General features: G+C 58.7%; 48 protein-coding genes, 3 tRNA genes and 4 pseudogenes. 24 read left to right on the top strand and 31 right to left on the bottom strand.

The window, feature by feature from the left end; translation table 11 throughout:
- Window positions 1-169: 169 nt before the first annotated feature.
- Window positions 170-524 (bottom strand): annotated as a pseudogene (locus CE491_RS05590) (IS30 family transposase); the annotation flags it as partial.
- A gap of 1 nt (window position 525) precedes the next feature.
- Window positions 526-851 (bottom strand): annotated as a pseudogene (locus CE491_RS05585) (IS3 family transposase); the annotation flags it as partial.
- A gap of 139 nt (window positions 852-990) precedes the next feature.
- Here CE491_RS05585 and CE491_RS05580 point away from each other — a divergent pair.
- Window positions 991-2,055, top strand: a complete 1,065-nt coding sequence (locus CE491_RS05580) for an LLM class flavin-dependent oxidoreductase (protein WP_110947361.1) — start codon at window positions 991-993, stop codon at window positions 2,053-2,055.
- A gap of 173 nt (window positions 2,056-2,228) precedes the next feature.
- Here CE491_RS05580 and CE491_RS05575 read toward each other — a convergent pair whose 3' ends face one another.
- Window positions 2,229-3,230, bottom strand: coding sequence for an alpha/beta fold hydrolase (locus CE491_RS05575; protein WP_110947360.1), 1,002 nt, complete (start codon window positions 3,228-3,230; stop codon window positions 2,229-2,231).
- Window positions 3,231-3,390: 160 nt separating this feature from the next.
- Here CE491_RS05575 and CE491_RS05570 point away from each other — a divergent pair, with 160 nt between their 5' ends.
- The gene (locus CE491_RS05570; protein WP_110947359.1) at window positions 3,391-4,074 is read left to right on the top strand and encodes a TetR/AcrR family transcriptional regulator; all 684 of its coding nucleotides are present in this window, start codon (window positions 3,391-3,393) and stop codon (window positions 4,072-4,074) included.
- Window positions 4,075-4,090: 16 nt separating this feature from the next.
- Here CE491_RS05570 and CE491_RS05565 read toward each other — a convergent pair whose 3' ends face one another.
- The gene (locus CE491_RS05565) at window positions 4,091-4,516 is read right to left on the bottom strand and encodes a DUF3830 family protein (RefSeq protein ID WP_110947358.1); all 426 of its coding nucleotides are present in this window, start codon (window positions 4,514-4,516) and stop codon (window positions 4,091-4,093) included.
- A gap of 31 nt (window positions 4,517-4,547) precedes the next feature.
- Complete coding sequence (locus CE491_RS05560) at window positions 4,548-5,060, bottom strand: cucumopine synthase-related protein (protein WP_199885001.1); 513 nt, start codon at window positions 5,058-5,060, stop codon at window positions 4,548-4,550.
- A gap of 357 nt (window positions 5,061-5,417) precedes the next feature.
- Here CE491_RS05560 and CE491_RS05555 point away from each other — a divergent pair, with 357 nt between their 5' ends.
- Together CE491_RS05555 and CE491_RS05550 are read left to right on the top strand one after the other, a co-directional pair.
- Window positions 5,418-6,314, top strand: a complete 897-nt coding sequence (locus CE491_RS05555) for an ABC transporter substrate-binding protein (RefSeq protein WP_110947357.1) — start codon at window positions 5,418-5,420, stop codon at window positions 6,312-6,314.
- A gap of 1 nt (window position 6,315) precedes the next feature.
- Window positions 6,316-7,995, top strand: a complete 1,680-nt coding sequence (locus tag CE491_RS05550; protein ID WP_110947356.1) for an FAD-dependent oxidoreductase — start codon at window positions 6,316-6,318, stop codon at window positions 7,993-7,995.
- Between the two features lie 52 nt (window positions 7,996-8,047).
- Here the strand turns inward: CE491_RS05550 and CE491_RS05545 are convergent, their stop codons facing one another.
- Window positions 8,048-8,836: an SDR family NAD(P)-dependent oxidoreductase gene (locus CE491_RS05545; protein ID WP_110947355.1), complete on the bottom strand. Its 789-nt coding sequence runs from the start codon at window positions 8,834-8,836 to the stop codon at window positions 8,048-8,050.
- Window positions 8,837-8,944: 108 nt separating this feature from the next.
- Here CE491_RS05545 and CE491_RS05540 point away from each other — a divergent pair, with 108 nt between their 5' ends.
- The 6 genes from CE491_RS05540 (at window position 8,945) to CE491_RS05515 (ending at window position 15,015) form a co-directional block, all read left to right on the top strand.
- The gene (locus CE491_RS05540) at window positions 8,945-9,748 is read left to right on the top strand and encodes an amino acid ABC transporter ATP-binding protein (RefSeq protein ID WP_110947354.1); all 804 of its coding nucleotides are present in this window, start codon (window positions 8,945-8,947) and stop codon (window positions 9,746-9,748) included.
- Between the two features lie 90 nt (window positions 9,749-9,838).
- On the top strand, window positions 9,839-10,786 hold the full coding sequence (locus tag CE491_RS05535) for an amino acid ABC transporter permease (protein WP_110947353.1): 948 nt from the start codon (window positions 9,839-9,841) through the stop codon (window positions 10,784-10,786).
- Window positions 10,787-10,853: 67 nt separating this feature from the next.
- A complete protein-coding gene (locus tag CE491_RS05530; RefSeq protein WP_199885000.1) occupies window positions 10,854-12,029 on the top strand; it encodes an aromatic ring-hydroxylating oxygenase subunit alpha in 1,176 nt (391 codons plus the stop codon).
- A gap of 50 nt (window positions 12,030-12,079) precedes the next feature.
- On the top strand, window positions 12,080-13,060 hold the full coding sequence (locus CE491_RS05525; RefSeq protein ID WP_110947352.1) for an aldo/keto reductase: 981 nt from the start codon (window positions 12,080-12,082) through the stop codon (window positions 13,058-13,060).
- Window positions 13,061-13,109: 49 nt separating this feature from the next.
- Complete coding sequence (glnT, locus tag CE491_RS05520; RefSeq protein WP_110947351.1) at window positions 13,110-14,471, top strand: type III glutamate--ammonia ligase; 1,362 nt, start codon at window positions 13,110-13,112, stop codon at window positions 14,469-14,471.
- A gap of 58 nt (window positions 14,472-14,529) precedes the next feature.
- Window positions 14,530-15,015 carry a flavin reductase gene (locus CE491_RS05515; RefSeq protein WP_110947350.1) on the top strand — a complete coding sequence of 162 codons (486 nt, stop codon included), beginning with the start codon at window positions 14,530-14,532 and terminating at the stop codon, window positions 15,013-15,015.
- A 3-nt stretch (window positions 15,016-15,018) separates the two neighbouring features.
- On the opposite strand, the gene CE491_RS05510 is transcribed toward CE491_RS05515, so the two are convergent.
- Complete coding sequence (locus tag CE491_RS05510; RefSeq protein WP_110947349.1) at window positions 15,019-15,267, bottom strand: hypothetical protein; 249 nt, start codon at window positions 15,265-15,267, stop codon at window positions 15,019-15,021.
- Window positions 15,268-15,537: 270 nt separating this feature from the next.
- Window positions 15,538-16,371 carry a helix-turn-helix domain-containing protein gene (locus CE491_RS05505; RefSeq protein ID WP_110947348.1) on the bottom strand — a complete coding sequence of 278 codons (834 nt, stop codon included), beginning with the start codon at window positions 16,369-16,371 and terminating at the stop codon, window positions 15,538-15,540.
- Between the two features lie 174 nt (window positions 16,372-16,545).
- Here CE491_RS05505 and CE491_RS05500 point away from each other — a divergent pair, with 174 nt between their 5' ends.
- Together CE491_RS05500 and CE491_RS30950 are read left to right on the top strand one after the other, a co-directional pair.
- Window positions 16,546-17,613, top strand: coding sequence for a BMP family ABC transporter substrate-binding protein (locus tag CE491_RS05500; RefSeq protein ID WP_199884999.1), 1,068 nt, complete (start codon window positions 16,546-16,548; stop codon window positions 17,611-17,613).
- Window positions 17,610-18,608 (top strand): Rieske 2Fe-2S domain-containing protein, encoded by a 999-nt coding sequence (locus CE491_RS30950; protein ID WP_110947346.1) that lies wholly within the window; start codon window positions 17,610-17,612, stop codon window positions 18,606-18,608. Before CE491_RS05500 ends, CE491_RS30950 begins: the two co-directional genes overlap by 4 nt.
- Window positions 18,609-19,630: 1,022 nt before the next feature.
- Here CE491_RS30950 and CE491_RS05485 read toward each other — a convergent pair.
- The 17 genes from CE491_RS05485 to CE491_RS05405 all read right to left on the bottom strand — a co-directional run bounded on the left by CE491_RS05485 (window position 19,631) and on the right by CE491_RS05405 (window position 33,422).
- A tRNA-Lys gene (locus CE491_RS05485) sits at window positions 19,631-19,706 on the bottom strand.
- Window positions 19,707-19,769: 63 nt separating this feature from the next.
- On the bottom strand, window positions 19,770-20,444 hold the full coding sequence (gene queC / locus CE491_RS05480) for a 7-cyano-7-deazaguanine synthase QueC (RefSeq protein WP_199885002.1): 675 nt from the start codon (window positions 20,442-20,444) through the stop codon (window positions 19,770-19,772).
- 16 nt (window positions 20,445-20,460) lie between these two features.
- Complete coding sequence (gene queE, locus CE491_RS05475) at window positions 20,461-21,108, bottom strand: 7-carboxy-7-deazaguanine synthase QueE (protein ID WP_110947344.1); 648 nt, start codon at window positions 21,106-21,108, stop codon at window positions 20,461-20,463.
- 179 nt (window positions 21,109-21,287) lie between these two features.
- Window positions 21,288-22,112: a tol-pal system protein YbgF gene (gene ybgF / locus CE491_RS05470; RefSeq protein WP_110947343.1), complete on the bottom strand. Its 825-nt coding sequence runs from the start codon at window positions 22,110-22,112 to the stop codon at window positions 21,288-21,290.
- A 6-nt stretch (window positions 22,113-22,118) separates the two neighbouring features.
- On the bottom strand, window positions 22,119-22,619 hold the full coding sequence (gene pal / locus CE491_RS05465; RefSeq protein ID WP_108235675.1) for a peptidoglycan-associated lipoprotein Pal: 501 nt from the start codon (window positions 22,617-22,619) through the stop codon (window positions 22,119-22,121).
- Window positions 22,620-22,671: 52 nt separating this feature from the next.
- Window positions 22,672-23,973 carry a Tol-Pal system beta propeller repeat protein TolB gene (gene tolB / locus CE491_RS05460; protein WP_110947342.1) on the bottom strand — a complete coding sequence of 434 codons (1,302 nt, stop codon included), beginning with the start codon at window positions 23,971-23,973 and terminating at the stop codon, window positions 22,672-22,674.
- Entirely contained in the window at window positions 23,970-25,040 is a 1,071-nt protein-coding gene (gene tolA / locus CE491_RS05455) for a cell envelope integrity protein TolA (RefSeq protein ID WP_110947341.1), read from the bottom strand. Before tolA ends, tolB begins: the two co-directional genes overlap by 4 nt.
- Window positions 25,040-25,495 carry a protein TolR gene (gene tolR / locus CE491_RS05450; protein WP_177413396.1) on the bottom strand — a complete coding sequence of 152 codons (456 nt, stop codon included), beginning with the start codon at window positions 25,493-25,495 and terminating at the stop codon, window positions 25,040-25,042. The genes tolA and tolR overlap by 1 nt, the downstream gene beginning before the upstream one ends.
- 23 nt (window positions 25,496-25,518) lie before the next feature.
- The gene (gene tolQ / locus CE491_RS05445) at window positions 25,519-26,214 is read right to left on the bottom strand and encodes a protein TolQ (protein ID WP_110947339.1); all 696 of its coding nucleotides are present in this window, start codon (window positions 26,212-26,214) and stop codon (window positions 25,519-25,521) included.
- Window positions 26,204-26,674 carry a tol-pal system-associated acyl-CoA thioesterase gene (gene ybgC / locus CE491_RS05440; protein WP_110947338.1) on the bottom strand — a complete coding sequence of 157 codons (471 nt, stop codon included), beginning with the start codon at window positions 26,672-26,674 and terminating at the stop codon, window positions 26,204-26,206. The genes tolQ and ybgC overlap by 11 nt, the downstream gene beginning before the upstream one ends.
- Before the next feature lie 138 nt (window positions 26,675-26,812).
- The gene (gene ruvB / locus CE491_RS05435; RefSeq protein WP_110947337.1) at window positions 26,813-27,868 is read right to left on the bottom strand and encodes a Holliday junction branch migration DNA helicase RuvB; all 1,056 of its coding nucleotides are present in this window, start codon (window positions 27,866-27,868) and stop codon (window positions 26,813-26,815) included.
- Window positions 27,869-28,477, bottom strand: a complete 609-nt coding sequence (gene ruvA, locus CE491_RS05430; protein ID WP_110947336.1) for a Holliday junction branch migration protein RuvA — start codon at window positions 28,475-28,477, stop codon at window positions 27,869-27,871.
- A 115-nt stretch (window positions 28,478-28,592) separates the two neighbouring features.
- On the bottom strand, window positions 28,593-29,117 hold the full coding sequence (gene ruvC / locus CE491_RS05425; protein WP_110947335.1) for a crossover junction endodeoxyribonuclease RuvC: 525 nt from the start codon (window positions 29,115-29,117) through the stop codon (window positions 28,593-28,595).
- A gap of 126 nt (window positions 29,118-29,243) precedes the next feature.
- The gene (locus tag CE491_RS05420; RefSeq protein WP_110947334.1) at window positions 29,244-29,990 is read right to left on the bottom strand and encodes a YebC/PmpR family DNA-binding transcriptional regulator; all 747 of its coding nucleotides are present in this window, start codon (window positions 29,988-29,990) and stop codon (window positions 29,244-29,246) included.
- A 142-nt stretch (window positions 29,991-30,132) separates the two neighbouring features.
- Window positions 30,133-31,908 (bottom strand): aspartate--tRNA ligase, encoded by a 1,776-nt coding sequence (aspS, locus tag CE491_RS05415; RefSeq protein ID WP_110947333.1) that lies wholly within the window; start codon window positions 31,906-31,908, stop codon window positions 30,133-30,135.
- Between the two features lie 278 nt (window positions 31,909-32,186).
- Window positions 32,187-32,528 carry a ribbon-helix-helix domain-containing protein gene (locus tag CE491_RS05410; protein ID WP_110947332.1) on the bottom strand — a complete coding sequence of 114 codons (342 nt, stop codon included), beginning with the start codon at window positions 32,526-32,528 and terminating at the stop codon, window positions 32,187-32,189.
- A 420-nt stretch (window positions 32,529-32,948) separates the two neighbouring features.
- Window positions 32,949-33,422 carry a Dps family protein gene (locus tag CE491_RS05405; RefSeq protein ID WP_110947331.1) on the bottom strand — a complete coding sequence of 158 codons (474 nt, stop codon included), beginning with the start codon at window positions 33,420-33,422 and terminating at the stop codon, window positions 32,949-32,951.
- Between the two features lie 464 nt (window positions 33,423-33,886).
- On the opposite strand from CE491_RS05405, the pseudogene CE491_RS31180 reads away from it, so the two are divergent.
- Window positions 33,887-34,162, top strand: a pseudogene (locus tag CE491_RS31180) (cold shock domain-containing protein membrane protein); the annotation flags it as partial.
- A 108-nt stretch (window positions 34,163-34,270) separates the two neighbouring features.
- Window positions 34,271-34,492 carry a cold shock domain-containing protein gene (locus CE491_RS31175; RefSeq protein WP_218568412.1) on the top strand — a complete coding sequence of 74 codons (222 nt, stop codon included), beginning with the start codon at window positions 34,271-34,273 and terminating at the stop codon, window positions 34,490-34,492.
- A gap of 48 nt (window positions 34,493-34,540) precedes the next feature.
- Here CE491_RS31175 and CE491_RS05395 read toward each other — a convergent pair whose 3' ends face one another.
- Both CE491_RS05395 and CE491_RS05390 read right to left on the bottom strand, forming a co-directional pair.
- The gene (locus tag CE491_RS05395) at window positions 34,541-34,747 is read right to left on the bottom strand and encodes a SlyX family protein (RefSeq protein ID WP_110947329.1); all 207 of its coding nucleotides are present in this window, start codon (window positions 34,745-34,747) and stop codon (window positions 34,541-34,543) included.
- The gene (locus CE491_RS05390) at window positions 34,744-35,175 is read right to left on the bottom strand and encodes an HIT family protein (protein ID WP_110947328.1); all 432 of its coding nucleotides are present in this window, start codon (window positions 35,173-35,175) and stop codon (window positions 34,744-34,746) included. Before CE491_RS05390 ends, CE491_RS05395 begins: the two co-directional genes overlap by 4 nt.
- 992 nt (window positions 35,176-36,167) lie before the next feature.
- On the opposite strand from CE491_RS05390, the gene CE491_RS05385 reads away from it, so the two are divergent.
- The 3 genes from CE491_RS05385 (at window position 36,168) to CE491_RS05375 (ending at window position 40,444) form a co-directional block, all read left to right on the top strand.
- Window positions 36,168-37,493, top strand: a complete 1,326-nt coding sequence (locus tag CE491_RS05385; RefSeq protein WP_110947327.1) for an OprD family porin — start codon at window positions 36,168-36,170, stop codon at window positions 37,491-37,493.
- Window positions 37,494-37,691: 198 nt separating this feature from the next.
- Complete coding sequence (locus CE491_RS05380) at window positions 37,692-39,407, top strand: proline--tRNA ligase (RefSeq protein WP_110947326.1); 1,716 nt, start codon at window positions 37,692-37,694, stop codon at window positions 39,405-39,407.
- A gap of 80 nt (window positions 39,408-39,487) precedes the next feature.
- Window positions 39,488-40,444, top strand: coding sequence for a hypothetical protein (locus CE491_RS05375; protein ID WP_110947325.1), 957 nt, complete (start codon window positions 39,488-39,490; stop codon window positions 40,442-40,444).
- Between the two features lie 23 nt (window positions 40,445-40,467).
- On the opposite strand, the gene dinB is transcribed toward CE491_RS05375, so the two are convergent.
- Complete coding sequence (dinB, locus tag CE491_RS05370) at window positions 40,468-41,526, bottom strand: DNA polymerase IV (protein ID WP_110947324.1); 1,059 nt, start codon at window positions 41,524-41,526, stop codon at window positions 40,468-40,470.
- A gap of 248 nt (window positions 41,527-41,774) precedes the next feature.
- On the opposite strand from dinB, the gene CE491_RS05365 reads away from it, so the two are divergent.
- The 4 genes from CE491_RS05365 (at window position 41,775) to CE491_RS05350 (ending at window position 46,454) form a co-directional block, all read left to right on the top strand.
- Window positions 41,775-41,851 (top strand) — tRNA-Met (locus tag CE491_RS05365).
- 238 nt (window positions 41,852-42,089) lie between these two features.
- Window positions 42,090-42,166: transfer RNA gene (locus CE491_RS05360), tRNA-Met, on the top strand.
- A 344-nt stretch (window positions 42,167-42,510) separates the two neighbouring features.
- Window positions 42,511-45,153 (top strand): bifunctional lysylphosphatidylglycerol flippase/synthetase MprF, encoded by a 2,643-nt coding sequence (gene mprF, locus CE491_RS05355; protein ID WP_110947323.1) that lies wholly within the window; start codon window positions 42,511-42,513, stop codon window positions 45,151-45,153.
- Window positions 45,153-46,454, top strand: a complete 1,302-nt coding sequence (locus CE491_RS05350; RefSeq protein WP_110947322.1) for a virulence factor family protein — start codon at window positions 45,153-45,155, stop codon at window positions 46,452-46,454. Before mprF ends, CE491_RS05350 begins: the two co-directional genes overlap by 1 nt.
- Before the next feature lie 211 nt (window positions 46,455-46,665).
- Here the strand turns inward: CE491_RS05350 and CE491_RS05345 are convergent, their stop codons facing one another.
- Window positions 46,666-47,463, bottom strand: coding sequence for an NAD(P)H-dependent oxidoreductase (locus CE491_RS05345; RefSeq protein WP_110947321.1), 798 nt, complete (start codon window positions 47,461-47,463; stop codon window positions 46,666-46,668).
- A gap of 88 nt (window positions 47,464-47,551) precedes the next feature.
- Here CE491_RS05345 and CE491_RS05340 point away from each other — a divergent pair, with 88 nt between their 5' ends.
- Window positions 47,552-48,472: a LysR family transcriptional regulator gene (locus CE491_RS05340; RefSeq protein WP_110947320.1), complete on the top strand. Its 921-nt coding sequence runs from the start codon at window positions 47,552-47,554 to the stop codon at window positions 48,470-48,472.
- 180 nt (window positions 48,473-48,652) lie between these two features.
- On the opposite strand, the gene CE491_RS05335 is transcribed toward CE491_RS05340, so the two are convergent.
- On the bottom strand, window positions 48,653-50,551 hold the full coding sequence (locus CE491_RS05335) for a potassium transporter Kup (RefSeq protein WP_110947319.1): 1,899 nt from the start codon (window positions 50,549-50,551) through the stop codon (window positions 48,653-48,655).
- 272 nt (window positions 50,552-50,823) lie between these two features.
- Here CE491_RS05335 and rimO point away from each other — a divergent pair, with 272 nt between their 5' ends.
- Window positions 50,824-52,161 carry a 30S ribosomal protein S12 methylthiotransferase RimO gene (rimO, locus tag CE491_RS05325; protein ID WP_110947317.1) on the top strand — a complete coding sequence of 446 codons (1,338 nt, stop codon included), beginning with the start codon at window positions 50,824-50,826 and terminating at the stop codon, window positions 52,159-52,161.
- 180 nt (window positions 52,162-52,341) lie between these two features.
- Window positions 52,342-52,791: a GNAT family N-acetyltransferase gene (locus CE491_RS05320; RefSeq protein ID WP_110947316.1), complete on the top strand. Its 450-nt coding sequence runs from the start codon at window positions 52,342-52,344 to the stop codon at window positions 52,789-52,791.
- Window positions 52,792-52,927: 136 nt separating this feature from the next.
- Here the strand turns inward: CE491_RS05320 and CE491_RS05315 are convergent.
- Window positions 52,928-53,180 (bottom strand): annotated as a pseudogene (locus tag CE491_RS05315) (alpha/beta hydrolase); the annotation flags it as partial.

Genomic DNA, 53,180 nt, shown 5'->3' with positions numbered 1-53,180 from the left:
ATGCAGCTGTCTCCAGTAGAGTATGAGAAACGCTATTTCCTGAGCTTGGAGAGTGTCTAGAAAATCCGGGGCGATTCATTGTTTGTAAGCGTCCAACCAACAAACCATGCCGGCCGCTACAGAGGCTAGACCAAGAAATCAGTATCCTTACACTCTGGATTACTCAGAGTCACTTAACTAAACCGGAGTTGATAAGGCAGATTCGCCCGGTCGTCGCAACACTGGATTGCTGGACAGATTTTAGATACTCACTAAGTGCTTCGGCAGGTGTTTTCCAGCCGAGTATTGTTCGGGGTCTCGTGTTCAGTGCGTGGGCTACTGCATGGATCTCTTGGGCACTCCGACGAGACAGGTTGGTGCCTCTCGGGAAGTATTGCCGTAGAAGACCGTTCGTATTTTTCGTTCGTGACGCGCTGCCATGGACTATGGGGGTCAGCAAAGAAAATCTTCACTCCGGATTCGATGGTAAATCGACCCTGATCCGATAGCGCCCTCCCACGGTCCCAGGTCAAAGATCGCCACAGTCCCTTGCGCCCAGATGTAAGTGACGTCGCCGGACCACACCTGATTGGGCACAGGAACATCGAACTCTCGATTCAAAATATTCGGAATATCTGGTCGCTCCACCGTCGCTCTTTATAAGCATGCGATCCCGGTTGCTTGCTGATCAATCCCAGCTCCCGCATCAGGCCACGTACCTTGAACCGGCCAATCTGCTCGCCATCTTCCTGCATCCTCGACACGATGCCGCGGCTGCCGGCAGCGCTTCGACTTTGTGTAAACAGCTCGTTGACCCGACTGCATAGTCGGACTCGCTCAACGTCTGGAGCCCGCCGTCTGAGGCGCATGTACAGCCCAACTGGACAGAACCCGTCACACCGGAAAACGCTATTTTTTAATCGCTCGATTAATTTCTGGCCTGGAACCTGCTTGCAGACTGGCAGGTGAGCCCGCTGGGGCGCTCGCGCCGTCTGCCAGAAGGTGGTTTGCATGAAATTTGGTCTGTTCAACCTGATGGGCTATCGCGACAACCCCAAAGGCGTAGCCGGGGTTGTCGATGACACTCGTTCGATGGTGTCGCTCGCCGAGGCAATCGGTTTCGACGTGGCCTGGTTCGCCGAGCACCATTTCACCAACTATTCGGTCAGTGTCTCGCCCTTGATGGTGGCTGCTCACATGGCCGGGCATACCTCACGTATAAAACTTGGTGCCGCTGTGGTGGTTTTGCCCCTGTATGACCCGATGCGCGTAGCCCAGGAAATCGCCTTGCTTGACCAATTGAGCGGTGGGCGCGCCGTGCTGGGCGTGGGCACGGGCTACCAGGCATATGAGTTCGAGCGCTATGGCCAGGATGTAGCGCTGAAAACCGAGGTGTTTCTCGAGTATTGGGAGGTGCTGTCCCAGGTACTGAGCACCGGTAGCGTGGAGTTCCAGGGCAAGCACGTCAGCGTGCCGCATACGCCGATTACCCTGGGTACGCGTAACGGTGGCATGCCGCCGTTGTACTGCACCTCATCGGCGCCGGATGTTCTCGCTGTGTTGGCGCCGTGGAGCCCAACGCCGTTCATGACCGCTGGCTGGCGGGGGACGAAGATGTTGCTGCAAATGGTCGATCACATGCGCGAGAGTTGCACCCAGGCCGGCTTGAACGCGGCGAAAATCCCGGTGGCATTGCAGCAATACGTTCACGTCACCGACAGCCCGAGCGAGGCGCTGGATGCCGCCGAACGGGCCCGCTATGTGGGGCGTATGGTCGCTGCGCTGCGCTCGCCGGATCTGGTATTGCAGGGCTCCATGGTGCAGGCGCCGCCACTGGTCAATGAGCCGCCGCTGGAGACCTTTCGCGATAACCTGATCATCGGCCCGGCTGAATACGTGGCAGAACGGATTGCCGAGGAAATACGCGCGGTCGATCCGATTCACTACAACGCGTTCTTTCAGTTTGGGGATATGCCGATTGAAAGAGCGCGGCGGTCGCTGGAGCGGTTTGGTAGTGAGGTGCTGCCGATGCTGGAGAAGGAGTTTGGGTCGCTGGAGGGGATTGGGGTGCGTTGAGCTGAACTGTGATAATTGTCGAATCCACCGCAGCTCAGCCCTCTCCCCCTGGGGAAAGAGTTGGAGTGAGGGGTCGATCTTGAATGGGATGCAAGAGCCAGAATTGCCCCCTCATCCTAGCCCTCTCCCCCAACGGGGCGAGGGGATTGGATGGTGGTGGATTTGGAAGCTGTTTACCCCAGCAAATCCCGAATCGCCTGCTCCACCTTGGCACTCTCCGCCGCAAACCGTCCCGGCGCACCTGCGCAGTGGCCATACGGCGACTTCAATGGGCGCCAGTCGGCATTCTTCAGGCAGGACCATTCGATGCGCGCCTCTTCAGCGACGAAGTAGGCGTCGGTACTCGATGGCATGAGAATGCAACGTGCCTGCACTTGCGACAATGCTTCGGTCAGCCGCAGTTCGTGCCTTGCGCGGCTCGGATCGCCACGGTGCCAGGCGTCGAGCACCGCGAGCAGGTCATTGGCGTCGTGTTGGCAGTGGTCGTCTTCCCAGTCGCGCAGCAAGCTTTCCAGGTTCGGAAAGCCCATGCCTTGGTAAAGGCTATTGCGGAAGAACTCTGCACTGTAGGCCCAGCCAGCGTACGCGCGGCCGAAGGCCCTTAACCCACGGGTCGGCGGCGCCAGGTAGCGGCCGGCTGCGTAGGTGTTGTCTGCCTGCAGCGCGGCGCGCACGCCTTCCAGGAATACCTGGTTGATCGGCCAGCAGCGCGCCGTTCCGCACACGGCCAGCAGCGCGCGGACCTTGCTTGGGTAATGAACGGCCCATTCGAACGCCTGCATGGCGCCCATCGACCAGCCGGCGACCAATGCGAGGGAGTTAACCCTCAGGTGCTCCAGCAGCAGCGCCTGGGCGTTCACGCTGTCGCCCAAGGTCAGTTCCGGGAAGCGCGCGCCGGACTGGCGTACCGAGTTGCTCGGCGACGTCGAATAGCCGTTGCCGAACTGGTTGACGGTGATGATGAAGTGCCGCGCCGGGTCAAGTGCCTTGCCGGGGCCGATCCAGGCACGGTACGAGTCGTGATTGCCGGTGTAGTAGCTGGGTAACAACACGGCATTGTCGGCTGCTGCGTTCAACTGGCCACAGGTTGCGAAGGCCAGCTGGGCATCATGCAGCACGCCGCCCCTTTGGAGGGGCAGGTCGCCGAGGTTGAATCGTTGCGGTTCGGTGCCCATCGGTCAGGTTCTCAGTAAGGTTATAGGATGTCTATGCCGTTGGATCTGCTAGCGTTCAATCGTACAATCAATTAATTAGCGCATGGACTAAAGGCCGCGTCCGGCTGATAATCGGTCTCGCCCCGCAGTTGGCGGGAATCTGAAGAGTCCAGGGTCTGACATGGCATTGAAAAACAAAACGGCGGTCCTCGAGAAAAACCTGGTCAAAGCTGCAGCCAGCAATAGCGAAGAAGCTGACATCGCTGCGGTACGCGACAAACGCCAGCAGTCCGATGTGGCCAAGACTCTGCAAACCGCAGCGTTGAACCTGTTCGCCGAGCACAACTATTCCACCGTCACCATCAAGGACATTGCCAAGGCCACCGGCATGAACTCGGCGCTGATCTATTACTACTTTGGTAGCAAGGAAGAGCTGTTCCTGGGCGTGGTCGAATCCACCGTGGAGGACGCCTTCCGGCAATTCAACGCGGTGAAGTCCGACGAAGCCGACCCGCAGTCGATCATCGTGCTGTGGCTGCAGATCCATATCCTGCAGTTCGCCCTGCTGCAAAAACTCGCCAAGGTGAGCCTCGACTACGCCCGCGCGCAGAGCTATACGGCGCGCATCGACAAGGCCATCAAGAAGTTCTACGACAAGGAATCCCTGGTGCTGCGCAAGGCCATCAAGGACGGGATCGCCAGCGGCGTGTTCCGCGAGGTCGACCCGGCGGAGATGTCGATGTTCATCTCCACCTACCTGGACGGCGTGCTGTTCCGTTCGATGATGTTCCCCAAATTCAACTACAAGCGCGCCATTACCGGCATGCGTGAGTTGATTCTGGAACACCTCAGCCCTCGAGGCTGAGGCGTTCCCTCGCTGCTCAGTCGGCGATTTCCAACTCCACCAGCGCACCCTGTTCGAACCAGGTTTCCATGCCGGTGACCTTGAGTTGTAGGGCGCCCTCGATCACTTCGCCGATGTACGAGATCGGCAACGGCTCGGCGGAGACGTCATCGCCGTAGACGATGCACAGCTGCTGGCGCGGGCTGTAGAAGCATACGGCGCCGGCGGCATGGCCGGTCTTGGCGATACGCTCGCGGCCTACATCCTGGGTCAGGTAGCGGTTTTCCCAGGGGGCGACGATCGGCAGGGTGAAAAACACCAGGTCGCCAAGCAGCTTGCCGTGTTGCAGGGAGCTTTGCAGTGGAAGCTTCTCGCGGAAGATCTTCGCCAGGTTAGGCACCTTGTCTTCCCATATCTCGATCAGGCAGATGGACTGGCCTTCGACTTTCAAGCGCAAACGCATAACGGGCACCTCGATACGTAAAGGGGGCGATTCAGGCCGTGGCGGTTTTAGTCTTGGGTTTACGGAAACCGTCACCGACACCCCAGGGGTAAACGTGGTCGACCCACATGTGCAGGCGGTTGGCCCAGGACAGGGCTGCGCCGGTAAGGCGTTCCAGCTCGTCTAGACTCGCGGTGGCTTCGGAAGCGGCAACGTATTGGTGAACCATGGCCGCGGCAGCTGGCAGGCCGACGAAGTCGAAGAAGTCCGCCTTGTAGCCGATGATTTGGCTAATGATCATTTTCAGGGTGCCGAGGTCGGCGTCTGGCTTGCGGCACACCTCGATCAGGCCCCAGAACATCTCGTCGGCCAAGGTACGGGTTTCGCCCTCGGCGAACATCAAGGTGCTCAGGTATTGCCCGCGAGCACCGGTACCCCTGGGGATTTCGCCGCGGCCAATGGCGGCAACTTCGTGGGGCATGGTGCGCCAGATGGCTTCGCGTTCGCGTTCGAGAAGCGCAATCATCTGGTCGGTGGTAATCGTGGCTGTTGCCGGATTGCTCATGGTAATGCCCTTCTGAAGGTTCAGCTGGATGTCCCGAAGAGACTATGCCCGAGGTTGCCTCCTTGCAAGAATAAATTAATCGTTGAATTAACATGCACGAAATTGGTGTTTTTTCGTGCGCCGATGCGCTGCTCTGGTGCGCTTGTTTGGGTCAATGCTGGCGGGGGCTTAAGGGAAAAATATCAAGCCGATCAATGGCGGTTTTTATTAATCATTCGATTAATTTTAGTGGCATGCTTGTTGCTCAATGGTTTTCAGCGTCGCTTGTGGAGGGCGCCCGCAGGTTTGGCTGAGCGTACCAGCAGTGCGCACTGATCCCGAGATGAGAAGCCGATGAACCCTAGACAGTCGCTCCGTATGCATTTGCCCCTCTTTGCCTTGACCTGCAGCCTCTGGTCGTACGCCGACGCTGCCACCGAGCTCAGTATTCCTGTTGAAACCATGGACCCGGCCTTGCACGCCATGCTGCCCGAGGCGATTCGCAAGGCCGGTTTCATCAACCTGGTAACCGACGCCCATTATCCGCCCTGTGAGTCCTTCGCCGCTGACAACAAGACGATGATCGGTTACGAGCCGGATCTGTGGGATGCCATGGGCCAGAAGCTCGGCGTCAAGGTGAAAACCAGCTCTATCGCCTTCGATGGCTTGATTCCAGGTGTGCAGAGCGCTCGCTACGACGTGGCCATGGAATGTATTTCCGACTCGCTGGAGCGCGAGAAGCAGGTGACCTTCGTCGACTTCTCCTATGCGACCAACGCCTTCTATACCCTGAAAAGCAACGCCAAGGTCACTGACGACCCACTGTCGTTGTGCGGCCTGACCGCCGCTGTGCAGTCGGGTACCGACTTTGCACCGACCATCACCGATCTGTTCTCGCCGCATTGCGTGAACGCTGGCAAGCCACCGATCAAGCTGGCTCAGTACCCCAGTGCTGACGCGGTATTGATGGCGCTGTACTCCGGGCGTGCGGACTTCGTGGTCAACGATGCGGCCTCCGCCAAAGACATTGAAAAAGCGGCGCCCAAGCCGATCAAGGTGATCACCTCCGACCTGATGCCGAAGTTCTACCTGGGCATCGTCATCAAAAAGGAAAACACCGAGTTGGCCAATGCCATGCTGGCTGCCCTCAAGGCCGTTCAGGCCAGTGGCAACTACGACAAGATCATGGACAAATGGGACTTGGCCCCGTTGAAGCTGCCGACCCCAGGCATCAACTTGACCGCAACCAACCCGTTGCAGAACCCGAAGCCCTGACATGACCGGTCGGCTTGCTGATAATCCGGCGGTGGCTGCCCAGCCGCTACCGGCTTCCCCCGACCGTACGCTGGCTTGCGATGTGCTGGTGGTCGGGTCCGGGTCTGCCGCGCTGGCCGCTGCGCTCACTGCTGCGGCAGGTGGATTGCGGGTGCTGGTGCTGGAGAAAACCACCTGGCTGGGCGGCACCAGCGCGATGTCGGGCGGCGCCACCTGGGTGCCGAACAACCATCACGCGCGCGCTGCGGGCCTGGCAGACAGCGCCGAAGAAGCATTGATGTACCTGCGCGCCAGCGCCCCCCGTGGCTGGCGCGACAGTGAGGATGAACTCTGGCAGCGCTTCAGTGCAGAGGCCGGGCCAATGCTGGCCAGCCTGGAAGCCAATTCCCCCCTGCGCTTTGAACTCACCGGTGAGCCCGACCCTTTACTGCAATACCCCGGTGCCAAGCGCGCCGGGCGCATGCTTGCACCCCTTTCCCTGCGCGCTGCCGGCCTTGGCCTTGGCGCGTGGGTCAAACGGCTACGGCCATCGCCGCTGCCGCAGTTCTACAGTTATCACGAGATCATTGGTCTCGACGTTTACCATCACCCCTTTGCCAGCGCCCTGCGCCTGGCGCCGAAGCTGCTTTGGCGCTGGTTGAGCGGCACGCGCAGCAAAGGGGCCGCCTTGATTCTCGGCCTATTGGCCGGTTGCAGGCAGCACGGTTGCAGCTTTGAACTGGAGGCGCGGGTAACCGAACTGGTCCAGGATGAAGACGGTCGTGTGACCGGCGCTTGGGCACAACAGAACGGCAAATGGCTGAAGGTAGTCGCCCGGCGCGGGGTGATTCTCGCCAGTGGCGGTTTCGAGTGGGATGCCGAACGGCTGACCAGGCACTTTCCGGGGCCGCTGGACTACATCGCCAGCCCGCGCAGCAACGAAGGCGATGCCCACCGCATGGCCGAGGCCATCGGCGCACGGCTGGCCAACATGGACCAGGCCAACATCAACCCAGCCATGCCGTGGCGCTATGAGGGCCGCGCGCATTGCCTGGCGGTGTTCTTCCATTACGAGCCTAACGCGATCATCGTCAACCGCCATGGGCGGCGTTTCGTCAACGAGTTCACCTTCAATATCGGTGAAGCGCTGGACGAGCGCAGCGGCCACGGCGATGAAACGTTGCATCTGCCCGCCTGGGTTGTCTCCGATGCCAGGCTATTGAAGCGTGCGCCGTTGCTGCGCTGGTTCTGGCGCTTTGATCGGCGCTGGCTGGTGCGTGCGGCGAGCCTTGCCGAACTGGCCGAGAAAATTGGCGTGCCGGCGCAAGCGCTGGCGGCCACGGTTAAGCGCTTCAATGGCTTTTGCACCAGCGGTGTCGATGAAGACTTCGGTCGCTCCGACATCGGCGGTGCTCATGCCGCCGAGGACAAGCGTATTCATGCGGGCCTGGAAGCCATTCAGGGCGGGCATTATATCGCCATGCCGTTCAACCGTTCGTTCCTCGCCACCAAGGGCGGCCCGCGTACCGACAGCGGTGGCCACGTGTTGCGCGAGGATGGCAGCCGCATTCAGGGCCTTTACTGCGCCGGCGTGGCGATGGCCAACCCGATCGGCACGCGGGCCGTGGGTGCAGGCACGACCCTGGGGCCGAACATGACCTGGGGCTACATCTGCGCCCGGGAAATTCTCGCCGGTGCTTGAGCCGGGTACAGGTTTGCCGCGGGCTGATGATTCAGCCCGCAGCCTGTGCGCCTCAGCCCGCGAGGTACCAGGTGTTCACCCCACCGCCATCGACGATGAGCATTTGCCCGGTGGTGTAGCTGGCATCGTCACTGCACAGGTAAGCCACGGCCTTCGCGACCTCAGTGGGCTGGCCGGCACGTTTGAGGGGCAGGCGCGAGACTTCCTCGGCCAGCGCCACTTCCCGGGCTTCCCAGCCGCTACCGGCTTCGCGGATCGGGCCAGGGCTTACACCGTTCACGCGGATGCCGTGAGAGGCCCACTCCAGGGACATCTGCACCGTCAGGCTGACGACTGCGGCCTTGGCGGGACCGTAAGCCCCGGCACCCGGATAAGAGCGATGAGCGGAGGCACCGGCAATGTTGACGATGGCACCCAACTTGCGTGACTGCATGCGCCGGGCCACGGCAACACTGAGCAGGAAACAGGATTTGAGGTTGCCGATGATCACTTGATCCCAGCTTTCCTCGGACAAGGTCAGCAGGGCGCCCGGTGCGCCGAAGCCGGCATTGTTGACCAGCACATCGATGGGGCCAAGGCCGTTTTCAACCTCGGCCACCAGGGCCGCTACAGCGGCGGAGTCGGTGAGGTCGCACAGACACACCAGCGCTTGGCGGCCCAGCGCGCGCATTTCAGCGGCTGTGGATTCTGCTGCGGTGCGGTCGGAGCGGACCACGATGGCGACATCCGCACCTTCACCGGCCAGCTGCATGGCAATCGCCCGGCCGATGCCCTTGGCACCGCCGCTGACCAGGGCGATTCGCCCGGCGAAGCGGGTGGAAACAACAGTGGTTTGAGTCATTGGAGCGTCCCGAAAGAGCCGAGGGATTCGGCGTTCAACAGCGACTTTGCAAGTTCGGCGCCAGTACGCCGGGCTGGCAACAAGATCCCTTTATTGGAGAGACGCCACATGAACGACACCCTTACCAGCGCCGCTACCCCATCGGTGATTTCAGCGCGACAAGTGCTCAAGAGCTTCAAGGGGCAGGAGGTCCTGCGCGGCGTGGACCTCGCCGTGGAGCAGGGCGAAGTGGCTTGCTTGATCGGCCCATCCGGCTCGGGGAAGTCGACCTTCCTACGCTGCATCAACCACTTGGAAAAAATCGACGGTGGCGCGCTGTATGTGGACGGTGAAATGGTCGGCTACCGGCGTGTCGGCAACAAGCTCCATGAACTGCGCGATTCAGAAGTCGCGGCGCGCCGGGCAAGGATCGGCATGGTCTTCCAGCGCTTCAACCTGTTCGGCCACATGACCGCCCTGCAGAACGTTGCCGAGGCACCCATGCAGGTAAAAGGCGAATCCCGGGAGCAGGCCATGGAAAACGCCCGGGTGTTGCTGACCCGGGTCGGGCTCGCTCATCGGCTGGACGCCTACCCCCGACAGCTCTCCGGAGGCCAGCAACAGCGGGTGGCAATTGCCCGGGCCTTGGCGATGAAGCCACGGCTGATGCTGTTCGATGAGCCAACCAGCGCACTGGACCCGGAGCTGGTGGGTGAGGTGCTCGATGTGATGCGTGACTTGGCCAGCGAGGGCATGACCATGTTGGTGGTGACCCACGAAATGGCCTTCGCCCGGGAGGTGGCGAGCAAGGTCGCGTTCATGGACCAAGGCGTGGTGGTAGAGATCGCCAGCCCGCAAGAGCTGTTCGAGCAGCCACGCCAGCCGCGCACCCGGGAATTTCTTTCCAAGGTGATTTCGACTGCCCGTGGATAGTACTTGCGTTAGTTAATCGTTTGATTAATATTGTTGGCGAAGGCGCTGAGTGCCTTCGCCGGTATTGCAGCTGATTGCCGAGAGACAGCCATGACTGGATTGACCCCAAGTGACACGACGGCCCCGGTGGCCCAGGAACCGGGCGCATCTCTACCACCCCATCGGCCCTTGGCCCGGCACCCGGCATGGGACCAGCAATACCCGGAAGACCAATTGGTCGTTATTCGCCAGCGGCATCCCGGCCGCTGGGTGTTCGCCATACTGCTGGCCCTGCTCGCGCTGGCGTTTCTGCGTTTGGTGGTGATCAACGAGAATTTCGCCTGGCCCACCGTGGGCCACTACTTGTTTGACCCGAGCATCATTAGCGGCATGTGGGTAACGTGCTGGTTGACGGTGGTCACCATGCTGTTGGGCGTGGTGCTGGGTGTAGTGTTGGCGGTGATGCGCTTTTCCCGCAACCCGCTGATCAGCGGTGCCAGCGGTGGTTTCATCTGGTTCTTTCGCGGTACGCCGGTGCTGGTGCAGATCATCTTCTGGTACAACCTGGCGATTCTTTTCCCCGAGGTGAATCTGTCGATACCCTTCGGGCCGACCTTCTTTAATGCCTCGATGAACGACCTGATCACCCCGTTTACCGCCGCGATCCTGGGCCTTGGGCTGAATGAGGCCGCGTACATGGCGGAAATTGTTCGCGCAGGCATTGCTTCGGTGGATGAAGGCCAGCAGGAGGCCGCCAGGGCGTTGGGCATGCGCGACCTCAAGGTAATGAGCCGCATCGTGCTGCCCCAAGCCATGCCGTTCGTGATTCCACCCACCGGCAACGAAACCATCGGCATGCTCAAGATGACCTCCCTGGTCAGCGTGATCTCCCTGTCGGACGTGTTGTATTCCGCCCAGACTATCTATTCGCGCACCTTCGAGACCATCCCGCTGCTGATGGTCGCCTGCGCCTGGTACCTGCTCGCCACCAGCGTGTTGAGCTTGTTGCAACGCCGTATCGAAAAGCATTTCAACAAGGGCCATCGAGAGCCTGGCTGATGATCAAGAAAAGCACCTTGCCCTGCCGTTCCGCGCACCAGATGCCATGTGTTCAGGAGTCACCAGCATGACCGAATTGCTCAGCCTCAAAGACATCACCCTGCCCGCCGATGCCGTTGCGCATTTGCTCGACGAGATGCGCGAAGACCTCGGCAAGGGGGCCGAGCACTCGCGCACCCTGCCGCCGGAGAGTTATCACAGCGCCGCGTTTTTCGCCCTTGAGCAGGCCAAGGTGTTTCGCGCCGACTGGATGTGCATCGGGCATGTCGCGCAGTTGGTTAATGTGGGCGACTACTTTTCCATCGATATCGTCGGTGAAGCGCTGTTGGCGGTGCGTTCGGCCGAAGGCATCCGGGTGATGTCCCGGGTGTGCCTGCACCGCTGGATGCCGATTGTCGAAGGCACCGGCAACGCCCGGGGTTTTGCCTGCCCGTTCCACAGTTGGAGCTACGGCCTGGATGGGCAGATGCTCGGTGCACCGAGCATGGAGCAGGCTAACGGATTCAGCCCCAAGGCGCAGCGCTTGCCGCAGATCCGCACCGAGATCGTCAGCGGGCTGATCTTCATCACTTTCGACGAAACCATCGGCTCGATTGGCGAGCGCCTGCACGATCTGGTGCCGCTGCTGGATAGATACCACCTGGCCGACCTGGCCCAGGCGTTGACCCTGGACTACGACTGCGACTTCAACTGGAAGATCGCCGCTGAAACCTTCATGGAGTGCTATCACCATTCCTCGGTACACCGGCGCACCCTGGAACACAGCTTTCCTGGCCGGCTGAGCTCGATTGGTGAAGGCGGGGAAGGCTGGAGCATCTGCCACCAGCCGCTGCGGGCCAAGGGCGAGCTGAGCGAAATCCTCACCCCGGGGCTGGTGCCGTTCGAGGGCCTGGCCGAAGCCGACATGCGCCAGATCAACCTGCTGCAGATCTTCCCCAACTGTCTGCTGGGCATGGACCCGGACCGGGTCAGCGTGACGACACTGCTACCGATCAGTGCCGAGCTTACCGTGTGGCACCGTGTGGTACTGGTGAACCCCGCAGCCAAGGCGCGGGAGGACTTCCCCGAGACCATGGCGCGCATGCAGGAACGCGGCAAAGGCATCGCCGCCGAGGACCTGGAAGTGAACGGCATCCAGCAGCGCGCCCTGCATTCAGCCTTTGCCAAGGCCGGGCGGCTTAGCCACTTGGAGAGAACGGTCTGGCAACAGGCCAATTACCTGCGCTCACGGCTGATCGATTGAGCCAAGCCGACGGGCCATCCGGGCCCGCCGATTCCTGAGGGAACCCGACGATGAAATACAGCAAACTTGGTCGTTCAGGCCTGGACGTCTCACGCCTGTGCCTTGGCTGCATGACCTATGCGCCGCCTGCCCGCAGCGGTTATTCCTGGTCCCTGGACGAGGAACAAAGCCGGCCGTTCATTCGGCAGGCACTGGAGTTGGGGGTCAACTTTTTCGATACCGCCAACGCTTACGCCAAGGGCGCCAGCGAAGAAATACTCGGCCGTGCGCTGAAGGATTTCGCCCGCCGTGACGAGGTGGTCATCACCAGCAAGGTGTACATGCCGATGCGCCCTGGCGCCAACGGCGGCGGGTTGTCCCGCAAGGCGATCATGCACGAGATCGACCAGAGCCTGACTCGCCTCGGCACGGACTACATCGACCTCTATCAGATTCACCGCTGGGACTATCACACCCCACTGGAAGAAACCCTCGAAGCCCTGCACGACCTGGTCAAGATGGGCAAGGTTCGCTACCTCGGCGCTTCGTCCATGCACGCCTGGCAATTGTGCAAGGCGCTGTACGTGGCCGACCACAACGGCTGGACGCGCTTCATCGCCATGCAGAACCACATGAACCTGCTGTACCGCGAGGAAGAGCGCGAAATGCTCGGCCTGTGCAAAGCCGAAGGGGTTGCGGTAACCCCATGGAGCCCGCTGGCCCGGGGCAAACTCACCCGCCCGTGGGAGGCTTCGAGCGACCGCGCTGGCAATGACCCTTACGCCCGCACCTTGTATGACGCCACTCAGGAAGCCGACCGCCAGGTGGTGGAAGCGGTAAACCGTATTGCCGCTGCCCGTGGCCTGCCGCCCGCGCAAATCGCCCTGGCCTGGCTGCTGCAAAAGGAGCCGGTGGTCGCGCCAATCATGGGCGCCACTCGCGTTGAGCACTTGCAGGACGGTGCTGCTGCCGTTGAGTTGACCCTCGAAGCCGACGAAATTCGCCAGCTCGAAGCTCCGTACATTCCCCATGCAGTGGTCGGTTTTTCCTGACCTCGCTGCCCCCCAATCCAACCCCCTTGAACACGACAAGCGAGCTCACATGAAAACCTCTCAAGAAGTTGCCGAGCTGGAAAAAAGCCTGCGCGCCAAAGGCGTCGAATATTGCATTGGCGCCTATGTGGACATCCACGGCGTGCCCAAGGGCAAGGTCGTGCCGATTGGTCACCTGAAGCAAATGGCGGCCGGTTCCGAGCGCTACACCGGCTACGCGTTGGATGGTCTCGGTCAAGACCCGCACGAAGACGAGATCACCTCCGTGCCAGACCTGGACGGCATCGTGCAACTGCCATGGCAGCCGAAAATCGCATGGATGCCCGCCGACAACGCTTTCAAGGGCAAGCCTTACCCATTGAGCACCCGGGTTGCGTTGAAAAACGTATTGGCCCAGGCAGCGGAGCTGGGCTATGGCATGAACCTGGGGATCGAGTGCGAAATCTACCTGTTGCGCCGGGAAGCGGACGGCACCCTGGGCATTCCCGACGCCGACAACCGCCTGCAAAAGCCTTGCTATGACATCCAGGGTTTCGTGAACCAGTTCGGCTGGCTGGACAAGGTGTCCAGCACCATCAACGAGTTGGGCTGGGACCTGTATTCCCTCGACCACGAAGACGGCAACTCCCAGTACGAGTTCGACTTCAACTACGCAGACGCCCTGACCATGTGCGACCGGTTCGTGTTCTTCCGCTTCATGGCCAAGCACTTCGCCAGCGAAGAGGGCCTGATCGCGACCATGATGCCCAAGCCTTTCGCCGACAGGACCGGCACTGGCGCGCACTTCAATATGTCGCTGTATGACCTTGAAACCGGTAAGAACGCTTTCGAGTGTGACCCCAAGGACGACCCGCGTGGCCTGGGCCTGACCGAAGTCGGCTACCACTTCATCGGCGGCATTCTCAAGCATGGCCGGGCGCTGTGTGCGGCGTTCGCACCGACGGTAAACAGCTACAAGCGGTTGGTCCGCCAGGGCGCGGCGGGTAACTTCTCTTGGGCACCGGTGTTCAACTCCTATGGCTCGAACAACCGTACCAACTCGGTTCGCGTGCCGTCAGGCGGCGGCCGCTGCGAGTCGCGTAATGCTGATGGCGCGGTGAACCCGTACCTGGCTGCTGCATTGGCATTGGCTGCTGGCCTTGAAGGCGTGCGCCTGAAAATCGACCCTCGCGAACCGAACGAAGACAACCTCTACGCCATGAGCGAAGCCGAGCGGGCCGACCGAGGCATCGAGTTTCTGCCGCAAAATCTGCCGGAAGCGATCAAGGCGTTCAGCGATGACCCACTGGTAGAGCAAACCCTTGGCAAAGCGCTGAAGGACGAATTCATTCGCTACAAAACCAAGGAGTGGGAGACCTACCACCGGACCATCAGCCAGTGGGAAATCGAACAGTACAGCTACATTTTCTGACCCCCTTGCCGGCGACCAAACGGGTCGTCGGCAAGGCCTTTTTTCAGGCCCGCTTCCCATGATCGACAGCAGCGCATTCAAGAATGCCATGGCCCTGCTCAGTGGAGCCGTGTCGGTAATCACCAGCGACGGCCCCGCCGGGCGCTGCGGCTTTACCGCTTCGGCGGTATGCAGCGTGACCGACTCACCGCCCACCTTGTTGGTGTGCATGAACCAGGCGTCGCAATCCCATGGCGCCTTTCGGCGTAACGCCGTGCTGGCGGTGAATGTGTTGGCGGGTGCACATCAGGACCTGGCTAGCGTTTTCGCCAGTCGGGATCTGTCGATGGAACAGCGCTTTGCCGCCAGCAACTGGACGAGCCTGCCTAGCGGCGCGCCAGGCATGGACGAAGCCCTGGTGTGTTTCGACTGCCGTATTGCCCACCACCATGAAGTAGGCACGCACACGGTGTTCTATTGCGAAATCGACAGCCTCGCGGTGAGCGACAACCAAGAAGCGCTGGTGTATTTCAACCGGGCGTTTCATCGGCTGGGCGCGGCATAAGCGCTATTCGCTTCGCATATATTTCACACATCTCTTGTAATTCGTTTCTTTAAAGCAAAGTAATTTGTCGGCGGACGGCATTTTAATCAGCCTGACCTCGCTAATCTCTGCGGCCATTGGCGATGGGAGAATCCGCCGCAGCCACCTCCGAGGCCATTCATCAAAAAAATCCGGCTGATCGATGGCACCAAGCAGCGATAAGACTAAACCAGCATATGCCGGGATTCGTGAGCCCCAAACAATCTCATCCATGTCATCTTTTCCTATGGCTGGCCAGGGCTCGGAAAACCCATGGTTTCGGCTTGAGAAATAGCCGCCCTCAGCGTTTGCACCAGGTCGGCGCGCTCTCCTTGCTCCAGCCAACCCAGTTCCTGCATTTCAGCCTCGTTGTCACCTGTCAGAATCGCCCCATTGCGGTAGGGAGCAAACGGCCAGTTGATGTCGACGATGGGCTTTGTTTGTGATTTTTATCACGTAAAACTTGAATCGCCCCGGGTTTCTTTGATCATCCAACTTGCCCTCTCAATAATGAATGTCCCGCGCCTCTCCTCGATAAATGGCTGGCATACGGGCCCAGGCACGGTGCCTCAGTGTTCGAGGGCTATGACCGAAGTGTTCAGTGACCAGGCGGGAAAAATGCGCTGGACTTTTGAAGCCGCACTGGAAGGCGATATCAGAAATGCTACGCGTCGATTGAATCAGTAATTCTTCGGCTTTATGCAGCCGATGCCGCCAAAGAAATTGAATCGGCGACTGCCCCAACTGCTCGTTGAACAAACGTGTCAGGTGCTGTGGGCTCAAACATGCATAAGCCGCAATTCGATCCAGGGTGCAAGGCTCGACATAGTGACGCTCAATGTAACTCTTGGCACGGGATACAGATCGGTGAACCGCGCCAGTTCGTTCGGGCAACAGTCCAAGCACCCGCAAACTTTCATAAAATACGCTCTTGGCCAGCACATCGCGCAAGGAATCGGCCTGACCGGGCTGTTCCGTTTCCAGATCAAGTCCAGACGTCAACAGCATCCTAAGCCGTGGGCTCACCGCGAACTTGTCGGAAGCGCTGGTTAGCAACGCGCGATTCTCTTCAGTGTCGAGGAATTCACCGGTTTCGCACCAGCTTGCATGACTTTGGCAGCCGATAGGAAACTGCTGCATCACGTGATTGCGGCAATACACCAAACAGGCTTCACCCTCCTGTAGCTCAATCGAGCGACCATCGATCTGCAGTTCACTGCTACCCGCATCGACCATTGCTACCCAAAGATAAGGGCCTCGCAACGGCCCGAAACTGCCGCCGCGTTCGTAGTTCGCCGCACCGAATCGAAAAACCTGATCGTCTGTAAACAACTTCATCGGCAATGCTCGGAGCTGGGTACGGCCCAAGTCTCAACAAGATACGTGCCATCCTGAAACTTGACTGTGCTGAACATACACTTGGCTGTCTTCCTCCAAACAGCTGGCGACCCTTGTCCCCTGCGGCTTCCCACTTCTATTGTCCTGCCACATCGATTTATGGGGGCATGCAATATGTTCATGAGAAAATTGCACTGGGTCATTTTGTCCTTTGTGCTAGCCGATCAGGTACCGGCGGATCCAGCGCCTGTTGAAGTAGCATTTCTATACGGTGGGCCGGTTAACGCGGGCGTGGGTTGGGTACACGGCCACGAACTTGCACGACAGGCGCTGGAGCAGCAGGGATCGGGTCAAGTGAAAACCCGGTTTGTGGAGAAAGTCACCACATCCGGCGATGCCCAGCGAGTGCTGCGCCAGTTTGCGCGAGATAAACAGCAGATGATTGTCGGGGCATCTTTCAGCTTCATGAACCCAATCGTCGCCGCTGCCAAAGAAAACCCAAACCTGGCGTACCTGTGCGCCTCTTGCTACAAAAACGCACCCAATATTCAGAATTACTTGGCCGCTACTTACCAGGGCCGTTATGTGGCTGGAATACTGGCGGGCTACATGAGCAAGAGCGGCATAGCCGCCTACATAGGAAGTTTTCCCTTTCCAGAGGTCATCCGAGACGTCAACGCATTCCAGCTAGGTATGCGGTCGGTAAATCCAAAAGCCGTGTTGCGCGTGACGTGGGTCAACACGTGGGACGACCCCCAAAAGGAAATCGAGGCGGCACAATTGATGGTCGCTCAAGGGGCAGACGTGGTGACTGCGCACAATGACAGCGCGTCGGTGATCATCGCAGCCGAACGCGCCGGGGTGTACAGCGTCGCTTATGGCTCCGACATGAGCGCGTTTTCCAGCAAGCAGCTCACAGCCATCGTGCAGAATTGGACGCCTTATTTTACGCAACAGATGAACGCAGTGCGCAGTGGGACCTTCAAGGGAGGTACTTACTGGGGTGATGTGTCCGATGGCGTGGTCACACTAGCTCCGTTCAACCCCGCGATCCCCGCAGAGGCTACAACCAAAGCGAACCAGGCATTAGAGGAACTGCGTCAGCACCGATCCGACGTGTTTGCTGGGCCGATCCGGGATCAGGCTGGCAAAGAAGTGGTTGCCGCCGGGATCACACTTGATCACTCCGCCCTCAGTGGCATGAATTACTTTGTCGAAGGCGTTGAGGGAATATTGCAATGAGCGCGAGTGAGATAGTCCAAGATCCTGCCTTCAACCAATGGTTTGTCTTGGCAATGAGTTCTGATTTGAGACCGCATCAGGCACGTGGGTACGAACTGTTAAACACCCGCGTAGTGTTATGGCGCGGAACAACCGAGGTCAGAGCCTGGCATGACCAGTGCCCCCACCGTGGCGCCGCGCTTTCACTGGGCAAAGTTCACAATGAAGCTCTCAGTTGCCCCTATCACGGCTGGGCATTCGAGGGCAATGGGCGATGCAGCCGTTACCCCGCCCACCCTGATCGCCAACCGCCACCCAGAGCTCACGCACGAACCTTTCAGTGTATTGAGCAGGATGGCTGCCTCTGGGTCAGTCTCGGGAAGCCGAGTCACGCACCACCGCGATTCATGGAGATTGACCAAGCTGAATATCGCAGCACGCTGGTCGGTGAATGGAACATCAAGGCGAACGCCTATCGGGTGATGGAAAATTTTCTGGACATGGCACACTTCAATTTTGTCCACCCCACCACGCTAGGGGCCGGGGCCGACTCCAGCATTGCGGCTTACCAGGTAGAGGCCTACGAACACGGATTTATCGCTCGTGACTGTCGTGTGGTGCAACTACGCGGCAATCTGAGTGCTGATGCGCCCGCCCAAGTGCTGTATGACTATGAGGTACTTGGCCTGACAGTGGCGGCACTGCACAAGAAAACAGACAATTGTTCACAGGCCTCTGACGTCATTCGCCTGCTCGTCGTTCCTGTGGATGCGCACAACAGCGTCATACGCATGCTGGTGAGCTATGACTATGCTGGAATCGATGGTATAGACGATTTGGCTGTGATCGCTTTCAATCGAAGTATTCTCTTGGAGGACGTGCCGATTCTGGAGTCCCAGCGGCCCAAGGAGCTGCCACTGTACACGGCGGTAGAGCTGAGCCAGCCAAGCGACTCAAGCGCCATTGAATATCGCCGCTATTTAAAACGCTTGGGCATCAAGTTCGGGACCTGTTGAGTTCATGACGTGAACGTCGTCACTCCTTAGCCAAACAACTGCGCTTCTTCACCCAATTTCTCTGGGATGCTTGGGCCCGCTTTCGCAGCTTCGGCCTTCGCAGTCACGTACTGTGATCGGTGAGTTCGTTACCGCACCAACGACTTGCTGAACCACTCGAATATAGTGGCAACGCTGAGCTACATCGAGGTCGACTACGACCATATGCATGCGGTGCTGCATAAGCGAAGCCTGGTTCAGGGGCTATAGCGTGTGAGAAGCGCGTCGATGAGCACGTACCGATTGCCGTTCCCCCATCATCCCCAGCGCTTCCTGCGATCGCTGTTATACCTGAGGCGCCAGTCCCTGAAGCGCCCGTCTTACCAGAGCAGTCAGAGAATGAAGCTTCGGTTCATCCTGTCAGTGCGGTAGAAAGCTCTAGTTACAAGCTCCTGACGCATGTTGAACGCCTGGGCTCGGAGCGTTTCAGCCTGGATCAGGCGCTTCTCCCGGCCGGGACAGGGCTGAGCCACGAGCTCACGTGGGATGGGCCGGGAACATGGTGGGAGGAATCAGGCCTGCCAAAGACATCTGCAGAGGGGGAAGTATCGGAACACTCCCTGCTGCTGACGTTGATGGTTAGCAGGATAGGTATCAAACCGTATAGCTGGTAGCCGAAGTCCGCACGATTCTTCCGCGTAACTTGCGTTCGATGCTTACGGTTGCCTGTTGCAAACAGGCCTGATGATCGCGTCGGAATGTCCAGTCCGGGGCAATCGCCAGCGCTAAACCGGGTCTTTCACCACAGCTTTTGCGCCGCAACACCGTAACATTCGTTGACAAAGCGACGCTCGGGCCTCCGAGCTCACGCCGTGATCAATATTGACATCACACCAGCTCGAAACTATGGTTCGCCCTAGACGGCTGCATGTCTGTATCTACGTGAATAGGCCAATACGCGCTTCAGACCCGCGCCCCCACTTTGCTTCAGGCGAAAAAAACCCGAGAATTCACACTGACGTGGACCTCTCGGGTTTTGAAGATGGTGGGTCGTGTGGGATTCGAACCTACGACCAATTGGTTAAAAGCCAACTGCTCTACCAACTGAGCTAACGACCCGCTTCGTGGTGGCGCGTATATTACTGATTTTTCTCAGTAATTCAACACCCAATTGAAAATATTTTAAAAATATCGCGTCGGATCGGTTACACCGGCCGCTGCGAAGCCTTCTGCGCGCAGGCGACAGCTGTCGCATTTACCGCATGCGCGGCCCTGATCGTCGGCCTGATAGCAGGAAACGGTCAGCCCGTAATCGACGCCCAGCCGCGTGCCAGCCTTGACGATGTCGGCCTTGCTCAGCATTTGCAGCGGAGCCTGGATGGTGAAGCCCTGTCCCTCTACGCCTGCCTTGGTCGCCAGGTTTGCCATGCGTTCGAATGACTCTACGAACTCGGGTCGGCAATCCGGGTAGCCGGAGTAATCGACTGCATTCACGCCGATGAAGATGTCACGGGCGCCCAGTACTTCAGCCCAGCCCAACGCCAGCGACAGGAAGACGGTGTTGCGTGCTGGCACGTAGGTCACGGGAATGCCCTCGACAGGGGTTTCCGGCACGGCGATGTTGGTGTCGGTGAGCGCCGATCCGCCGATGCCGTTCAGATTGATCCCGATCACCTTGTGCTCCACCACGCCCAGATCCTTTGCCACGCGCTCGGCCGCCTGCAGCTCGGCACGATGGCGCTGGCCGTAATCGAAGCTCATGGTGTAGCAGCTGAAGCCGTCGGCTTTGGCCATGGCAACCACGGTCGCCGAATCCAGACCGCCAGACAGCAGGATTACCGCACGTTTCTCAGTCATCGTTTGTTCACTCATGTCAGCGTCCCGGCTCATCGTTCCAGAGAATTTTATGCAGCTGCAATTGCAGACGCACCGGCAGGTTGTCTGCGACGATCCAGTCCGCCAGATCGCGGACATTCAGGTCGCGGTGCACAGGGGAAAACAGCACCTCCCCCGCGCGGCGGTCCAGGCCGTACTGGATGATCTTCGACACAGCCCAGTCATAGTCTTCCCGTGAGCAGATCACGAACTTGATCTGATCGTTAGGCGTCAGCAGCGCGATGTTCTCATAACGATTACGCGCGACCTCTTTGGAGCCTGGCGTCTTCAGATCGACGACGCGGCTGACGCGAGGGTCGACTTTGGAGATATCCAGCGCACCGCTGGTCTCCAGTGAGACCTCATAGCCCGCATCACACAGGCGCTGAAGCAGCGGGATCGCGTTAGGTTGGGCCAGAGGCTCCCCGCCAGTCACGCAGACATATCGCGGACGATAGCTGGCCACTTGCTCCATGAGCGAGTCGAGGGTCTTGAGGGTACCGCCACTGAAGGCGTATTCGCTGTCGCAATAGCCGCAGCGCAGGGGGCACCCGGTGAGACGCACAAATACGGTAGGCAAGCCTGCCGTGCGCGTTTCACCCTGCAACGAGTAAAAAACTTCGGTGATTCGTAATGTGTCTTGCATAGGGGCCACGGGCGTAACGGCTAAACAGGCCATCCGCCTCCGTCAGGCACTTCTGTGCATCCTGCGCTCGCAGAATCCACAGAAGCGTAATCAATACCGGAATTTCGGGTGCGAGATTCTAACGAAAAAAGCCGCGCAACGCGCGGCTTTCTTGAATCGAGGGTCAAACTGTCTGGCGATCAGAGACGTTGAAGGTCACGCTGAGCCAGCTGCGCAGCCGAGGTCCCAGGGTATTGAGCGACGACTTGCTGCAGAATGCCTTTAACCTTGTCGGTGTGACCCAGACGGCGTTCGACATCTGCCAGCTTATACAGGGAGTCAGGCACCTTGGCGTGCTTTGGGTAGAGCTGACTCACCTTTGCGAAAGCTTGACCAGCGCCCTGAAGGTCGCCTTTGGCCAGATTCACTTCGCCCAGCCAGTATTGAGCATTGCCCGCGTACTGGCTGTTCGGATATTTGCGCAGAAAGGCGGAGAACGCCTGGCTGGCCTTGTCGAAATCCTTGGCCTTGATCAGGTCGAAAGCAGCATCGTAATAGAGCTTCTCTTTCGCCGGATCGCCCGGTTCAGTGCTGGTCTGCGGCGACTGCGCGGCAGCAGCGCCGGAGGCAGGTGCTCCACCGGTGTTTACACCACCGTCGGAAGCTGAATTGTTGGCAGCTGGTGCAGCAGGTGCGCCGCCAGCTCCAATGCGGGAATCGAGATCCTTGTAACGATCCAGCGCTTCTTGCTTCATTTGCTGGATATCGTTCTGCTGGACTTCGACGATTCCGCGCAAGCGCGAAATTTCATCCTGCATTTGTTGCAATTGCATGAACAGCTGACCTTGCGCCGAAGGTTGGGCAGTTGCCCCCCCTCCGGCGTAGGCGCCCGCCGTACCATAACCCGATGGCGGATAACTGCTGCCAGCAGAGCCAGAGTTGTCATCGACCACAGGAACCGCACCCATCGCTGCAAGAGGAAGAGTGAGAGCCAAAACGGTTAAAGCACGGCGGCACGTTCGCATGTCAAATTACTTACGCAGTTCGACGCGACGGTTTTGAGCCCAGGATTGCTCGTCGTTGCCGGTAGCAACTGGACGCTCTTCACCATAGGAAACGACTTCCAGCTGAGCTGGCGATACGCCTTGCAGAACCAGGTAGCGTTGAACGGCTTTCGCGCGACGCTCGCCCAGTGCCAGGTTGTATTCGCGAGTACCGCGTTCGTCAGTGTTACCTTCCAGAACAACGCGAGCGCCGTTAGCTTTCAGGTCCTTGGCGTGAACGTCCAGAGCGCGCATGGCTTCTGGTTTCAGGTCAGAGCTGTCGTATTCGAAGTAGAAAGTGGTGATTGCGCGCAGAGCAGCTTCTTCGCTCAGGCTGCCGTCAACGGCACCCGTATTGGCGCCGTAACCAGCGTTTGGATCTACAGCAGCGCCTTGACCGGCATTGTCGCCGCCTTTGGACGAGCAACCTACAGCTACAGCCATGGCCAGAGCCAGAGCAGCGAACTTACCAAACTTCAGCATTTCCATCTTGAAACTCCTAATGAACCCCAGTGTGTTAAGTAAAACGTAAAGCGCCGCGTCAGTTCAGGTAAGGGGACCAGGAAGGTTCTCTGACTTCGCCTTGAGCGGTAGGAAGCGGGAGCCTTACGCGTCCGTTAATGGACACGAGCATCAAGACTCCCCGGCCCTGCTGGCGGGTGGCGTAGATTACCATGGTGCCGTTGGGCGCAACAGTAGGCGACTCATCAAGGTTGCTGTCTGTGAGGATTTTTACGCTACCGCGCTGCAAATCCTGAGCCGCTACCTTGAAGTTGGTGAAACCCTCCTGACGATGGATCATTACCAGAGTCTTTTCATCGGCCGACAGTTTAGGGTTTGCGTTGTAGTTGCCGATGAAAGTGACGCGTTCAGCGCCGCCACCATTAATGCTCGTTTTATAGATCTGTGGTTTACCACCACGGTCTGAAGTGAAGTAAATGGTCGAGCCGTCTTTACCGAAGAAAGGTTCGGTATCGATGGACGAATCATTAGTGACGCGCGAAAGTTGACGCGAAGCCAGGTTCATTACATAAATTTCCGGGTTGCCGTCTTTCGACAGGACCATTGCCAGCTTGCTGCCGTCCGGAGACCATGCAGGCGCGCCGTTCAGGCCTTCGAAGTTGGTGATCTGCTCGCGACGCCCGGTGTCGATGTGCTGAACGAAGATGCGCGGACGCTTCTGTTCGAACGACACATAGGCGATGCGCTTGCCGTCCGGGGCAAAGCGTGGCGACAGGATCGGCTCGCGGGATTGCAGCAGTGTCACGGCGCGTGCACCGTCGTAGTCCGAGCGCTGCAGGGTGTAGCGGGTATTGTTGGTGCCGAATCGCTCAGCGGTGACGTAGAGCATGCGTGTCGAGAACGCACCTTTGATACCGGTGAGTTTTTCAAACGACTGGTCGGCGATGTAATGCGCCATGTCACGCAGTTGGTCAGTGGTACCCGACACATTGCCAGTCAGCACCTGCTGCTCGGTGGCCACATTGAACAGTGCGTATTGCACCTGCAGGCGACCGCCCGACGGGCTGATGCTGCCGACCATGACGTATTGGGCACCCAGCGCTTTCCAATCGCGGAAAATCACTTCGCTCGCCTGGCTCGGCTGGCTGATCATGTTTTCCTTTGGGATCGGCGAGTAATAGCCAGAGTTTAGCAAGTCGCTGCTAATGATCTGAGCCATGTCTTCCGGTAATACGCTGCCGCCTTGCAGCCCGAACGGCACCACTGCGATCGGGGTGGCGCGGTCACTGCCGCTTGTGACCAGAATGTTCTTTTCGTCGGCAGCGGCGAAACCCGCTGCGCAACAAAGAACGACAAGCAGTCCTCGAAGAAGGTTAATCACAAGGCTAGATCCTCAGGTGTGAATGTCATCTTGAATGAACGGTAAGGTGCGAAATCCGAAGGTTTCAGCCCCTGCATCTCTGTCAAACGACCAATGTTCTTGACCGCTGCTACTGCCGAACTATCGAACGGGCCATCGCCGCTGGATTTGCTCACAGTCACCGAAGTGATTGTTCCGTCCGGCAACATGGCGATCTGCAATACCACGGTCATGCCTTTGCGCGCTGAAGGTGGGCGCGCCCAGCCTTCTGCAGCTCGCGAGCGAATCAAGTCATCGAAGCTGCCAGCGACCTCATCACCCTTCTCATCGGCCAGCGCCTGTTGGCGTTCTGGTTTGTCGGAAAGCAGATCGGCCAGTGCTTGCGCCTTCTTTTCTTCCGCCGATTTACGGGCAGCATCCTGGGCCTTCTTCTTGGCGTCGTCTGCAGCTTTTTTCTTGGCATCCTCAGCCGCTTTTTTCTTCGCGTCTTCGGCAGCCTTTTTCTTCGCGTCGTCAGCAGCCTGCTTCTTGGCGTCCTCGGCAGCCTGTTTCTTGGCTTCTTCGGCGGCCGCGCGCTTGGCGTCTTCCTCGGCTTTTTTCTTCGCGTCGTCTTCAGCTTTCTTCTTGGCTATATCAGCCAATTGTTTCTCTTCAGCGGCTTTCTTGGCGTCGTCCGCTTTTTTGGCTTCGGCTTTCTTCGCATCATCGGCCTTTTTGGCGTCCTCGGCTTTCTTCGCTTCCTCAGCCTTTTGCTCTTCGGCCTTTTGAGCGGCATCGGCTTTCTTTTGTTCCGCCGCCTTTATCGCCTCTTGCTCAACTTTTTTCTGCTCCATCTGCTCGACTTCTGTCTGTCGCGCAGCGGATTTCTTTGCCTCGCCAGCAAGCTTCTGGTTGGTCTGGGTCGTCGCCTGGCTTTTCGACTTCAGCTGATAAAGCGTGGCCTGAACGATCGGCTTGGCTTCAGGCAGCTCCGGCGTCATCGCGAAGCTGACGAACAACAGACCAAAAATCAGGACGTGCAGTGCCACAGCCCAGACCGAGGGCCAGAAGTAGCTTTCCGAGGCTGACGGCTCTCGAATCGGCTGCATCAGGGCGCCTCGGTAATCAGACCAACGTTCCCGACTCCGGCTTTCTGCAATCCGCCCATCGTGCCCATCACGGCACCGTAGTCCACGGTTTTGTCGCCACGGATGAACACCTGGGTCTGCTTGCCGGCGTCACGACCGGCCGCGATGATCTTGGTCACGGCGCTGGTCAACTGCGGCAAGGTCATGGCCTTGTCCATCTGTTTGTCGGTATCGACTTCGCTGCCAAGGTTCCAGTAGTAGGTCTTGTCAGCCTTGATCGAAATGGTCAGGACCTGATTGTTATTGTCCTGCGGCAAAGCCTCGCTGGAGACCTTGGGCAGATCGACTTTCACGCCCTGGTTAATCATTGGAGCCGTCACCATGAAAATGACCAGCAGCACCAACATCACGTCGATGTAAGGCACCACGTTCATTTCGGCGACCGGCTTGCGTTTGGCGCGTCGACCGCGAGCGATTAAAGCCATTGGGAGATACCTGCTTAGTCTTCGCTGGTGTGCACTTTACGGTGCAGGATGGCCTGGAATTCGTCGGCGAATGTGTAGTAACGGCCAATCAGGTTTTCGCCACGAGCGGCGAAACGGTTGTAGGCGATTACTGCAGGGATTGCTGCGAACAGGCCGATGGCGGTAGCGATCAGTGCTTCGGCGATACCCGGTGCGACGGTGGCCAGGGTGGCTTGCTGTGCAGTAGCCAGACCTCGGAAGGAGTTCATGATCCCCCATACGGTACCGAACAGACCGACGTACGGGCTGGTGGAGCCTACGGTTGCCAGGAATGGCAGGCTCTGCTCGAGCTTTTCTTCCTCACGGGAAATGGCAACGCGCATGGCCCGGGCGACACCCTCCATCACGGCGTCAGGGTCGACGCCCGGCTGCTGGCGCAGGCGCGAGAACTCCTTGAAACCGGCACGGAAGATCTGTTCCACGCCCGAATCCGGGTCAGGGTTGCTGCCAGCCTGACGGTATAGCTTGGACAGGTCGATACCCGACCAGAAGCGCTCCTCGAAGCTGTCCAGCGCACGGCGCCCGGCGCGCAGCATGGAGCTGCGCTGAAAGATCATGATCCAAGAAGTGACCGATGCGGCCACCAGGATCAGCATCACCAACTGAACGACCACGCTGGCATTGCTGACCAAACTCCACATGGAGGTATGGTCGACGACGTTAGCTTCCACGCTGTATCTCCTGCTCTGAATGTGTACCCGCGCCGCCCTGGCCGGCAAAGGCCGTGCGCAGAGTTTCGGGAATGGCCCGGGGTTTCAAACTATCGGCGCGCACACACGCCACCAAAAACTGCCCTTCGCAGAGCAGCACATTATCCGCGGCCCGCCTGACCTGTTGCTGAAAGCGCAGGCTGGCACGGTTCAATTCGATCACTTCGGCGCTGACCAGGAGTTCATCGTCCAGTCGCGCTGGCTTGTGATACCGGGCCTCGCTCGAATGCACGACAAACAACAGGTTCTCGTCACCGGCCATTGCGGATTGAGCAAAGCCCAATGCCCGCAGCCGCTCGGTCCGAGCCCGCTCCATGAATTTCAGGTAATTGACGTAGTAAACGATGCCGCCAGCATCGGTGTCCTCGTAATAAACGCGACAGCGATGTACGAACGACTGCCCCCCGTTTTGCGCGCGCATACTCTAGTGCTTACTCCTCAGGTTGCCAATCCGGCCAGGCAACTGTTTTTCATCGTTTTTCACCGCCAGGCACAAGCCTCATTGCCGCCACTGCCCGTCAGACCACCAAACGCCAGAATAAATCGGTCGATGTCGTCTTTATTCATCAGCATCGTCGAGCAGTTCATCCGGAATCGACTGCTCGCCCATGCGTGACGGGATGTTCAAGCCGAAGTGCAGATAGGCATGCCGCGTAACCATGCGACCGCGAGGCGTGCGCATCATATAGCCTTGCTGAATCAAATAAGGCTCCAGCACATCCTCGATGGTGTGTCGTTCCTCGCTTATCGCCGCCGCAAGGTTGTCCACGCCCACAGGGCCGCCATCAAACTTCTCGATCATCGTCAGCAGCAGTCGCCGGTCCTGATGATCGAACCCGCGTTCATCGACATCGAGCAGGTTCAGCGCCAGGTCGGCGATAGGCTTGGTAATCTCGCCCTTGGCACGAACCTCGGCAAAATCTCGCACCCGACGCAGCAGACGGTTGGCGATACGCGGGGTACCGCGGGCACGACGGGCAATCTCGAAAGCCCCCTCATCCTCGATGTGCAACCCGAGGATACCCGCCGAACGCGAGACGATCGTCGCCAGGTCCGCGGTGCTGTAGAACTCAAGACGCTGCACGATACCGAAACGGTCACGCAGCGGATTGGTCAGCATCCCCGCCCGGGTCGTGGCGCCGACGAGGGTGAACGGCGGCAGGTCCAGCTTGATCGAGCGCGCGGCAGGGCCTTCGCCGATCATGATGTCCAGTTGAAAGTCTTCCATTGCCGGGTACAGCACCTCTTCGACGATGGGCGACAGACGGTGGATCTCGTCGATGAACAGCACGTCGTGGGGTTCGAGATTGGTCAGGATCGCCGCCAGATCACCGGGGCGCTCGAGCACCGGGCCCGAGGTGCTCTTGATCGAGACGGACATTTCCTGGGCGATGATATTGGCCAGCGTCGTCTTACCCAAACCCGGTGGGCCGAAGATGAGTGTGTGGTCCAGGGCTTCGTTGCGCCCACGTGCAGCTTGAATGAACAACTCCATCTGCTCGCGCACGGTCGGCTGACCGATGTAGTCGGCCAGGCTCAACGGCCGGATGGCACGATCCAGTTGCTCGTCACGATCGCGGCCAGTGGCGGCGATCAGGCGGTCGGCTTCGATCACTTACATCATCCCCTTGAGTGCGCGGCGAATCAGGTCTTCACTGCTCAAATTCTTGTCTTTGATGGCGGTTACGGCCTTGCTGGCTTCCTGAGGTTTATAACCGAGGGAGATCAGCGCACTGACCGCATCGGATTCGGCGGTCGCCACCGGTGGTGGCGCGCCCGGGCCTTCCGACACCAGCGCGAATGTGCCGGGCAACGCGTCCCAGGCCTTGAATCGGTCCTTGAGTTCGACCAACAGGCGCTCGGCGGTCTTCTTGCCAACACCCGGTACGCGGGTCAATGCCGAGGTGTCCTGGGCCTGGACACAGCGCACCAGTTCATCGACTTCCAGCGTTGACATCAGCGCCAGTGCCAGTTTGGGGCCGACGCCGTTGAGGCGGATCAGCTCGCGAAACATCTCGCGGTCACGCTTTTCGTAAAAACCGAACAGCAGATGCGCGTCTTCGCGAACCACCAGATGAATGTGCAGGGTCACCGTATCGCCCAGATGTGGCAGGCGGTAAAGGGTGGTCATGGGGACTTCGATCTCGTAGCCCACACCATTGACATCGAGCACCAGGTGCGGGGGCTGCTTCTCGACCAGCGCACCGCGCAAACGTCCAATCACGTATCAGATCCTTTCCAGTAGCCTGTCACTGCGAGGAACAGGGCCAAAACCCTGGTCGCCATGTTTGCAGGACTCACGTGAGCCGCAAGTAAAAATTTATAAGCGAATGATGCTATCAGAGACGCAGGCGACCGCCACGGCTGCGTGCGGTATTCAGACCGTGGGGGATCAGACTTGAACGGGTATGAGCATGGCACAAGGCGATTGCCAGAGCGTCAGAGGCGTCGACCTGAGGCTTCTTGGTCAGTTTGAGCAGGTGCATGACCATCATCATCACCTGATCCTTGTTCGCGCCACCCGTCCCGGCCACGGCTTGCTTGACCTGGGTCGCGGTGTATTCGGCGATTTCGAGGCTTTCCTCCGCGCCCGCGACGATCGCCGCGCCTCGCGCCTGACCCAATTTCAGTGCCGAGTCGGGATTGCGCGCCATGAAGACCTTCTCGATTCCCATGGTGACCGGACCGTAGGTCTGAATCACCTCACGCACGCCGCGGTAAACGATCTGCAGCCGCTCATGCAACAAACCGCTGCCGGTACGAATGCAGCCCGAGGCCACGTACTCGCACCCGCGCCCCGTGTCTCGCACCACGCCGAAGCCGGTAATTCGTGAACCGGGGTCGATACCTAGAATAAGAGTCATAACGCCTGCAGCTTGAGATGTGATGCGCACAGTTGAACGCAGCATAAAGGCAGAAGCCGGAGGCCGATAGCGCTGATCGAATCAGCGCTTCGTGCCTCCGGCCTCAGGTCCTGGCGAGGGTGACGATCAGCCAAGCTGCTCCATCACCTCATCCGGGATTTCCGCGTTGGAATAAACGTTTTGTACGTCATCCAGATCCTCGAGCATATCGATCAGCTTGAGCACCTTTTCCGCCATTTCCAGATCCAGCACCGCGCTGGTGGTCGGCTGCATGACGATTTCCGCGTCCAAAGCCGTAAAGCCCGCCGCTTCCAGCGCGTTACGCACGGCATAGAAACCAGCGAACGAAGTGAACACGTCGATGGAGCCGTCTTCATGGGGCTCGACGTCATCGGCATCTGCCTCCATTGCCGCTTCCATCAGCGCATCTTCATCGACACCCGGCGCGAAAGATATTTGCCCCTTGCGTTCGAACAGATACGCTACCGAGCCATCGGTGCCCAGGTTGCCGCCGCACTTGCTGAATGCGTGACGAACGGCAGCTGCGGTGCGATTACGGTTGTCTGTCATGGTTTCGACCATGACCGCCACGCCCCCGGGACCGTAACCTTCGTAACCAAGCTCGACCATATCGTCGGCATCGGCGGCGCCCGCACCGCGAGCGATGGCGCGATCGATGATGTCGCGACTCATGTTGGCGCCAAGCGCCTTGTCCTGAGCCAGACGCAAGCGCGGGTTCGACGCCGGATCACCGCCACCCTGACGGGCAGCGACCGTCAGCTCACGAATCCACTTGGTGAAGATCTTGCCTTTCTTGGCATCCTGACGCTCTTTGCGGTGCTTGATGTTCGCCCACTTGGAATGACCAGCCATAACACGCTCCAAACTTTGAAACAGGCACGCCCGCTCGATCACTCGAACGGGACGCCTCACTCGAATCCTTGCCCGATCAGGGCGCGGGAATCAGGACGAATCGGCCAGCCGACCCGTCCTGCCCTTTATTGCGTAGCCGGTGTTACTCGGCCTTTGGCGTCTCGCGCAGGCGGATGTGCAGCTCGCGCAACTGCTTGGCGTCGACCACACCCGGTGCCTGGGTCATGACGTCGGCGGCACTCTGGGTTTTCGGGAAGGCAATGACTTCACGAATCGACTGAGCGCCGGTCATCAGCATGACCAAACGGTCCAGACCGAACGCCAGACCACCGTGCGGCGGTGCGCCATACTTCAGGGCGTCGAGCAGGAAGCCGAACTTCTCTTGCTGCTCGTCTTCGGAAATACCCAACAGACGGAACACCGCCTGCTGCATCTCCTTGCGATGGATACGGATCGAACCGCCACCCAGCTCGGTGCCGTTCAGCACCATGTCGTAAGCGCGGGACAAAGCGGTTGCGGGGTTGGCTTCCAGTTCTTCAGGCGAGCACTTCGGTGCGGTGAACGGGTGATGCAGCGCGGTGAAGCTACCGTCATCGTTCTCTTCGAACATCGGGAAGTCGACGACCCACATCGGTGCCCACTCGCAGGTGAGCAGGTTGAAGTCGTGGCCCAGTTTGATACGCAGAGCACCCAGTGCTTCGCTGACGACCTTGAACTTGTCGGCACCGAAGAACACGATGTCGCCGTCGACCGCGCCGACGCGATCCAGGATGACGTTCAGGTTGGCTTCCGGAATGTTCTTGACGATAGGCGACTGAAGGCCCTCGACACCTTTGGCGCGTTCGTTGACCTTGATGTAGGCCAGGCCCTTGGCACCATAAATGCCGACGAACTTGGTGTAGTCGTCGATCTTGCTGCGCGGCATGCTCGCCCCGCCTGGAACGCGCAGTGCGGTCACACGGCATTTCGGATCGTTGGCCGGGCCACTGAAGACCTTGAATTCGACGTCCTTGAGCTGATCGGCAACGTCCACCAGTTCCAGCGGGTTACGTAGGTCTGGCTTGTCGGAACCGTAGCGGCGCATGGCTTCTTCGAAGGTCATGTGCGGGAAGTCACCAAACTCCAGGTCCATGACTTCCTTGAACAGCTTGCGGATCATGCTCTCGGTGAGACCCATGATGTCGGCTTCGTTGAGGAAGCTGGTCTCGATGTCGATCTGAGTGAATTCAGGCTGACGGTCGGCACGCAGGTCTTCGTCACGGAAGCATTTGGCGATCTGGTAGTAACGGTCGAAACCGGCAACCATAAGCAGTTGCTTGAACAGCTGAGGCGACTGCGGCAAGGCGAAGAAACTGCCTGCGTGGGTACGGCTCGGTACCAGATAATCGCGAGCACCTTCCGGAGTGGCACGTGTCAGGATCGGAGTCTCGACATCCAGGAAACCATTGCCGTCCAGGAAACCACGGATGCTGGAAGTGATGCGCGAGCGCAGGCGCAGCTTCTCGGCCATTTCAGGACGACGCAGATCGATGAAGCGATAACGCAGACGGGTTTCTTCACCGACGTCGGAGTATTCGTTCAGTGGGAACGGCGGGGTTTCCGACTCGTTCAGGACCTCCAGCTCATAACCCAAGACTTCGATGGCACCGGAAGCCATGTTCGGGTTGACGGCGCCAGCCGGACGGGCACGCACCTTGCCGGTCAGCTTGACCACGTATTCGCTGCGAACACGATCGGCAATGGCGAAAGTGTCTGCGCGATCCGGATCGAAGACCACTTGAGCCAAACCTTCACGATCGCGTATGTCGAGGAAAATCACACCCCCGTGGTCGCGACGGCGGTGGACCCATCCGCAAAGGGTAATTTCCTGACCTTCCAGGCTTTCGTTCAGTTGGCCGCAATAATGGCTGCGCATCATGATCGTGTATTCACTTCTCGTAATTCGGAATTCGGTGGAGCTCTCGCCCGTCGCCAGTGCGCAATGGTGCAGGAGCCTTGGCATGCAGTTCAACCCGACGGTCAGTCCCTGCCTTCCATAGTAAGGCGGGGGATTATATAGGGTTAATCAAGGCTGTGCAGCCGCGCGGGGCGATACAGATGAAGAAGTCGCCCGAAGCCGATTTTTTGGCTTGCGGGCGACTATCGCTTGACGGCGGGCCCGCCCTTGACGCACCCGCAGGGAATGAGCGCCTGGACTCAGGCCGACGACAGCCGGAAGCCCTCGGCCTTCAACAGATGTGTCACACATACCACGCGAATCAAACCGCTGAAATTCTTTACCCCGCCGTAACGCAGATGGACCTCTCGATCAACGTAGGACAAAACCGCATTGATCGAACAACTATTGCAACTGGCGATTTCCGACAGGATATTCCAGTACACCCCCTCCAGCCGCAGGCACGTTGCCAAGCCGTTGAGCCTCACTGAGCGCGACTGTGGCTGGGCCAGGTCCATATTGAAGTCCTCGACGAACGGATCGTTGAGAACTTTGATACATCGCTGCACATCCTTGACCTCCCTTGCGGCATTTTGACTCATAAAAACCCCCTTGATGCAATTTCGAACGCGGCGATAGAAACATTTGAAATCAAATAAACGATGCGCCTATCAAGCCCTATTCATAGAGTGTTGACCAGTGGAAGCAGCACTTACGAAACGTAGGACATCACCACAGTTACAGAGGGAAAGTTGAGCTTCCGAAACTTGGAGTCAATATATAAATCGATGGGTATTACATATATATACGCACGAAAAAACATGCACCTTCAAGCGCAACAGCCCATAACGCAAATAATATGACAATATTAATAACTAAATCGATTCAGCCAGAAGCTTCAGGCGCAAAAACTCACAAAAGTATGCGCACGGCATCGCGGCACAGCCGAGTGGCGAAGGTTGAAAACGCGGCGAGGAGAAAAAAGGGATGTGAGCGGCAAGAACCGCCGCTCACAGGAGCAATTACTTGCCTTCGAGCATCGCACGCAGCATCCACGCGGTCTTTTCGTGAACCTGCATACGCTGAGTCAGTAAATCAGCTGTCGGCTCGTCGCTGACCTTGTCCAGCAATGGGAAGATCCCGCGAGCGGTACGGGTGACTGCCTCTTGACCACTCACCAGCGAGCGAATCATATCTTCGGCTGAAGGTACGCCTTCTTCTTCCTTGATCGAGGACAGGCGCGCATAGGTCGAATAGGTGCCCGGAGCCGGGAAGCCCAGTGCACGTATGCGCTCGGCGATCAGGTCGACCGCCAGGGCCAGCTCGTTGTATTGCTCCTCGAACATCAGGTGCAGGGTTCGAAACATCGGGCCGGTGACGTTCCAGTGAAAATTGTGGGTTTTCAGATACAACACATAGGTATCTGCCAGCAGGCGTGAAAGACCGTCCACGATTGACTTGCGATCTTCTTCGCTGATGCCGATATCGATTGCCATGCTAAGTCCTCTTTAAATGATGACGTTTCCGAAAGCTGCCTGCACTCTACCAAGACGCGCGAGACGGCGCAGCCATCTCTGCGCAAGTCTGGCCTGGCAAACGGTTCACACAACGGTTTCACATGGGCAGCTGGCAAGCACCAAATGACCCCGGAAGCGGTCGCAAATCTGCCTGACACGCAAAAAATCCTGATTGCGGCGCGGATGGCTCTGGACCAAGCCTTGGGCCCGAGGTCTCGAACACAAGCCAAATCGCCATCATCTCCCGCGATAAGTGGCGCTAAGCGCTTGATTTGAGTAGCTCTGCGCTTTGCTGTTAAATACGGCTGTGCCGCTACGACAAGCCAACAGGCTGTAGCGCACAGGCTGAGTCGGCGCCCGTGCATCACGCCTTCCCTTTTTTCAGAAGCGTACCGGGAGTCGCCAGCTTCTTCTTGTGATCCTTCTTAATGTGAGTCATCGAAATGTTGAAAATAGTCCACCTGCTAACGGGCGTAGCTGCCCTGCTGCTGTCATTCATACCCAGCCTGCGTAGTGAAGCGCTGTCTTCTTACCTGTCTCAACCGGATGCGCTGTATCTGGCCTTCTTCGGCCTGATCAATCTGGTCATCGCACCTGTGATTCCTTACTGGAACAGAGGCCCGCGTCATCAACTGCAAAACCTGGTCAGCGCGCTGCTGGTACTGGCCGTCGTTCTTCAAGTCCTTACCCTGCTCGTCCCGCTCGAAACCATCGCCGACCAACCTGCGGTTCTGGCCAGCCTGCTGGCACTGGTGGTCGCCGTGGCCATCCATCTGGGTGTCAGCTTCTATAAGTCGTCACCTTCGTCGGCGCCTCAGCCACATGAACTGGGCCAGCGCGATACCGGCACAGTGAAGTGGTTCAACACCTCCAAGGGCTTCGGTTTCATTTCTCGCGACTCTGGCGACGATATTTTCGTGCATTTTCGTGCCATTCGCGGCGAAGGTCATCGCGTACTGGTCGAAGGCCAGCGCGTTGAGTTTTCGGTTATGAACCGCGACAAGGGCCTGCAGGCCGAAGACGTCATCGCAGCGCTTCCGCGACGCTGAACGTCAACTCAAAAAAACCGCGCTTCAGGGCGCGGTTTTTTTTTGCTCTTAATAATGAGGGGGCGGCGCGTCCTCTTCGAAGGCCTCGAACTGTCCGCCCATCTCTTCCTGGCGCTTGATCAGGGCCGCCATCTGCAACTGCATCCGCTCAAGGCTGCGCTGCTGCGCAACAAGCACATCGTTGAGCGCCTGGATCGTGTCGTCCTGGAATGCCAGGCGACTCTCCAGGTCCATCACTCGCTCCTCGAGGTTCATGACTGTACCTCCACCAACGAAAGATTGTCGGCAAGCGCCGCCTTCAACCGATCAATGACGTCCAGCGCCTGATCGGCAGAGTAAGGCAACGCAGGATGCTTGCCCCAGACTGGAGCCGGCCAGGCGATATCGCTCCTGTGACGAACGATGACATGCATGTGCAATTGACTGACCACATTTCCCAGCGCGGCGACGTTCATCTTGTCAGCCTTGAACAGTTGCTGCAGCGTACTGGACAGCACCGTGGTTTCTTTCCACAACTGCAATTGCTCAGCCTCGCACAACTGGAATAATTCACTTATATCCGCCTTGCGCGGCACCAGGATAAACCAGGGGTATCGGGCATCGTTAGACAATAGCAGTCGGCACAGTGGGAAATCGCCCACAGGCAAGGTGTCTTGCACTAAACGCTGATCCAGAACAAACACGCATCAACTCCTGATCGCTGGTAAGGTTTCGATGTTTTCGCAACTGCGAAAAGCACTTTCAGTACTTGGCAGGATACTCGGGAACACCGGAGGAATCACGTAGACACGCCATACAAGGCCATTTTGCGGGATCGCTGTTGATTCTGGATCACTTGCCAGCCGCAAGAGGCCCGCACCAGGAATGGTCACTTTTCATTGATACGCACCTTGATGAGGCATGCGTTCAGACGGTAATAATCGGTTGCCTAGAGCGGAAACAAACGTTGGGGCCCTGTTTATTCAAGCGCTTGACTTGAGAAAACGGCCGGCTACGTTGACTCAGCGGTCAGGTCCGCAGAGAGCGACGGCACGGGCGTACCAAATGCAGGCAAGTCTATGGCGCGACGCACCAAAACGACCCACCTTGGAGACACACCACCGCGCACCTATCCGCGTTTTACTCACTTCATGACGGTAACAGGTAACGTCAGTGACGTTTTCGCGCGCCAACCTCCTTCAATCATGCATCACAAAGGTTTTTGGTGATTATTTTTTTCCTTTTAAAAACATAGTGTTATGTTTTCCAACGAAAGTATTTACACGGCATCGAACATTTTTTTCACACAAGGCGGAACTTTGAGCACGGTTGTTGCTTTGTCACACACAGGACCAACGCAGGGGTTCATCAGCTGATGCGTTTGGTCGAAAAAAAAATAAGGGGCAGACGCCTTGAGGCTTTCGATAAGGCGGGATGCAGATCACTGCGGATATGGATCCAACGGTCGGAAAGTACTGCGGTAGTTGTGCGTTTTTAGAGATAGATCTGTTCAGTAGCGACATGGATAGAGCTGTTTTGCGACATGGCCGTAAAGAAATTGAAAGGATAGGTTCGTAACTATCGCCAATAATGTCAGCGTGATATAAGTTTCGCCGACACCAAAAAGAAAGAGCCGCCCAGATAAAAAACAGGTGGACGGCAGTACTCTTCTTAAAACCAAAGGAGCAAAGTCACGATGAGAGTGATGAAGTGGAGCGCAATCGCCCTGGCCGTTACTGCGGCCAGTACCCAATTGGCATCGGCTGCGGCATTCGTAAGCGATCAGTCCGAAGCAACTGGTTTTGTTGAGGGTAGCAAGCTGGACGTCAAGGCCCGCAACTACTACTACAACCGCAACAAGAAAGACGGCGCGGTTGATGACAAAGACTGGACTCAAGGTTTCTTGGGCAACTTCAGCTCCGGTTATACCCAAGGCCTGATCGGTGTTGGTGTAGATGCATTCGGTTACGCTGGCTTCAAGCTGGACGGCTCCGACAAATATTCCGGTTCGGGCAACTTGACGACCGACAGCGAAGGTCGCAACCACGACAGTTTCGGCAAAGCCGGCGTTGCTGCCAAGTTCCGCATCTCCAAAACCGAGCTCAAAATTGGCGACATGCAGCCTGTGAACCCGGTTTTCGCAGTCGGCGGCTCCCGCCTGTTGCCACAGACCGCCAGCGGTCTGACCCTGCAGAGCAGCGAGCTCGCAGGTCTTGACGTGGAAGCAGGCCGCTTCTACTCCGGCACCAGCCAGGACACAACCAACCGTGATGGCGAAATCTGGGCTACCTACGCTGGCGTGACATCCAAATCCGCTACCTACGGCGGTGGCAAGTACGCCATCACTGACAGCCTGGGCGTTGCGTTCTACTACAACAAGCTGGAAGACGTGTGGAACCAGTACTACGGTAACGTGAACTACGCGCTGCCGCTGACCGACGACCAGTCCCTGGCCTTTGACGTTAACTACTACAACACCTCGGATACCGGCAGCAAAAAAGCTGGCGATATCACCAACAACACGTTCTCGCTGTCTGCCGCCTACTCCTTCCTGGCAGCACATACCGTTACCGTTGCGTTCCAGAAAGTTAATGGCAACACGCCGTTCGACTACATCGGTATCGGCGATAACAACCGCGGTGGCGACTCGATCTTCCTGGCCAACTCCATCCAGTACTCCGACTTCAACGGTCCTGGCGAGAAATCCTGGCAGGCGCGCTACGACCTGAACATGGCTCCGTACGGCGTACCTGGTCTGAGCTTCATGACCCGTTACATCAACGGTAAGGACATCGACGGCACCAAGATCGACGCTGGCAGCCCATACCAGGCGTACGGTTACGGCGCTGACGGTAAGCACCACGAGACCAACCTGGAAGCCAAATACGTCGTTCAGACCGGTCCTGCAAAAGACCTGTCGTTCCGTATTCGTCAAGCTTGGCACCGCGCCAACGCCGACCAGGCCGAAGGCAATGTGGACGAGTTCCGTCTGATCGTCGACTACCCGATCTCGGTTCTCTGATAGCGCCGCGATTCATCATCGAATCGCGCTGCAAGTCACTACCGAAAAAGAAAAGCCCGGCCCTGCGCCGGGCTTTTTCATACCTGCAAAGGCGTCAAATCCAAACCTGCCCGATTGCCGTCCGCCCTGTACTCGACCGTATCACCCCCGTACAATGCCAGGTCATTTCCCAGTCACAGCAACCGACGACGGCCGACCATGCGTACCAGTCAATATTTGCTCGCCACACAAAAAGAAACGCCGAACGATGCGGTCGTGATCAGCCATCAGCTGATGCTCCGCGCCGGCATGATCCGCAAGCTCGCCTCCGGTCTCTATACCTGGCTGCCCATGGGCCTGCGCGTTCTGCGCAAGGTCGAAGCCGTCGTTCGCGAAGAAATGAACGCTGCCGGTGCACTGGAAGTATTGATGCCGGGTATCCAGCCAGCGGAACTGTGGCAGGAATCCGGTCGCTGGGAGCAGTACGGCCCCGAGCTGCTGCGCCTGAAGGACCGTCACGATCGCGATTTCTGCGCAGGTCCAACTCACGAAGAAGTCATCACGGATCTCGCTCGCAATGAACTGAGCAGCTATAAACAGCTGCCGATCAACATGTACCAGATCCAGACCAAGTTCCGTGACGAAATCCGCCCACGCTTCGGCCTGATGCGCGGTCGTGAATTCATCATGAAGGACGCCTACTCGTTCCATGCGACTCAGGATTCCCTGCAGGAAACCTACGACCGCATGCACCAGGCGTACTGCAACGTGTTCACCCGTCTGGGCCTGAACTTCCGCCCTGTGGTGGCCGACAACGGCTCGATCGGTGGCGCGGGTTCGCACGAATTCCACGTACTGGCCGATTCCGGCGAAGACGACATCGTGTTCAGCGATACCTCGGACTACGCCGCCAACATCGAGAAGGCCGAAGCGATCCCACGTGAGAAATCCCGTGCCGCCGCCACCGAAGAGTTGCGCCTGGTCGATACGCCGAATGCCAAGACCATTGCCGCCCTGGTCGAGCAATTCGGCCTGGCCATCGAAAAGACCGTCAAGACGCTTGTGGTTCATGCCGCCGAGGAAGGGAAGCTGATCGCGCTGATCATTCGTGGCGACCACGAACTCAACGAAATCAAGGCTTCGAACCATCCGTTGGTGGCCAGCCCGCTGGTCATGGCCAGTGAAGCGGAATTGCGTGCCGCCATTGGCGCGGGCGCCGGTTCCCTCGGTCCGCTGAATCTGCCGTTGCCTTGCATCATCGACCGCTCGGTCGAGCTGATGAGTGACTTCGGCATCGGTGCCAACATCGATGACAAGCACTATTTCGGTGTGAACTGGGAACGTGACCTGCCTGTTCCGGAAGTCGCCGACCTGCGCAACGTCGTCGCCGGTGACCCAAGCCCGGACGGCCATGGCACCCTGATCATCAAGCGCGGCATCGAAGTCGGACACATCTTCCAGCTGGGCACCAAGTACAGCGATGCGATGAAGTGCCAGGTACTGGGCGAAAACGGCAAGCCAGTCACCCTGACCATGGGGTGCTACGGCATTGGTGTTTCCCGGGTGGTGGCTGCGGCCATCGAGCAGAACAACGACGAGAACGGCATCATCTGGAGCGACGCACTCGCACCTTTCCAGATCGCCCTGGTGCCGTTGCGCTATGAAACCGACGCTGTTCGCGAAGCGACCGACAAGCTATATGCAGAGTTGACTGCGGCCGGTTTCGAGGTGCTGCTGGATGACCGTGACAAGAAAACCAGCCCAGGCATCAAGTTCGCGGACATGGAACTGATCGGCATTCCCCATCGCATCGTGATCAGCGACCGCGGCCTGGCCGAGGGCAACCTGGAGTACAAGAGCCGCACCGAGTCCGAAGCTCAGGCTCTGCCAGTGGCTGACGTGCTGTCCTTCATCACGAGCCGGATCAACCGCTGAGTCGACGGGGCGCCCGCTTTCATCGCGGGCGCGCCCTCATTGACCTGTTTTGTCTTGCCTCATCCGCACCAAGAGATCTCATGTTCAAGCGAAGTTCCTCAAGTTTGGCGGGCGCCGCGTTATGCGCCAGTCTGCTCGTCAGCGGTTGCGCCAATCATCTGGCTCAACGCAGCGAACACGAAGAGCGGATCGACCGCAAACTGCTCGATCATAGCTTTCAAATAGACGTCGGCGAACCCAAGACCCTGGAGCTGCCGCAACGCCGTATCCGTATCCACGAGCTGAAAACCTTCGACATCACCGAATACGACGTTACGCGTCATTACGATCGCTATACGCCGTATCAACCCTGGCGGGAAATCTACGAAATTCCATTGGGTGCCGTGGCGATCGTCGCCGGTGTCGGCGCCAATGTGGTGAACGTGCTGACCTTCGGCAGCCTGCCCGACAGCGTGACCAAAGACTGGCTCAGCTACGGCATCGCGGGCATCAATCCATTCATGAATGCCCCCTCTCACGGACGAGCCCAACAAAACCTGGCAGGTATAGATGAGGTCCAGCGTGACCACCGGATCGAGCATACGAGCCTGCCGTGGAGCGAAAGCCCGGTCGAGATCAAGGACGGCAAAGACACCAACGAACTGAACACTGACCGCAATGGCGTTCTGCGCATCAATCTGCTCGACAGTCCGTTTGCCGAACAAGACCTGAGCCATGTGACACAGTTGGGGTTTAAGGTTCAGGACGACCAGTCCAACGTGCAGGCCACCGCCAGCCTGCCACTGAGCAAATCGTTGCGCGGCAAGCTGATCGAAGCCCACGGTCTGATTTACGACGATCTTGAAGACGACGAAGTGAGCCAGTGGGTGCACCGGGTCAAGCGTCTGTCGGAACTGGGTCTGGAAGAGGAAGCCAGCGACCTCGAGCAATCACTGATCGAAATGACCCGCAATGACCCGCAGCTGCAGCACGAATTTCTGCGTTCGCTGGCGAAGGATGCCGGTCGTCTGGTCGCCGTTCCTGAAGGTAGAGAGTAAAGCCGGTAGCGAGTAAACCGGCGTCAGCTAAATAGCTGCAGCTGTTCATGGGCGCCGCGCAGATCGTGCAAGCGCACACCAATCCCGAGCAGTCGCACCGGTTTGCCGCCGCGTGCGAAAGCCTGAGAGAGCAACTGCTCGTAGCTTTCCAGATCCCTGCCCGCTCCCGCCTGCTCCAGCGTCGTCTGGGTGAAATCGTGAAACTTCACTTTCACGAACGGCTTGCCCGGCCGATAGAGCGTATCGATGCGGGAGAGCCGGCCGTTTAGGTTGTCCAGCAGATCCGGAAGCTTTTCCAGGCAACTTGCCAGATCAGGCAGATCGGTATCGTAGGTGTTTTCCACGCTGACGGACTGACGGCGGCTGTCGTTCTGCACCGCCCGCTCGTCGATGCCATGAGCCAGATTCCACAAGCGCTCACCGAAAGAGCCGAACTCACGCACCAACGACAACTTGCTCCAGCCGCGCAAATCCGCACAACTGACGATCCCCAGCCGGCCCAGCTTGTCGGCTGTGACCTTGCCCACCCCATGCAGCTTGGAAACAGGAAGCTCGGCGACGAAGGCCTCGACCTGATCCGGCGTGATGACAAACAGGCCATTGGGCTTGCGCCAGTCGCTGGCGATCTTGGCGAGAAATTTGTTCGGCGCAACCCCGGCTGAAACGGTGATGTGCAGCTGGTTCGAGACGCGCTTGCGAATGTCCTGGGCGATGCGTGTCGCGCTGCCAGCAAAATGGCTGCACTCGGAAACATCCAGGTAGGCTTCGTCCAGCGATAAGGGTTCGATCTGATCGGTGTAGTCGCGAAAGATGGTGTGAATCTCTTTCGATGCTTCTTTATAGGCATCCATTCGCGGCTTGACGATGGTCAGGTCCGGGCAAAGCGTCAGCGCATGCCGAGACGACATGGCCGAGCGCACCCCATAAGCCCGCGCTTCGTAGTTGCAGGTCGCGATGACCCCACGACGGTCTGCCGATCCCCCGACTGCCAGAGGCTTGCCTGCCAGACCCGGATCGTCGCGCATCTCAATGGCGGCGTAGAAACAGTCACAGTCGATATGGATGATTTTGCGCTGCGGCATAACGTGAAGTCGTAGGAAAACGGTTGTGCAGTATCTCATTCAGGCAACGGTCTGACACTCGCCGCGCGAAACAGCTTGCATTGGTTCGATTGCGCGGACACACCCGTCATTGCGCTGACAGGCCCGTGCAGCCAGCCTCGGCTGTCGGTGATGACACAAGCCAGGCGCTAACCGATTGAAGAAAAAGCAGTTTTTTCCGCTATAAGCTTGACACCACGGCGATCCTCTGTAGAATGCCGCCACACAGACGCGGGATGGAGCAGTCTGGTAGCTCGTCGGGCTCATAACCCGAAGGTCGTCGGTTCAAATCCGGCTCCCGCAACCAAACATCGAAGAAGCCACTCAACAGAGTGGCTTTTTTGTGCGCGTCAGAAAATCGCCCCCTCATTATTGATGAAATATCTTTCATCAATAATGGCGCCCTACCCTGTGGCGTCGTCCAGATAAAAGCCTTGTCCGACCGCAACTTAGGCATGCCATCGGCGTAAATGCGGTTATTTTGTCGATCCTGAGGTTTAAAGGTTGACAGGTTGTCGTTCGGCTGTAGAATGCCGCCTCACAGACGCGGGATGGAGCAGTCTGGTAGCTCGTCGGGCTCATAACCCGAAGGTCGTCGGTTCAAATCCGGCTCCCGCAACCAACGTTTAAAAAAGGCTACTCGAAAGAGTGGCCTTTTTTTTGCCTCGACGAAAAGCGCCGAACAGCATGGATAATTGCTGGTCACATTTCGTTGTCGGACCGATTTGTTCACACCTGGTTTGTTGCCATAGGTTTCTCGACGCGCCAGATTCCGTGCCCGTTGCGGACACGTAAGCGAGCAACCGAATCTGGACTCATCGGTCACGAAACGTATCTGCCGTAATCGTCCGTTAGACTATTCGCCCGTTAGACGCAGGCGCTAACATCCTGAATTATTTTTTGCGTAGGGATTGGTAACTTGGCTGTATACCCCCATCCTGTCGCGCACGATCCAAGGAGTGATTGATGCGCGCCAACCCATCCGACACAAATGAAGCGGTCCCGGAAAATCCTCCGGCCCCACCTGCCCGGCTGCGCGTACGCGAACTGGTGAGCAAATACCGCCAACCTATCGGGTTGGCCGTCACCATCATTCTGTTCGCCCTGGCGTTGATTGCCTGTCGGCACATGCTCACCGAGCTCGACATCTATGCATTGCAAGACTCCCTACTGAGTGTGCCCATGCCTTCATTGGCGGGGGCGGTGCTGGCGACGGTCATTGGTTTTACTATCCTGCTGGGCTATGAATGGTCTGCCAGTAAATACGCCAACGTCGAGCTGCCGCCCAAGTCGCTGGTGATGGGCGGGTTCTGCGCGTTTGCCATTGGCAACGCAGTAGGCCTGTCGATGCTGTCCGGCGGATCGGTGCGCTATCGCCTGTATTCGCGTCTGGGGCTTGGCGCCAGCGAAGTCGCCCACATGACGCTGTTCGCCAGCCTGTCGCTGGGTTGCGCTTTGCCCCCACTGGCGGCACTGGCGACCTTGAGTGACCTGCCTGCCGCATCGCTGGCGCTGCACCTCTCGGTTCCGGTGCTGGCGAGCATCGCCATTGCCGTGCTGGCGATCAGCCTGATCATTGGCGTGGCGGTTTATCGTCGCCGGCTACCGGAGCAGAACGTCCCGCATAACCTGCTGGTTCGAGCCGGACGCCGGACGCTGCGCCTGCCAGGCTTGCGTCTGACGCTGATGCAACTGGTAATCACCGCTCTGGACGTTGCCGCCGCGGCTGCTGTCCTCTATCTGCTGCTGCCGTCTGCCCCACCTTTCGGTGCCTTCCTGCTGGTTTACTTGCTGGCGCTGGCCGCTGGCGTTCTGAGCCACGTACCGGGTGGCGTCGGTGTCTTCGAAGCGATCCTGCTCGCGGCATTCGCTGACGAACTGGGTGCGGCACCCCTGGCTGCGGCGCTGTTGCTGTATCGTTTGATTTACGTGGTATTGCCGCTGTTGGTCGCCTGTCTGGCGTTGCTGTTCAGCGAAGCCAAACGCTTTCTGTTCGCACGTCAGGCCATGCGTGTTGCATCCGGTCTCGGCGCGCCGATCCTGGCCTTGCTGGTGTTTCTGTCCGGCGTGGTGTTGCTGTTTTCCGGCGCCACACCGGAAATCGACACACGCCTGGAAAGCCTTGGCTTCCTGATTCCACACCGGCTCATCGACGCTTCGCACTTCGGCGCCAGCCTGATCGGCGTGCTCTGCCTGTTGCTGGCGCAGGGTCTGCGCCGGCGGCTTTCTGCAGCCTGGATGCTGACCACCATTCTGTTGTTCGTAGGCTCCATCCTGTCGATCCTCAAGGGCTTCGATTGGGAGGAAGCCAGCCTGCTGCTGCTGACAGCCTGTCTTCTAGCCATCTTCCGCCGCTCGTTCTACCGGCCGAGTCGCCTGCTGGAGCTGCCCTTCTCGCCGCTGTATCTGGTGGCGAGCATTTGCGTGCTGGGCGCCTCGTTCTGGTTATTGTTGTTCGCCTATCAGGACGTGCCGTACAGCCATCAGTTGTGGTGGCAATTCACCCTCGACGCCGATGCCCCGCGCGGTCTGCGCTCGGCGCTGGGTAGCGCGGTACTGCTGGTGATCGTGTCACTGACCTGGCTATTACGCACCGCCCGCCCGCAAATCGACCTACCGGACGACGCGCAACTGGCCAAGGCCGCCGAGATCATCAAGGCATCCAACCAGCCTGATGGCGGCCTGGTGTTGACCGGCGACAAGGCCGTGTTGCTGCACCCGGACGGCAACGCATTCCTGATGTACGCCCATCGCGGGCGCAGTCTGGTGGCGCTGTACGACCCCATCGGTCCGACCCAACAGCGCGCCGAGCTGATCTGGCAATTCCGCGACCTGTGTGACGTGCACCATGCGCGTCCTGTGTTCTATCAGGTGCGCGCCGAAAACCTGCCGTTCTATATGGACATCGGCCTGACCGCCATCAAGCTGGGTGAAGAAGCCCGGGTCGATCTGATCAAGTTCGACATCGAGGCCAAAGGCAAGGAAATGAAAGACCTGCGCTACACCTGGAACAGGGGTGGTCGCGACGGCCTGTCACTGGAAATCTACGAAGTCGGCCAAGCGCCGATGGATGAGCTGAAGGTGATTTCCGACGCCTGGCTGACGGGCAAGAACGTGCGTGAAAAAGGCTTCTCCCTGGGCCGTTTCAGCCTGGATTACCTCAAGCATTTCCGCATCGCCATTGTTCATTTTCAAGGTAAACCCGTGGCGTTCTCCAACCTGCTGGAAACCTCCCGGCAGGATCTGGCGAGCCTGGACCTGATGCGCTCGCATCCGGATGCGCCGAAGCTGACCATGGAATTCATGATGGTCGGCCTGATTCTGCATTACAAAAAGGAAGGCTACGCTCGTTTCAGCCTGGGCATGGTGCCGTTGTCGGGCCTGCAACCAAGACGTGGCGCACCGTTGACCCAGCGTCTGGGTTCGATGGTCTTCAGTCGCGGCGAGCAGCTCTACAACTTCCAGGGCTTGCGTCGCTTCAAAGACAAATTCCAGCCTGACTGGGAACCTCGTTATATGGCCGTGCCCGCGGGACTCGATCCGCTGGTGGCACTGGCCGACACCGCTGCCCTCATCGCGGGCGGCCTGACTGGATTGGTGAAACGCTGATGATTCAACGCTACTGGCGCTTTTTGCTTGCAGCCCTGGTAATCCTGGTGGTGGCACTGGGTTTCTGGCTGTGGAACCGCCCCGCCGCACAACCGACCTTGGAACACATCACCCTGGACGATGGTTCGGCGCTGATTCGCGCCACCCCGTCGACCAAGGTCAAGACACGGGTCGCCCTGGCCGTGACCACCGAAGACGCGATGACCGAGAAGCAAGTCCTGGCCCTGAGCTATGACGCATCAGCTCAAGTCATACAGGTTGTCCTGCCCAAAGACGACTGCCAACTGCAGGAGAAGGCCTTCAACGCCGCGCTGCAAAAGCTCGATGGCGCGCCGGATGTGGTTGCAGGCATCAGCGCTGGCGGCTCGGTGGCGTGGGACTGGCTGGCCGGTCAGAACAACGACAAGGCTCGGGCCATTTCGGTGAATTTCGTTCTTAATCAGCCGGACTGCAAAACCCCGGCGCCGAAAGCCGCGGCGCATGGCAAATGGACCGTGGCCTGGAACGACGGCCCGGATGACGAGACGGCGGTGTTCGTGCGCGACACGCCCAACGCCGAAACCAGCATCAGCGACTACGACATCAAATACCCGCAGATTTTGAATACCGAAGTCCGTCACCTGCTGATTGCCGATGACGCCAACGGCGGCCTGAACATTCCTGTGGTAGAGGTGCCTTCGAGCCAGCCATCGGACACCGTTACCCTGTTCCTCTCCGGCGATGGCGGCTGGCGTGACCTGGACAAGGATGTGGCGGGTGACATGGCGAAATCGGGCGGTTATCCGGTCGTCGGCATCGATACCCTGCGCTACTACTGGGAACACAAATCCCCGGAGCAGACTGCAACCGACCTGAGCGAGCTGATGGCACACTATCGGCAGAAATGGGGCGCCAAACACTTCGTGCTCGCCGGTTATTCATTCGGCGCCGACGTGTTGCCTGCGATCTACAACCGATTGCCGGAAGAAGATAAGGCGCGCGTCGACGGCATCATCCTGCTGGCCTTCGCACGCAGCGGCAGCTTCGAGATCGCCGTAGAAGGCTGGCTCGGCGCCTCCGGCAAGGAAGCGGCGACCGGCCCGGAAATGGCCAAGCTGCCGGGTGACAAGGTGTTCTGCGTTTATGGCGTGGAAGAAAAGGATGAAAGTGGCTGTACCGAAGCGACCGCCCCCGGTCAGAAGCAACAGCTGCCAGGTGGCCATCACTTTGATGAGGACTACCCTGCCCTCGCCAAGCGTCTGATCGCCGTCATCGACAAGTGGAAAGGCAAGGAAGCGCCTGAGTCGGCCAGCGCTGACTGAATCCCGGTCGTAAAAAATCCCCGGCGGCTCACGACTGCGGGGATTTTTTTACGTGTGGGCTGGCAACATATGGCGCCGGTAGCATCGCGTCTCCCTCTCCGCGGCACTTGGGAGCAGGGGATCGATGCCAATATCGTCCCGAAGCGATAGTTAAATCGGCCTCGGGCGTGTCCGGAGCGTAGTGCTCTCCTCCATGACGGCTATCACTTGCTCATTTGGGTGGGACGGCTTCTACGCTCAAATGAATGCCGAGATCATGGCGACCCGGTGCAAGATCGGGACGAAGGGTCAACGCTGGGATTTCATAATCGCCGTCGTTCTGCGTACGAAATGGCAGTGGTTGAGCAGTGAACAGGCCGTCCAGTCGAGCAGCATAGCTTGAGCAAATCTGCTCGAATCTCTTTGCGTCCACCTTGTGCGTCTTGTAGATCGGGAACGGAGCAAGCACTGTAAACCCGGGATAGAACAACACTCCGTGCTGTATAGGGAACAGCAGATCGTCTAATCCTCCGTTTACTCCTCTGCCGCTGTAGTGGGATTCCCAGCCGCCCATCGTGACGACGAGCATGGCGCGTTTACCGGCCAATGTGCCCTGGCCGTAGCGATCCCCCCAATGGCTTTCACTGTGTTCACCCACTCCATAGGCAAAGCCGTGAGCGTAGACGCGCTCAATCCAGCCTTTAAGGATTGCCGGCATCGAGAACCACCACAGGGGAAACTGGAAGACAACGGCATCTGCCCACAGCAACTTTGCTTGCTCAGCCTCAATGTCAGGCGGTTGTATCCCTGCGGCGAATGTCCGTTGGGATTCTACGGCGGGATTGAACCGCTCATCGGCGGTGTATCCCGGAGCATCAGCGGTATCCAGGACAGCTTTCCAATGCATCGCGTATAGGTCGGAAACATTCACCTGATGACCCGCTGCCTGCAGGTGACTGACAGCGAAGTCCCTAAGAGCGCCGTTAAGCGATCGCGGTTCGGGATGTGCATAGATCAACAGAACGTTCATGGGTAGCTCCGGCTTGAAGGGGTTGTACCGAAAATACCGATCTGATCGACTATGCTGGAAATGAATTCCGGAAACATCAGGTATTGCCATGCACAATATCTTGCGGCGTCTTGACCTCAACTTGCTTGTGACGCTCGACACATTGCTGGCAGAGAAAAACGTCACCCGTGCTGCTCGGCTCCTCAATCTGACGCAGCCAACGGTCAGCCTTCAGCTCGGTAGGCTACGTCAGGTGCTGGACGACCCCCTTTTGTTGCCCGGCCCGAGGGGTATGTCCACCACTGCCAGAGCTCAAGCGTTGCGCGGGCCGTTACGCCAGGCACTGGCGGCTTTGGAAGACGCGCTTACTCCTGGGGCGCCTTTCGATCCATTGCAGGCAGATCACACATGGAGAGTCGCTGCCAGTGACTATGCAACAACTGCCTTGATCTGGCCGTCGCTCGCATCGCTAAGACGCCAGGCTCCGGGCACGCGCCTGGCGTTGATCAGCAAGCTCCCGAGTAACCTGGCTGCGGACTTGGAAAACGATCGCCTCGATCTTGCGTTACATACTCGCGATGAAGCTCCTGCGAAGTTGCGTCAGCGCTCTTTGATCAATGAACGCTATGTGCTCGCAACTCGAATCGATCACCCGGCGCGAGCCTCTTCCATGTCGCTGGAGCGCTTCTGTGATCTGGAGCACGCAGTCATGTCCCCAGACGGGGGTGGATTTTCGGGAAGCACCGATCTTGCTCTTGCTGCCAAAGGACTGAGCCGGCGGGTTGTGCTTTCAGTGCCCAACTTCAATTCACTGATTACAGCGCTAACCCATAGCGACCTGGTTGCCATGGTACCCGAGAGGTTGGTGCGCAATCAGCCCAGACTTCACGTAGAAGAGCCACCGCTGCCAATCCCAGGTTTCGAGATCCTGATGCTTTGGCCCGAAAGGCTGCACCGCGATCCGGCACACGCCTGGCTTCGAGAGTTGATCGCAAAGGCCCTTGAGTGCAGCCCTTACGGGGCTGTTTAGACCAATACCGATTACAACCGCTCGTGTGTCGCGCTGATCGCGCGATGTATCGGCCGTACGTTTACGCACCCATGGGAATCCTTGCTTGCAGGTCCGCCATTGCAGCGTGGCAGTCGAGTGACAGACGGCTGGCGCACCAAGGCGTCCTCTGGCTAAAAAAGCGCCGTCAACGCTCTCGATCTACATCTCCACCTGCGTACCCAACTCGATCACCCGGTTGAATGGCAGCTTGAAAAACCTCAGGTTGCCGTTGGCGTTTTTCAACATGAAGGCGAACAGCCCTTCGCGCCAGCGGGCCATGCCCACCAACTTGGACGACACCACGGTCTCGCGGCTGAGGAAGTAGGTCGTGCGCATCGGGCTGAAGTCGAGTTCGGCCAGATGGCACAGTGTCAGCGCGGCCGGCACGTCCGGCTCGTCGATGAACCCGAAATGCAGGATCACCCGGAAGAACCCTTCGCCATAGCCTTCGACCTCGAAGCGCTGCGCTGCGGGAACCCGGGGCGTGTCCTCATAAACCACCGTCAGCAATACCACTTGCTCATGCAACACCTGGTTATGCAGCAGGTTATGCAACAAAGCGTGAGGCACGGCATCAGGGCGAGCGGTGAGGAACACTGCAGTGCCCTGCACGCGATGCGGCGGCTGCACACGGATACTGCTGATGAAGATCGGCAGCGGCAGACCGCCCTCGTTGATGCGATCGACCAGTAGCTGCTTGCCGCGTTTCCAGGTGGTCATCAAGATGAACAGCGCGATACCGGCCAGGAACGGGAACGCACCACCCTGCACCACTTTCGGCACGTTGGCGGCGAAGAACATGCCGTCGACGAACAGGCATCCCAGCAGGATCGGCACGGCCAGCAACGGCGGCCATTTCCAGGCCAGCAGCATGACCGAAGCCACGAGGATGGTAGTGCACAGCATCGTGCCCGTCACGGCCACGCCATACGCCGAGGCCAGGGCGCCAGACGATTCGAAGCCCAGCACCAGCAGGATCACCCCGACCATCAGCGCCCAGTTCACCGCGCCGATATAGATTTGGCCCTGCGCGTCACTGGAGGTGTGCTGGATGTACATGCGTGGAATGTAACCAAGCTGGATGGCCTGCAAGGTCATGGAAAACGCACCGGAAATCACCGCCTGGGACGCAATAATAGTCGCCAGCGTGGACAGGCCAATCAGCGGCAACAGGGCCCAGTTCGGCGCGAGCAGATAGAACGGGTTGCGTACGGCCTCCGGATTTTCGATCACCAGGGCGCCTTGCCCGAAATAGTTGAGCACCAGCGCCGGCAGCACCAGAGCGAACCAGGCGCGTGAAATCGGCTTGCGACCGAAGTGGCCCATGTCCGCGTACAGGGCTTCGGCGCCGGTCAGTGCCAGCACCACCGCGCCAAGCACCGCGACACCGATTCCAGGATGGTCGATGAAGAACCGTACCGCCCACACCGGATTGACCGCATGCAGCACCTCCGGCTGCTGGACGATGCCGTGGATGCCAAGCACGCCCAATGTCACGAACCACAGCACCATGATCGGGCCGAACATCACGCCGATCCGCGCAGTGCCATGGCGCTGGATCAGAAACAGGGCCACCAGCACGATCAAGGCAATCGGCACGACCCAGTGGTCCAGGCCATCGAACGCCAGCTCCATGCCCTCCACCGCCGAAAGTACCGAGATTGCCGGGGTGATCATGCTGTCGCCATAGAAGAGCGCTGCGCCGAACAGGCCGAAGACGATCATCGTCGCCTGCAGTTTCGGGTATTTCGAAGAGGCGCGACGGGCCAATGCCGTCAGGGCCATGATCCCGCCCTCGCCATCGTTGTCGGCGCGTAGCACCAGCGCCATGTACTTGAACGACACGACCCAGACCAGCGCCCAGAAAATCAGCGAGAGAATGCCCAACACCGAATCGTGACTTGCCTGCACACCGTAGCCGCCGACGAACACTTCCTTGATCGTGTACAGCGGACTCGTACCGATGTCGCCGTACGCCACTCCCACCGCGCCCACCAGCAGACTCAACGGTTTGACCGACGTATGCCCGGCCTCAGCCTGGCTAGTTGCGTGACCCATTTACCACTCCTGAACCCATGACCCGAGCACCGCGACACGCCGCTGTGAGATTGACCTGCGGCGTACCGGTAAATTCCGATGCACCCGGTCGACAATGGCCGCCGGGTTCAACGGCGCGAAGCATAGCGCAGCACCCGTCGTAATTCTCGGTATAACGCTGGTCAATCGCAGCTCTCATCGCTAGAATTGCGCACTTTTTGATCAGAGGCGCACCAAGCGCCCAGTCAGTGCCTTGGCCAATCGCCCGGGCATACCTACGCCGAGGTTAGTCAATGTCCACCGTCACCACGCCCGCCGCCCCCAAGGTCGGCTTTGTCAGCCTTGGTTGTCCGAAGGCGCTTGTTGATTCCGAACGCATCCTCACTCAGCTGCGCATGGAAGGCTATCAGGTCGTGCCGACCTACGAAGACGCCGACGTGGTGGTGGTCAACACCTGTGGCTTCATTGACAGCGCCAAGGCCGAATCCCTGGACACCATCGGTGAAGCCATCGCCGAAAACGGCAAGGTCATCGTGACGGGCTGCATGGGTGTGGACGAAAGCGTGATCCGCAGTGTGCACCCGAGCGTGCTGGCCGTTACTGGCCCGCAGCAATATGAGCAAGTGGTCAACGCCGTCCACGACGCCGCGCCGCCCAAGCTCGATCACAATCCGCTGATCGACCTGGTGCCGCCACAAGGCATCAAGCTGACCCCGCGCCACTATGCGTACCTGAAGATTTCCGAAGGCTGCAACCACAGTTGCAGCTTCTGCATCATTCCGTCGATGCGCGGCAAGCTGGTCAGCCGTCCGGTCGGCGATGTGCTCGACGAAGCCCAGCGTCTGGTCAAGGCCGGCGTCAAGGAGCTGCTGGTGATCTCCCAGGACACCAGCGCCTACGGCGTCGACGTCAAGTATCGCACCGGCTTCTGGAACGGCCAGCCGGTCAAGACCCGCATGACCGAACTCTGCCAGGCCCTCAGTTCGCTGGGCGTGTGGGTGCGCATGCACTACGTCTACCCCTACCCGCACGTCGACGAAATCATCCCACTGATGGCCGCGGGCAAGATCCTGCCGTACCTGGACATCCCGTTCCAGCACGCCAGCCCGAAAATCCTCAAGCTGATGAAACGCCCGGCCTTCGAAGACAAGACCCTGGCGCGGATCAAGAAGTGGCGCGAACAGTGCCCGGATCTGATCATCCGCTCGACCTTCATCGTCGGCTTCCCGGGTGAAACCGAAGAAGATTTCCAATACCTGCTGGATTGGCTGACCGAAGCACAACTCGATCGCGTCGGCTGCTTCCAGTATTCGCCGGTCGAAGGCGCGCCGGCCAACCTGCTGGACGCCCCAATCGTGCCGGACGACGTCAAACAGGAACGCTGGGACCGCTTCATGGCGCACCAGCAGGCCATCAGCGCCGCGCGCCTGCAGATGAAGATCGGCAAGGAAATCGAAGTGCTGATCGACGAAGTGGACGAGCAAGGCTTCGTCGGCCGTTCGTTCTTCGATGCGCCGGAAATCGACGGCAACGTGTTCGTAGAAAGCGATCTGGATCTCAAGCCAGGCGATAAGATCATGTGCCGCGTGGTCGATGCCGATGAATACGACCTGTGGGCCGAGACCATTTAAATGCTTCGCGCGCAAGCTTGCTCACACACATCAGGGTCGCTTGCTGTGGGAGTGAGCTTGCTCACGAATGAATTGTGACCTGCGGTCATCCTCAAACCCCTCCCTTGAAACGGCGGGGTTTGTTTTTTCTGGCTATCGTCTCCACATCAGGACAACGACAAGAACAGGAGAAGAGGCGACATGACCCACCACTCGGTCATTTACCTGCCGAAGAAGCACGACTACGCCGAACTGACCCGACTCTGGGAGGCTTCAGTCCGCGCGACCCATGACTTTCTGCCGGAAAACTACATCACCCTGCTGCGCAATCTATTGGAAACCCAGTATCTGGACGCGGTGAATCTGTTCTGCACCCGCGATTCGCAGCTGCATATCACCGGATTCGGCGGCACCACACCGGGCAAGCTGGAGATGCTGTTCATCGCGCCGGATTACCGGGGGTTGGGGCTGGGCAAAAAGCTGCTGGACTATGCCATCGAGCATTTCCAGGTGACGCAACTGGATGTGAATGAGCAGAACCCCCAGGCACTGGGTTTTTACGAGAAGCAGGGGTTCGAGATCGCTGGGCGCTCGGAGGTGGATGGGCTGGGCAGGCCGTATCCGATGTTGCGCATGAGGTTGAAAACGTGAAGTGACCAACTGTAGGTGCGCGCTTGCTCGCGGTTGCGGCGTGGCAGTCACCTTATCTGTATCAGCCATACCGTGATCGCGGGCAAGCGTGCTCCTACAAATGCCCGCGTCACCCGCGAAACAGACTTTAGTTGCGTCAGCGCTTCAGACTTTCCAACAGCACTTTGTTGAACTGCTGCGGATCCTGAATCTGTGGCGCATGTCCCAAGCCAGCGAACTCGATCAGCGTGGCCTGCGGAATCCGTTTGGCGGCGGCCTTGCCCAGTTCCGGGTAATTGCCCAGCGTCTTGCGCAGCGCTTCGGGTGCGGCGTCCTTGGCGATGGCCGTGTTGTCCTTCTGGCCGATAAACAGCACGGTCGGCATCGTCAACTTTTCGAAATCGTAGAAC

This window comes from Pseudomonas bohemica (assembly GCF_002934685.1).
Classification (GTDB): Bacteria; Pseudomonadota; Gammaproteobacteria; order Pseudomonadales; family Pseudomonadaceae; genus Aquipseudomonas; species Aquipseudomonas bohemica.
Note: the sequence above shows the minus strand (reverse complement) of the source record. Positions and strands in the feature narration are given on the sequence as shown.

Bases quoted from the DNA above. Each gene is read 5' to 3' on its own strand.
- CE491_RS05580 (WP_110947361.1), top strand. From the start codon at position 991: ATGAAATTTGGTCTGTTCAACCTGATGGGCTATCGCGACAACCCCAAA.
- CE491_RS05575 (WP_110947360.1), bottom strand. From the start codon at position 3,230: ATGGGCACCGAACCGCAACGATTCAACCTCGGCGACCTGCCCCTCCAA.
- CE491_RS05570 (WP_110947359.1), top strand. From the start codon at position 3,391: ATGGCATTGAAAAACAAAACGGCGGTCCTCGAGAAAAACCTGGTCAAA.
- CE491_RS05565 (WP_110947358.1), bottom strand. From the start codon at position 4,516: ATGCGTTTGCGCTTGAAAGTCGAAGGCCAGTCCATCTGCCTGATCGAG.
- CE491_RS05560 (WP_199885001.1), bottom strand. From the start codon at position 5,060: ATGAGCAATCCGGCAACAGCCACGATTACCACCGACCAGATGATTGCG.
- CE491_RS05555 (WP_110947357.1), top strand. From the start codon at position 5,418: ATGCATTTGCCCCTCTTTGCCTTGACCTGCAGCCTCTGGTCGTACGCC.
- CE491_RS05550 (WP_110947356.1), top strand. From the start codon at position 6,316: ATGACCGGTCGGCTTGCTGATAATCCGGCGGTGGCTGCCCAGCCGCTA.
- CE491_RS05545 (WP_110947355.1), bottom strand. From the start codon at position 8,836: ATGACTCAAACCACTGTTGTTTCCACCCGCTTCGCCGGGCGAATCGCC.
- CE491_RS05540 (WP_110947354.1), top strand. From the start codon at position 8,945: ATGAACGACACCCTTACCAGCGCCGCTACCCCATCGGTGATTTCAGCG.
- CE491_RS05535 (WP_110947353.1), top strand. From the start codon at position 9,839: ATGACTGGATTGACCCCAAGTGACACGACGGCCCCGGTGGCCCAGGAA.
- CE491_RS05530 (WP_199885000.1), top strand. From the start codon at position 10,854: ATGACCGAATTGCTCAGCCTCAAAGACATCACCCTGCCCGCCGATGCC.
- CE491_RS05525 (WP_110947352.1), top strand. From the start codon at position 12,080: ATGAAATACAGCAAACTTGGTCGTTCAGGCCTGGACGTCTCACGCCTG.
- glnT (WP_110947351.1), top strand. From the start codon at position 13,110: ATGAAAACCTCTCAAGAAGTTGCCGAGCTGGAAAAAAGCCTGCGCGCC.
- CE491_RS05515 (WP_110947350.1), top strand. From the start codon at position 14,530: ATGATCGACAGCAGCGCATTCAAGAATGCCATGGCCCTGCTCAGTGGA.
- CE491_RS05510 (WP_110947349.1), bottom strand. From the start codon at position 15,267: ATGGATGAGATTGTTTGGGGCTCACGAATCCCGGCATATGCTGGTTTA.
- CE491_RS05505 (WP_110947348.1), bottom strand. From the start codon at position 16,371: ATGAAGTTGTTTACAGACGATCAGGTTTTTCGATTCGGTGCGGCGAAC.
- CE491_RS05500 (WP_199884999.1), top strand. From the start codon at position 16,546: ATGTTCATGAGAAAATTGCACTGGGTCATTTTGTCCTTTGTGCTAGCC.
- CE491_RS30950 (WP_110947346.1), top strand. From the start codon at position 17,610: ATGAGCGCGAGTGAGATAGTCCAAGATCCTGCCTTCAACCAATGGTTT.
- queC (WP_199885002.1), bottom strand. From the start codon at position 20,444: ATGACTGAGAAACGTGCGGTAATCCTGCTGTCTGGCGGTCTGGATTCG.
- queE (WP_110947344.1), bottom strand. From the start codon at position 21,108: ATGCAAGACACATTACGAATCACCGAAGTTTTTTACTCGTTGCAGGGT.
- ybgF (WP_110947343.1), bottom strand. From the start codon at position 22,112: ATGCGAACGTGCCGCCGTGCTTTAACCGTTTTGGCTCTCACTCTTCCT.
- pal (WP_108235675.1), bottom strand. From the start codon at position 22,619: ATGGAAATGCTGAAGTTTGGTAAGTTCGCTGCTCTGGCTCTGGCCATG.
- tolA (WP_110947341.1), bottom strand. From the start codon at position 25,040: ATGCAGCCGATTCGAGAGCCGTCAGCCTCGGAAAGCTACTTCTGGCCC.
- ybgC (WP_110947338.1), bottom strand. From the start codon at position 26,674: ATGCGCGCGCAAAACGGGGGGCAGTCGTTCGTACATCGCTGTCGCGTT.
- ruvC (WP_110947335.1), bottom strand. From the start codon at position 29,117: ATGACTCTTATTCTAGGTATCGACCCCGGTTCACGAATTACCGGCTTC.
- CE491_RS05420 (WP_110947334.1), bottom strand. From the start codon at position 29,990: ATGGCTGGTCATTCCAAGTGGGCGAACATCAAGCACCGCAAAGAGCGT.
- aspS (WP_110947333.1), bottom strand. From the start codon at position 31,908: ATGATGCGCAGCCATTATTGCGGCCAACTGAACGAAAGCCTGGAAGGT.
- CE491_RS05410 (WP_110947332.1), bottom strand. From the start codon at position 32,528: ATGAGTCAAAATGCCGCAAGGGAGGTCAAGGATGTGCAGCGATGTATC.
- CE491_RS05405 (WP_110947331.1), bottom strand. From the start codon at position 33,422: ATGGCAATCGATATCGGCATCAGCGAAGAAGATCGCAAGTCAATCGTG.
- CE491_RS05395 (WP_110947329.1), bottom strand. From the start codon at position 34,747: ATGAACCTCGAGGAGCGAGTGATGGACCTGGAGAGTCGCCTGGCATTC.
- CE491_RS05385 (WP_110947327.1), top strand. From the start codon at position 36,168: ATGAGAGTGATGAAGTGGAGCGCAATCGCCCTGGCCGTTACTGCGGCC.
- CE491_RS05380 (WP_110947326.1), top strand. From the start codon at position 37,692: ATGCGTACCAGTCAATATTTGCTCGCCACACAAAAAGAAACGCCGAAC.
- CE491_RS05375 (WP_110947325.1), top strand. From the start codon at position 39,488: ATGTTCAAGCGAAGTTCCTCAAGTTTGGCGGGCGCCGCGTTATGCGCC.
- dinB (WP_110947324.1), bottom strand. From the start codon at position 41,526: ATGCCGCAGCGCAAAATCATCCATATCGACTGTGACTGTTTCTACGCC.
- mprF (WP_110947323.1), top strand. From the start codon at position 42,511: ATGCGCGCCAACCCATCCGACACAAATGAAGCGGTCCCGGAAAATCCT.
- CE491_RS05350 (WP_110947322.1), top strand. From the start codon at position 45,153: ATGATTCAACGCTACTGGCGCTTTTTGCTTGCAGCCCTGGTAATCCTG.
- CE491_RS05345 (WP_110947321.1), bottom strand. From the start codon at position 47,463: ATGAACGTTCTGTTGATCTATGCACATCCCGAACCGCGATCGCTTAAC.
- CE491_RS05340 (WP_110947320.1), top strand. From the start codon at position 47,552: ATGCACAATATCTTGCGGCGTCTTGACCTCAACTTGCTTGTGACGCTC.
- CE491_RS05335 (WP_110947319.1), bottom strand. From the start codon at position 50,551: ATGGGTCACGCAACTAGCCAGGCTGAGGCCGGGCATACGTCGGTCAAA.
- rimO (WP_110947317.1), top strand. From the start codon at position 50,824: ATGTCCACCGTCACCACGCCCGCCGCCCCCAAGGTCGGCTTTGTCAGC.
- CE491_RS05320 (WP_110947316.1), top strand. From the start codon at position 52,342: ATGACCCACCACTCGGTCATTTACCTGCCGAAGAAGCACGACTACGCC.